This window comes from Pararoseomonas sp. SCSIO 73927 (assembly GCF_037040815.1).
Lineage (GTDB): Bacteria > Pseudomonadota > Alphaproteobacteria > Acetobacterales > Acetobacteraceae > Roseomonas.
Genome location: NZ_CP146232.1, coordinates 499538 through 554244, shown reverse-complemented (window position 1 = coordinate 554244; position 54707 = coordinate 499538). Strand labels below are relative to the sequence as shown.

Genomic DNA, 54707 nt, shown 5'->3' with positions numbered 1-54707 from the left:
CCAGCGAGAAGGTGGTCGGCGTGCCGAGGCCGAAGGCGATGGAGGGGGCGACGCCCCAGCGGCGCGTGTCGATGTCGTCGCGGTCCACCACGCTGCTGGACTGGCCCATGACGTTGATGCGCGCCGCGATCGTCTCGCTGATGCGCTGGTTGATGTCGAGCGTGCCGCGGGCGAAGGGCCCCATGCCGCCGGTGGCCACGCCGGAGTAGCGGGTCTCCAGTGTCGGCAGGCGGCTGTTCACGTTGATGCCGCCGCCGATGGAGCTGGTGCCGAGGGCGAAGCCGGAGGCGCCCTTCAGGACCTGCACGTCCTCGTAGGTGAAGGCGTCGCGCGAGTAGGAGCCGAAGTCGCGCAGCCCGTCCACCAGCACGTCGTTCTGGGCGGAGAAGCCGCGGATGCGGAACTGGTCGCCCGAGACGCCGCCATTGCCCTCGCCGATGGTGGAAGTGATGCCGGGGACGTTGCGCAGCGCCTGCTCCAGCGTGGTGACGGTCTGCTGCTGCAGGATCTCCTGCGGCACCACGTTGATGGTCTGCGGGGTGTCCTGGATGGAGTTGGGGAGGCGAGGATTGCCCGTGGTGGCCTGGAGCTGGTTCGCGGGGGCCGCGCCGGTCACGGCCACTTCCGGGACGGGAATGGTGGGCGCAGCGCCGGGGATGGTTCCCTGGGCGAAGGCGGGGGCGAGGGCGGCGCCCCCTGCCATCGCGGCGCCGAGGCTGAGGCTGGCGACCAGGGCAGTGCTGGGGGCCATCGGGCCTCCCGGGGAGACGCGGCGCATCGGGGCAACCTTGCTCAGTTGGTAATGAGAATCGCTCTTAGTTTCCCGCGTTACAGCGGGTCAAGATTGCGTGTGAGAGTCGTTCTCAGTGAAACCCGACTGTTGCAGCGTAAGCACGCCTTGTTCTGGAACGGGACGTCCTAGATTGCCGGATTGTAATTTAAAAGGAGCGAGCCGCGGGACTTCCGGCCTGAAACGTAAAGTCACCTGCCGCCTTCATTCTGCCGCTGCCCCGCCTTCGTGCCGGGCCGATCCGGCCGGATGACCGGCGGATCAGAGATATGGAGGTTGCGACGATGTCCTGGCTTTCCCGTTCCATCCTGCTGGCCGGCCTGGTTGCCGGCGGCGCCGTCCTCTCCCCCGCCCAGGCCGCGCCGGCTTCCGCCGCGCCGATGCTGGCCGGGCCGCTGGCCGAGACCTCCTCTGACCTGCTGCAGGAGGTGCGCTACGTCACCCGCTGCCGCCCGCGGACGGTGTACCGGCAGGACCGCTTCGGCCGCCCGGTGCGCGTGACCCGCGAGGTCTGCCGCCGCGTGTGGGTGGGCCGCGGCCGCTACTAGAGGGCGCGCTGCCGGCGCTGCGGTTGACAGCGCCGTGACACCGCCGCTACCCCGCCGCGCCACGGCGGGGTAGCGGTTCCCTGCTGGGCCACAGGCAGGAAACACGTCACCATGGCCCTCGCGCTCGTCTTTCCCGGCCAGGGCAGCCAGGCCGTCGGCATGGGCCGGGACCTCGCCGCCGCCTTCGCCCCCGCGCGCGAGGTGTTCGAGGCAGTGGACGAGACGCTGCACCAGAACCTCACCCGGCTGATGTTCGAGGGGCCGGCGGAGGAGCTGACCCTCACGGCGAACGCGCAGCCTGCGCTGATGGCCGTCTCGCTGGCGGTGCTGCGGGTGCTGGAGGCCGAGGGCGGCTTCGATATCAAGGGCAAGGTGGCGCTGGTGGCCGGGCACTCGCTCGGGGAGTACAGCGCGCTCGCGGCCGTGCGGGCCTTCGATGTGCCGCAGGCGGCGCGGCTGCTGCGGCTGCGGGGCGAGGCCATGCAGAAGGCGGTGCCGGCGGGCACGGGCGCCATGGCGGCGCTGCTGGGGGCCGAGATGGAGCAGGCGCGGGCCATCTGCGAGCGCGCGGCCGAGGACCCGGTGACAGGGGAGCGGCAGGTGGTCGAGGCCGCCAACGACAATGGCGGCGGGCAGGTGGTGATCTCCGGCCACAAGGCCGCGGTGGAGCGGGCGGTGGAGCTCGCGAAGGCCGAGGGGGTGAAGCGCGCCATGCTGCTGCCCGTCTCCGCGCCCTTTCACTCCTCCCTGATGGCCCCGGCGGCCGATGCGATGGGCGAGGCGCTGGAGCGGGATCCGCCGCGCGCGCCGCTGGTGCCGGTGGTGGCGAACGTGACCGCCGCCAAGGCGACGGACCCCGGCACGATCCGCGACCTGCTGGTGCGGCAGGTCACGGGCACGGTGCGCTGGCGCGAGTGCGTGGCGGCCATGACCGCGATGGGCTGCGACCGATTCATCGAGGTCGGCTCGGGCAAGGTGCTGACGGGGCTGATGAAGCGGAACGCGCCGGAGGCCACCGCCACCGCCTGCGGCACGCCTGCCGAGATCGAGGCGGTGCTGAGGTCGCTGTGAGCGACGGCATGGGCGGCGCCGCCCACCTCACCGTCGAGGACGCGGCGGACCCGGGGGCCCGCGCGGCCGTGCTGGACGGGCTGATCGCCTTCAACACGGCCCGGACCGGGCCGGGGATCTTCGACGCAACGCCCCTGCTGGTGGTGCTGCGCGACGGTGCCGGCGCCCCGATCGGCGGGCTGGTGGGGCGGAACCGGGCGGGCTGGCTCTACGTGGAGCTGCTGCACATCCCGGAATCCCATCGCGGCCAGGGCCTGGGGCGGGAGATCCTGGGGCGGGCGGAGGAGGAGGCGCGCGGGCGCGGCCTCACGGGTGTCTGGCTCGAGACCTACGCCTTCCAGGCGCCCGGCTTCTACGCCCGCATGGGCTACACCACCGTGGGCACGCTGCCCGGCTGCCCGCCGGGACAGGCGTGCCACTTCCTTGCCAAGCGCCTCGACGGCGCGCCCCTGGAGACCCCGTGATGTTCGACCTGACCGGCAAGACCGCCCTCGTCACCGGCGCCACGGGGGGAATCGGCGCGGCCATCGCCCGCGCGCTGCACGCCCAGGGGGCGAAGGTGGCGCTCACCGGGCGGCGGGAGGCGGAGCTGGCCTCGCTCGCCTCCGAGCTGGGGGAACGGGCCTTCGTGGCCCCGGCCGACCTCTCCGATCCCGCCGCTCCGGCCGCGCTGGTGGAGAAGGTGGAGGCGGAGTTCGGCGTGCTGGACATCCTGGTGAACAATGCCGGGCTGACGCGGGACGGGCTGGCGCTGCGGATGGGCGACAAGGACTGGTCCGACGTGATCGAGGTGGACCTGACCGCCCCGTTCCGCCTGGCCCGCGCCTGCCTGCGGGGGATGATGAAGCGGCGCACGGGGCGGATCGTCTCCATCGCCTCCATCGTCGGCGTCACCGGCAATCCCGGGCAGGCGAACTACGCCGCGGCCAAGGCGGGGCTGATCGGGATGAGCAAGGCCCTGGCCCAGGAGGTGGCGCCGCGCGGCGTGACGGTGAACGTGGTGGCGCCGGGCTTCGTCAAGACCGCCATGACGGACGCGCTGAACGACGCCCAGAAGGCCGCGCTGATGGGCCGCATCCCCATGGGCCGGATGGGCGCTTCCGAGGACATCGCGTCCGCCGTGGCCTACCTCGCCTCCGACGAGGCGGCCTGGGTGACGGGGGTGACGCTCCACGTCAACGGCGGCATGGCGATGATCTGAGAGGGGGATCTGGGAAGGGGAAAGGGTGCGAGCGGGAACAACGGTCCTTGAACCGGGCCTCCCGCCTCCCCTCCTTCGGCCTAGGCCGCGTGACAGAGGCGTGCTAAGGCGCGCGCCCAATGTGCCCGGGCGCCGACCTGCGACCTTCGCCCGGCCGCATGAACGGGTTTCCGGCGGGCAGCCGCCATCAGGAGAGAGCAAACGCGATGAGCGAAACCGCCGAGAAGGTGAAGAAGATCGTGGTCGAGCACCTCGGCGTCGAGGAGGCGAAGGTGACCCCGGAGGCGTCCTTCATCGACGACCTGGGCGCGGACAGCCTGGACACGGTCGAGCTGGTGATGGCCTTCGAGGAGGCCTTTGGCGTGGAGATCCCGGACGACGCGGCCGAGAAGATCACGACCGTCGGCGACGCCATCACCTATATCGACGCGCACAAGACGGCCTGAAGGCCCAACCGTGACCGGCGGGCCGCCCATCCCGGGCCGGCCCGGCCGTAAGTTCATGACGCGCGGCGGGGCCGGTTCCACCGGCCACCGCCAGGCCCCGCAGGAGTGGCCGGGCCCTCGGCGCGGGTAGGGAGTAAGCGAGAGTGTTCGGTCAGCTCACGGCCCCGCGCCGCGTCGTCGTCACCGGCATGGGAATTGCCAGCCCGCTGGGCCTTGGCGTGGAGCATGTCTGGAAGCGGATGCTGGCCGGGGAATCCGGCATCACCGCCATCCAGGGCTTCGACGTGTCCAACCTGCCCGCGAAGATCGCGGGCACGGTGCCGGTCGGCACGAAGGCCGATGGCGCGCTGGACCTGGCGGAGTGGATCCCCGTCAAGGACCAGAAGAAGATGGACCGCTTCATCCAGCTCGCGCTGGTGGCGGCCACTGAGGCGGTCGAGGATTCCGGCTGGGTGCCGGAAACGGAGGAGGATCGCTACGCCACCGGCGTGATGATCGGCTCCGGCATCGGCGGGCTGCAGACGATCTACGAGGCCTCCCAGCTCATCGCGGCCGGCAAGCACCGCCGGCTCTCGCCCTTCTTCATCCCCTCGGCGCTGATCAACCTCGCCTCCGGGCATGTCTCCATCAAGTACGGCTTCAAGGGACCGAACCATTCCGTGGTGACGGCCTGCGCGACCGGCGTGCACGCGCTCGGCGACGCATCGCGGCTGATCGCGCTCGGCGACGCCGACGTGATGGTGGCCGGCGGGGCCGAGGCGGCGGTTGTCGAGATCGGCATGGCCGGCTTCGCCGCCTCCCGTGCGCTCTCCACCGCCTTCAACGACACGCCGGCCGCGGCGTCCCGCCCCTGGGACAAGGACCGGGACGGCTTCGTGATGGGCGAGGGCTCGGGGGTGCTGGTGCTCGAGGAGTACGAGCACGCCAAGGCCCGCGGCGCCAAGATTTACGGCGAGGTGATCGGCTACGGCATGTCCGGCGACGCCTATCACATCACGGCGCCTGCCGAGGGGCATGAGGGCGCCTTCCGGGCGATGAAGGCCTGCTTCCGCTCCTGCGGCCTGTCGCCGGAGGACGTGCAGTACATCAACGCCCACGGCACGAGCACGCCGCTGGGCGACGACCTGGAGCTGCAGGCGGTGGAGCGGCTGTTCGGCGATGCCGCCAAGGGCGTGGCCATGTCCTCCACCAAGTCGGCGATCGGGCACCTGCTGGGCGCGGCGGGGGCGGTGGAGGCGATCTTCTCCCTGCTGGCCATCCGCGACGGCGTGGCGCCGCCGACGCTGAACCTGGAGGAGCCCTCCCACCCCTCGGTCATCGACCGGGTGGCGAAGGAGGCGCAGCCGCGCAAGATCGAGGTGGCGCTGTCCAACTCCTTCGGCTTCGGTGGCACCAACGCCTCCATCCTGTTCAAGGCCGCGGCCTGAACCCTACTTCCTGCCGCTGAGGGGATTGCCCGCCGATGGGACGTGCGATCCGTGGGCTGCTGATCCTGGTGCTGATCCTCGGCCTGGCCGGGGGCGGCGCCTTCCTCTACGCGCGGCAGGTCTATGAGAGCCCGGGGCCGCTCGCGGAGCCGCGGAACCTCGTGGTGCCGCGCGGGGGCACGGAGGCGATCGGGGCGGCGCTGCAGGGCGCGGGGATCGTGGCCGATGCGCGCGCCTTCCTCGTCGCCGCCACGGTGACGCGCGGCGAGGGGCCGCTGCGGGCCGGTGAGTTCGCCTTCCCCGCCGGGGGTTCCCTGCGCGACGTGCTGGAGGTGCTGCGGACGGCGCGGCCGGTACAGCGGCGCCTGACGATCCCGGAGGGGCTGACGGCCCGGCAGATGGTGGCCCTGATCGACCGGGCCGAGGGCCTGACGGGCGAGACGCCGCCGGTGGACGAGGGCGACCTGCTGCCGGAGACCTATACCTATCAGTGGGGCGACACGCGCGCCGCGATCGTCCGCCGGGCCGAGGCCGCCATGGCGGAGGCGCTGCGCGAGGCCTGGGCGGGGCGGGCAGGGGACCTGCCGATCGCCTCCCCGCGGGAGGCTCTGGTGCTGGCGAGCATCGTGGAGCGGGAGACGGGCGTCGCGGCGGAGCGGCCGCGGGTGGCCTCCGTCTTCGTGAACCGGCTGCGGCGGGGGATGCCGCTGCAATCCGACCCGACCGTGGCCTATGCGGCCGCGGACGGGGCGGTGCTGGAGCGGGCGCTGACGCGGGCCGACCTGGACCGGGACCACCCCTTCAACACCTACCGCAACCGGGGCCTGCCGCCCGGCCCCATCGCCTCCCCGGGCAAGGAGGCGCTGCGGGCGGTGACGCGGCCGGACGCGACGGATTTCCTCTACTTCGTGGCGGACGGCACGGGCGGGCACGCCTTCTCGCGGACGTTGGATGAGCACAACCGCAACGTGGCGCGCTGGCGCGAGGTGGAGCGGGGGCGCGCGGCCCCGGCGACCAACCCGGCGCCACCGACGCCGGCAACGGCGCGGTGAGGTCCGGCGGGGCCCCGGCTTGAGCGGGGCGCCGCTCTCGGGCTGGCCGCTCTGGTGGCGGCTCCTGTTGGTTTCCGGGCTCTGGGCCACCGCCTTTCCCGTGGTGCGGCTGGCCACGCGCTCCATGCCGCCCTTCGCGCTCTCCTTCGGGCGGGGGGTGGTGGCGGCCGTGGTGATGCTGGGCTTCGTGATGGCGACAGGCGCGCTTCGCGGGGTGCGGCGCGGCATCTGGCGGCACGGGCTGCTGTTGGGCACGACGAATGGCTGGCTGCCGAACTGCCTTCTCGCGGTGGCGCTGGTCTCTCTGGGGGCGGCGACGGTGGCGCTGATTCAGTCCACCACGCCGCTCTTCGTCGCGCTGCTGGCCTTCCCCTTCCTGCCGGCGGAACGGCCGGGGCTGCGGACCCTGGCGGGGATGGCGGCCGGCTTCGCGGGGATCGCGGTGATTCTCGGCTCGCAGGCGCTGCTGGGCGGGGATGGGCTGCTGGCGGGCGGGCTGGTGCTGCTGTCAGCGCTCTCCTACGCCGTGGGCACGGTCTATGTGCGGCTGCGGCAGCCGGGCTCGCCCGTGGCGCTCTCGGTAGGGCAGCAGGCCGCCAGCGCGCTGGGAGCGGGGGCGATGACCCTGCTCTTCGAGCCGGCGGGGGCCTTCGACCAGCCGATCGAGGTCTGGGGGGCCGTGCTCTGGCTGGGGGTGGTGAGCTCCGCCCTTCCGCTGGCCTTCTTCCTCGCCCTGGCGCAGCGGGCGCGGGCGACGGACGCGGCCATGACAGGTTATCTCCAGCCCGGCTTCGCCGCCCTCTTCGCCGCGCCCTTGCTGGGGGAATGGCCCGAGCCGCGGGTCTGGCTGGGCGGGGCGGTGGTGCTGCTCGGGGTCTGGCTGGCAACGGGGCGGCGGGGGCCGTAGCCGCCGCATCCGGCCTTAGCGTTCGGTGGTCAGGACAGGGCGGGCTCGGGCAGGTGGGCGCGGCTTCTCATCAGGGGCTGGATGCGCTGCCCGAAGGCCTCGATGCCCTCGAGGAAGTCGTCGAAGGTGAGGAGGACGCCGGAGAGGCCGGGGACCTCCGCCATCTCGTCCAGCATGCGCGCCACCGAGGCGTAGGAGCCGACGAGGGTGCCCATGTTCAGGTTGATGGCGCCTTCGGGCAACGCGTACTGCTTGGCGTTGGCGTCCGCGCCCGACCGGGTGTCGGCGGCGGCCTGGCCGGCCATCCAGGCGATGGCCTCCCGGTCCGCACCGGCCTGGTAGTGGTTCCACCGGGCCCAGGCGGCCTCCTCCGTCTCGTCCGCGATGAGCATGATGAGAGCGAGGGAGCCGACCTTCCGGCCGGTGACGGCGGCGGCGGCCCCGGTGCGGGCGACCATCGGCGCCAGGGCCTTCGGGGTGTTGATGCCCTGTCCCAGGCAGAAGTTGTAGTCCGCGTACTCTGCCATGAACGCCAGCCCGGCGGCGCTCTGCCCGGCGCAGACGATCGGGATGTCGGCGCTCGGCTTCGGCAGCAGGCGGCAGTCATCCATCTGGAAGAACTGGCCCTTGAAGTCCGACCGGCCGGTGGACCAGAGCTCGCGGATGACGGTGGCGTACTCGGAGAGGTGGTCGTAGCGGGAGGCGAAGTGCTCGTCGCCCGGCCAGAGGCCCATCTGCGAGTATTCCGGGCGCTGCCAGCCGGTGATGAGGTTCACCCCGAAGCGGCCGGGGGCGATGGAATCGATGGTGACGGCCATGCGGGCCATGATGGCCGGGGGCAGCACCAGGGAGGCCGCGGTAGCGAAGAGCCTGATCCGGCTGGTGACGGCGGCGAGGCCGGCCATGAGGGTGAAGGATTCCAGGTTGTAGTCCCAGAACTCCGTTTTTCCGCCGAAGCCGCGCAGCTTGATCATAGAGAGGAGAAAGTCGAGCCCGTAGTGCTCCGCGCGCTGGGAGACCCTCTTGTTCAGCTCGAAACTCGGCTTGTACTGGGGCGCGTTGGCCGAGATGAGCCAGCCGTTGTTGCCGATCGGGATGAAGACGCCGACTTCCATGCCTGAGTGGCCTCCTGCTGAGGAGAGGAGCCGAGCAAATCCCGTTCCACGGGGGCGGCCGGCGCGGAACCCTGGCCTCGGAAACGGGTTGTAACAAAAAGATCGGGCGCAACTTGCGCGCCGAGCCTTTCAGAGTGCCGCCCGCCGCACCATACCAGGGCGCACATTACAGAAAGGACATGCTAGGCCGTGGAAGCCGAGGTTCTGATTGCCCTGTTGGCGTTGATCGGCATGGAGGTGGTCCTTGGGATCGACAACCTCGTCTTCATCGCGATCCTGAGTAACCGCCTGCCGGTGGAGCAGCGCCGCAAGGCCCGGCTGATCGGCCTTGGCCTCGCCGTGGTGATGCGGTTGGGCATGCTGGCCGGCGTGGGCTGGCTGATGTCGCTGACGACGCCGCTGTTCACGATTCTCGGCAACGAGTTCTCGGGCCGCGACATCATCCTGCTGGCGGGCGGCGTTTTCCTGATCGTCAAGGCGGTGATCGAGATCCACCATCGCGTGGACCCGGCTTCCCAGGCCGATGCGAAGGCGGCGAACCAGGTCGTCGCCAGCTTCGGCGCCACCGTGTTCCAGATCATCCTGATCGACATGGTGTTCAGCGTGGACAGCATCCTCGCTGCGATCGGCATGACGAGCGTCATGTGGGTCATCGCGGTGGCGATCCTCGTGTCCGTTACCGTCATGCTGCTGTCGATGGATGCCCTCTCCAATTTCATGGAGAAGAACCCGACGGTGGTGATGCTGGCGCTCGCCTTCCTCGTGATGATCGGCATGGTGCTGATCGGCGAGGGGCTGGGCTTCCACCTGCCCAAGGGCTTCGTCTACGTCGCCATGGCCTTCGCGGCGGCGGTGGAGGGGCTGAACATCTGGGCGCGGCGCTCGGACGGGAAGCGCACCGTTTCCCCGACGAGCACCACCCTCGCCGCGCCAGGGGAGGCCTCGGTCAGCCAGCAGGCGGTGGCGGAGGAGGTTCTGGCGCACCGGAACCCGCCTTCGACGGCAGCCGGCTGAGCCAGGAGACGGGCAGCGCGCCCGCGAGGCGCGCCGCCGCGTAGAGGGGCCAGGGGAAGACAACCCTGGCCCTTCCTTTTTGCACCCCCGCCAGGGTGAGGCGGGCGGCCCTCTCCGGCTCCATCAGGAAGGGCATGGGGAAGGTGTTCGGGGCCGTCATCGGCGTCCGGATGAAGCCCGGGCAGACCGCGTGGAGGCGGATGCCGTTTCTCCGGGCCGTGGCGTCCGTGGCCTCGGTCCAGCGCTGGAGCGCCGTCTTGGAGGCGCAGTAGGCGGGGGCGCCGGGCGATGCGGTGAAGGCCGCGATGGAGGCGATGGCGGCCACCCGGCCGCGGATGCCGTCCGGGCCCGGCGGCTGGGCGCCCATGAGGTCCAGCGCGGGCATGATCGTGTTCAGGGCGCCCGTCAGGTTCACCGCGAAGATGCGGGCGACCGCCTCCGGTGCCTCCCGCGTGCCGCCGGTGCCGGCGGAGGTGCCGGCATTGGCGACGAGGAGGTCGAGGCCGCCCGTGCTGCCAACCATGCCGCGGATCCAGGCGGCGGCCGCTTCCGCGTCCCGCACGTCGAAGGCGGTCTCGGCCACCGTGGCGCCCGCGGCGCGGCAGGCGGCGGCGGTGGCGGCGAGGCGGGCGGGGTCGCGGCCCGAGAGGTGCAGGGTGCGGCCGGGGGCGGCGAGTTCCAGGGCCAGGGCGGCGCCGAGGCCGGAGGAGGCGCCGGTGATCGCGGCGCGGGGCCATGGCCAGGTGGCCTTGCTGCCTTGCATCATGCCCTCTCCCGCCGCAGAAGGCCGAACATGGCCATCCGATCCATGACCGGCTTCGCGCGCGCCACCGGGACGCTTCCCGATGGCACCCCCTTCACCTGGGAACTCCGCAGCGTCAACGGGCGGGGGCTGGACGTGCGGCTGCGCCTGCCGGGCGGGCTGGACGTGCTGGAGGCGCCGCTGCGGGAGGCGGCGGCGGCGCGCTTCGCGCGGGGCAACGTCTCCGCCACCCTGACGGTGAAGCGGGAGGACCGGGCGCCGCGGCTGGTGCTGGACCCCGCGGCGCTGGAGCGGGCGCTGGCGCTGGTCTCGGACCTCGCGGCGCGGATGCCGGGGGCGGCGGCACCCCGGCCGGAAGCGGTGCTGGCCCTGCCGGGCGTGCTGCGGACGGAGGTGGAGGTGCCGGACGAGGCGGCGGAGGGCGCGCGGCGCGCCGCCGTCTCCGAGGGGTTCGGGGAGGCGCTGGCCGAGCTCTTCGCGGCTCGGGCGGCGGAAGGGGCGCGGCTGCACGGCATCCTCTCCACCCTGCTGGACGAGATCGAGGCGCTGCGGGCTCAGGCGGCGGCGGAGGCGGCGCGGCAGCCGGCGGCGCACCGGGCGCGGCTGGAGGCGGTGCTGCGGGAGCTGCTGGAGGGCGAGCGGCGCGTGCCGGAGGAGCGGCTGGCCGGGGAGGTAGCGCTGCTGGCCGCGCGCTCCGACGTGCGGGAGGAGCTGGACCGGCTGGGCGCCCATGTCGAGGCCGCGCGGGCGCTGCTGGCCGAGGGGGCGCCGGTGGGGCGCAAGCTGGAGTTCCTGACCCAGGAGTTCGGGCGGGAGTCGAACACGCTGGGGGCCAAGGCGGGCAGCCTGGCGCTCACGCGGCTCTCCCTGGAGTTGAAGGCGGCGGTGGAGCGGCTGCGCGAGCAGGCGGCGAACGTGGAATGACCCCCGTGGATCCGAAGATGCGGCGAAGGGGGCTCTGCCTCGTGCTGGTGGCGCCTTCCGGCGCGGGGAAGACGAGCGTCTCGCGGGCGCTGCTGTCGCGGGAGGAGGAGCTGTCCCTCTCCATCTCCGCCACCACGCGGGCGGCGCGCCCGGGGGAGGTGCACGGGGTGCACTACTTCTTCCATGGGCCGGACGAGTTCGAGGCGATGGAGGCGGCGGGGCACTTCCTGGAGAGCGCCCATGTCTACGGCCGCCGCTACGGCACGCCGCGCGCCCCGGTGGAGGAGGCGCTGGCCTCCGGGCGAGACGTGCTGTTCGACGTGGACTGGCAGGGGCACCTGCTGCTGCAGCGCGCGATGCCCGGCGACGTGGTGGGGGTGTTCCTGATGCCGCCCTCCATCCCCGAGCTGGAGCGGCGGCTGCGGGCGCGGGGGACAGACAGCGAGGAGGAGATTCTCCGCCGCATGGGCAAGGCGCGCGACGATGCCTCCCACTGGCGGGAGTTCGACCACGTGCTGGTCAACACCGACTTCGCGGAGACGGTGGACACGGTGCAGGCCATCCTGCGGGCGGCGCGCACGGCGCGGGCGCGGAACCTGTGGCTGGGCGATTTCGTGGCGGGGATGGGGTAGTGCTCCAGGTCCTCGGCCTCGTCGCGCCGGTCTTCCTGCTGATCGCCCTCGGCTACGTGTCGGGCGTGCGGCGGATGCTCTCGGACGAGGCGATGCGGGGGATCAACGACTTCGCCTTCTGGCTCTGCGCGCCGGCCCTGCTGTTTGTCTCCGCGGCCTCGGGCGGGGGGCTGGCGGCGCATGGGGGGCGGCTGGAGGTCGCCTTCTTCTCCTGCGTGCTGCTTGTCTACGCCGCGTGCCTCGTGCTGTGCCGGGGGGTGGCGCGGCGGGGGCTGGCGGAATCGGGGCTCTTCGCCCTGAACTGCGCCTTCGGGAACACGCTGATGATGGGGCTGCCGGTGGTGCTGGCGAGCTTCGGGCCGGCGGGGGTGGCGCCGGCGACGGCGGTGATCGGGCTCTACTCCCTCATCATGCTGCCGCTGACCACGATCGTCGCGGAGGCCGGGCTGAGCGCGAGGGCGCGGCCGTTGCAGGTGCTGCGCGCCACCGCGCGGTCCGTGATCCGGAACCCCGTGGTGATGGCGGTGCTGCTGGGGCATCTCTGGGCCCTGTTCCTTCCGCCGCCGCCCGCCCCGATGCAGCGCTTCCTGCACCTGCTGGGCGGGGGCATGAGCCCCATGCTGCTCTTCTGCCTCGGCGCCTCGCTGCGCGATTTCGAGATCCGGCGGGACTGGGCGGACGCGGTGGCGATCAGCGCCGTGAAACTGGTGGTGCTGCCCGCCGTGGTCTTCGGCGCGGGGCGCTGGGCGGGGCTGGGGGCGCTGGAGCTCTCCGTGGTGGTGGTGATGGCCGCCATGCCGACGGGGGCGAACGCCTTCCTGCTCTCCCGCCGCTACGCGGTGGGGACGGAGCGGGCCGGGGCGGCGGTGCTGCTGAGCACGGTCGCCTCCGTGGTGACGCTGACGGCGGTGCTGGGGATTCTCGGCCGCTAGCGGCCGGAGGCCTAATGCAGGCGCAACTCGCCATCCGCGTAGGTGAATTCGGCGGGCTTCCAGAGGGCGGCGGAGGCGACGCGGACGGAGTGGAGCGCGCCCTCGATGTCCTTTCGCCAGAAATCGAGGAAGCCGTGCAACTCCGGGAAGGTCGGGGCGCGATCGACCTTCTGCCAGATGAAGGACTGCAGGACGGCCGGGTGGTCGGGCAGGCGGTAGAGGATCTCGGCCGTGGTCAGGTGCCATTCGGGGATGCGGACGACGTGCTCGATGCCCCGCAGGTGCATGTCCTTTCTCCTCAAGCCGGGCGGCAGGGAGGCCGCCAGGGGCGAATGGTGCCATGCAGGAGCAATGTCTGGGCGCAAAAAATGTTTCATATCAATGCAATGGCACTCTCACACCGAGAGTGCTGCTGGGCGCTTGACGGCGTGGGGGGTGATCTCCTAGATCGCTGGCACTCGCCGGGGGTGAGTGCCAACAATCCCCCGGCCGGGCTCAACCACGATCAAGGCTCAGGAGAGGATCGCATGGCGAACTTCCGTCCCCTGCATGACCGCGTTCTCGTCCGTCGCGTGACGGCCGAAGAGAAGAGCGCTGGCGGCATCATCATCCCCGACACCGCCAAGGAGAAGCCCCAGGAGGGCGAGGTCGTGTCCGTGGGTTCGGGCGCGCGCAACGAGGCCGGCCAGATCGTGGCGCTGGACGTGAAGGCCGGCGACCGCATCCTGTTCGGCAAGTGGTCCGGCACCGAGGTGAAGCTGAATGGTGAGGAGCTCCTGATCATGAAGGAGTCCGACATCATGGGCATCGTGGAGAAGGCCGCCTGATCGTTCCGTGAGGAACTGATCGGCGCTTTCCCAACACAAGAAAGGACATTCAGATGGCTGCGAAGGACGTCAAGTTCGGCGCCAATGCCCGTGAGCGCATGCTGCGCGGCGTGGACATCCTGGCCGACGCCGTGAAGGTGACGCTGGGCCCGAAGGGCCGCAACGTCGTGCTCGACAAGAGCTTCGGCGCGCCGCGGATCACCAAGGACGGCGTGACCGTCGCCAAGGAGATCGAGCTGGCCGACAAGTTCGAGAACATGGGCGCGCAGATGGTGCGCGAAGTGGCCTCGAAGCAGAACGACCTGGCCGGTGACGGCACGACCACCGCGACGGTGCTGGCCCAGGCCATCATCCGCGAGGGCGCCAAGGCCGTGGCCGCCGGCCTGAACCCGATGGACCTGAAGCGCGGCGTTGACAAGGCCGTGACGGTGATCGTGGCCGATCTGCAGGCGAAGACCCGCAAGATCACCACCTCCGCCGAGGTCGCCCAGGTCGGCTCGCTCTCCGCCAACGGCGAGACCGAGATCGGCGAAATGATCGCGCAGGCGATGGAGAAGGTCGGCAACGAGGGTGTCATCACCGTCGAGGAGGCCAAGTCCATCCAGACCGAGCTCGACGTCGTCGAGGGCATGCAGTTCGACCGCGGCTACGTCTCCCCGTACTTCATCACGAATGCGGAGAAGATGATCGCCGAGCTCGAGAACCCGTACATCCTGATCCACGAGAAGAAGCTCTCCCAGCTGCAGCCGATGCTGCCGCTGCTCGAGGCGGTGGTTCAGTCCGGGCGCCCGCTGGTGATCGTGGCCGAGGACATCGAGGGCGAGGCCCTGGCCACGCTCGTGGTGAACAAGCTGCGCGGCGGCCTGAAGATCGCGGCCGTGAAGGCCCCGGGCTTCGGCGATCGCCGCAAGGCGATGCTCGAGGACATCGCCATCCTGACGGGCGGTGAGGTGATCTCCGAGGATCTCGGCATCAAGCTCGAGAGCGTGACGCTGAACCAGCTCGGCCGTGCGAAGAACATTCGCATCGAGAAGGAGAATACCACGATCATCGACGGCGCCGGCGAGAAGGAGGCCATCGAGGGTCGCGTGGAGCAGATCAAGGCGCAGATCGAGGAGACCACCTCGGACTACGACCGTGAGAAGCTGCAGGAGCGTCTCGCCAAGCTGGCCGGCGGCGTCGCCGTGATCCGCGTTGGCGGTTCCTCCGAGGTCGAGGTGAAGGAGCGCAAGGACCGCGTCGACGACGCGCTGCACGCGACCCGCGCCGCGGTCGAGGAAGGCATCGTCCCCGGTGGTGGCGTGGCCCTGCTGCGCGCCAGCCTGAAGCTGGCCGACCTCAAGGGCCTGAACAACGACGAGCAGGTCGGGATCGAGATCGTTCGGCGCGCCATCGCGGTGCCGCTGAAGCAGATCGCCGAGAACGCCGGCAAGGACGGCGCGGTCATCGCCGGCGAGGTCCTCCGCAAGGACGACTACGAGTACGGCTACGACGCGCAGGCCGACGAGTACAAGGACCTGGTGGCGGCCGGCATCATCGACCCGACCAAGGTCGTTCGCACCGCCCTGCAGGACGCCGCTTCCGTGGCCTCCCTGCTGATCACCACCGAGGCGATGGTGGCCGAGCGCCCGGCGAAGGCCGCGGCCCCGGCCGGTGGCCCGGGCGGCGGCATGGGCGGCATGGGCGACATGGACTTCTGATCTGATGGGGATCGGCTTCGATCCCCACAGTCAGGCGTCAGCCATGACGAAGAGGGGCGGTCCGGCAACGGGCCGCCCTTCCTCGTTGTAGGGTGGGTCTTTCAGCGCGGAGGTTGGCGCGATGCCGATGGGGACGGTGGTCTGGTACCAGCCGCACAAGGGCTACGGCTTCATCCGGCCCGATGATGGCGGGCCGGACGTGATGGTGCACGAATCGGTGGTGGAGGCCGCCGGGCGGCGAGACCTGAAAAAGGGAGAGGAGATCGAGTACGAGGCGGCGCAGCTTCCGAAGAAGCCGGCGCCGATCGTGATGCGCATCCTCTCCCGCTAGGCGGGCCGGGGGGGCGGTGTGCCCTCCGGCGATCCGCCCCTACTCCTCCCAGACCTTGATGGCGGAGATCTTGCGGAGGACGCCCTTCGCGCGCTCCGCCTGGTCGGCGTTGGCGACGTTCACGGTGAGGACAGCGACGGCCTTCTCGGAGTCCGGGACGACCTCCGGGGTGGCGGCGTTGGTCACGCCCTGGGTGACGGCACCGGCGCCCAGGCCGGCGGCGGCGGCGGCGGCCACGGCCGGCAGGGCGGCACCGCCCGTGGCCACCACCACGCCCGCGGCGGCCATGGCGGCGCCGGCGGAGGCGATGCTGGTGCCCATGGTGCGAAGGTTGCGCTGCTCGTCCTCCTGCACCACCCCGTTCGTCTCGCCGGGGGCCTGGACGGGCTGGAGGCCGGTATCGGAGGTGCGGATGGAGATCTGGTCGCGGGGGATCGCCTCTGCGGTCAGGTACTGGATGGCCTGCTCGGCGCCTTCGTGGGTGCCGAAGCTCGCCATGACCTGGCGCTGGGCGTGCGGCATATCCGACATGGTGCGTTCCTCTGGGTTCGTCATGCCAGGGAACGCCGCTTGCGCCGGGTTGTTGCCGCCGGAACGGTCCCGGCGGCGGGACGGCTCAGATGACCTGGAAGCGGGCCTTGGCGGCGCGCTCGATCGCGCCGGCCACCAGGCGGTCGATGTCGAGGGCGATGCGGAAGTCCTGCAGGAAGCGAAGCTCCTCCTGGGAGGCGTCGCCATCGGCGGCGGCGATCTCGCATGCCAGGAGGTAGGCGGTCTCGCGGAGGCGCGGGGGCAGGGCGTCGCGGATCATCTCGCTGGCGCGGTCCAGCCCGTCCGCCTGGTCCAGCAGGCCGAGGACGACCTCGGTGACGGTGTCGATCTCGCTGGGGTGGAAGTCGCCGAAGGCCGGGAGTTCCCGGACGAGGCGGGACATGGCGGCGAGCTCCGCGTCCGTCATGCCGCGGTCGCTGACGCCCATCAGCACCATGGCGCAGACCAGGGCCTCCTGCGCGGTGAAGCGCGTGGGCAGGGGGGTGGGGGCGGTGTCCATGACGTTCGTGTCCATCGTGGGGGAAGGGTTCTTCCGCCGCGGCCCCTGCGTCAATCGGCGGGACGATCACCATTTAGGAAGCGCCGGGTTTCCCGCACCGCCTCGGCCAGTCCCATGCGGTGCACGGCCACGCCCTCCGGCAGGCCGGCAAGGAGGCGGGTGGGGGCGCGGGAATCCAGCAGGACGAAGACGCCGCGGTCATCGGCGCGGCGGATCAGGCGGCCGAAAGCCTGGCGCAGGCGGTGGCGGGCGATGGCGTCGTCATAGGCCTTGGGCCGGGCGCCGGAGAGGTGGGTGCGGCGCTCCCGGTGGAGGATGGTGGGGCGGGGCCAGGGAATGCGGTCGAAGACCAGCAGGCGGAGGGAGCGGCCGGGCACGTCCACGCCGTCCCGCAGGGCGTCCGTGCCGAGAAGGCAGGAATCCTCCTCCGCCCGGAAGACGTCCACGAGGGTGGCGTTGTCCATGGCGTCCACGTGCTGGGCGTAGAGGGGGAGGCCGGCGGCCTCCAGGCCCGGGGCCATGCGGCGATGGGCGTCGCGCAGGCGGCGGATGGCGGTGAAGAGGCCGAGGGCGCCGCCGCCGGAGGCGCGGAATAGCTGCTCCATCGCCATCGCGGCCTGGGGGCCATCCCGCGCAACGTCGGTGACGACGACCGCGAGGGTCTGGGCGGGGTAGTCGAAGGGGGAGGGGACGGCGGCGCGGATGGCGGGGCTGGCGATGTGGTTCGCGCCGGTGCGGGCCTCGGCCTCCTCCCAGGCGGCCTCGGCGTCACCCTCGCCGCTGTCCCGGAGCGTGGCGGAGGTGATGAGGAGGCCGTGGGCGGGGGCGGCGACCACGGTGGCGAAAGGCTGGGTGGGGTCGAGGAAGTGGCGGTGCAGGGCGGCGTCGATCACGCGGCCTTCCCGGCGGGTGATGGCGAGCCAGTCCACGTGGAGGGGACGGGTGCCGGGCTCGGGCGGGCGGTCCGACAGGGCCTTCAGCATGCCGCGCCAGGCGCCGAGGGGGCGCAGGCCGCGGCGCTCCACGGTGCGGCGGGCCGTGTCCAGGCGGATGCGGTCGCCGGTCTCCAACTCGGCGTCCGGGTCTTCCAGCAGGCCGGTGAGGCGGGCGTGGAGGGCCTGGAGGGGGGTCTCGACGAGGCGGAGGGCGTCCTCCAGCGCCGCCCCGGCCTCGGCGACGCCGGGGTTGAGGGGGTGGAGGTCGCACTCGGCGTCATAGCCGACATCGGCCTCCGGGCTGCGGGCGAAGACCTGGAGGATGATCGTGCGGAGGAAGGTCTCGCCGGGGTTGGTGCGGGCGGGATGGCCGGGGAGGTCCTCCTCGTCGAGGTCATGCTCCTCCGGCTCGCCGAGGCGGGAGGACCAGCCTGGGCCGGGGAGGCTGCCGGCGTGGCGCAGGGCTTCCTCCACCAGGGGGAGGAGGGCGGGGTGGTCGGTGGTGACCTCCTCCAGGCGGCGGCGCAGGCCGCGGGCGCGGCCGCGGCCGCCCTCCGCACCGAGGAGCCAGCGGCGCAGTTCGGCCATCTCGCCGCCGCTGATTTCCGCGGAGAAGGCGGCGTCGGCGGCGTCGAAGAGGTGGTGGCCCTCGTCGAAGACGTAGCGCAGGGCGGGCTTATCGTCGCCGCCGCCAAGCGCCGCCTGGACCATGACGAGGGCGTGGTTGGCGATGACGAGGCGCGCGGTGCGGGCGCGGCGGATGGAGTGCTCCACGAAGCAGCGGCGCCAGTGCGGGCAGGCGGAGTGGATGCACTCGCCGCGGCGGTCCGTGAGGCCGGCGACGTGGCCCCAGGGGAAGAGCTCGGCGATCCAGCCCGGGAAGTCGCCGCCCTGCATATCGCCGTCCCGCGTGGCGGCGGCCCAGCGGGAGACGAGGGAGAGGGCGAGGAGGCGGGAGGGCATGGCGCCGTTCACCGCCTCCTCGTGGTTCAGGAGGCAGAGATAGTTCTCGCGGCCCTTGCGGATGACGACGTGCTGGCGGCGCTCCGCCGGGTCGGGGAAGAGGCGGAAGAGCTCGCCGTCGATCTGGCGCTGGAGGTTGCGGGTGTAGGTGCTGACCCAGACGGGGGCGCCGTTGCGCTCGGCCCAGAGAGAGGCGGGGGCGATGTAGCCCAGCGTCTTGCCGGTGCCGGTGCCGGCCTCCGCCAGGACGAGCTGGGGGTGGCCCTCCGCCTCGCGCGGGGCGAAGGCGAGAGCGGCGGCGGAGGCGTAGTCGGCCTGGGCGGGGCGGGTCTCCGCGTCCGCGCCGAGGATCTCGGCCAGGCGCTTGCGGGCTTCCAGCGGGGCGACGGGGATGGAGGCGGGCGGGGTGGGGGGCGCGGTCTCCTCCCAGTCCGGGAGGCGGCGCCAGACCTTCAGCGCGTCCGTGCCCGGGCGGGCTTCGGGCTGGCCGAGGGCGGCGAGGAGGCTCGGGGCCCAAGTCCAGTCCGAGGCGTCGCGCAGGCGGGCGGCGAGCATGGCGGCATCGCGGTTGATCGGCGCGTGGCGCGTGGCGGCGAGGCGGCGGAGGAGGGTGGTGGCGATCTCCGGAAGGAGGATCGCGGCGGCCTCGTCGTCCTTCGGGGCATCCATCTCCAGCACCAGGGCGAGGCCGCGCGGGGTGGGGGCGGCGAGCTGGGCGGGGAGGATGAAGGCGAAGAGCTCAAGAAGGTCGAAGGCCACGGGGAAGGGCGGCAGGCCGAGGCGGCGGGCCGTGGCAGGGGCGTGAACGAGGATCGGGGGCGGGAGTTCGGACAGGCGGTTGGCGAGGGCGGCGGTGGGAAGGGTCTCGATCTCGCCATCGGGCGTGAGGATGGTGGCGCGGCCGATGCCGGCGACGAGGGCGGGGGCCTCGGGCAGCAGGAGACGAGGGGTGGACCCGGAAGGGGCGGGGGTGGGCGCCGCGGAAGGGGGCATCGGCCGGTCTATACGCGGTTTGTTCGCATCGGGGAGCCCGCGGCGTCGCCAATCTTTTGCCGAATCTTTCGCGCAGAGGAGGGTTCGGCGGAGTGCTTAGCTTGTATAAGGCGGCTATCCGGGCACTCGGATCAACAGGACGCGGGAAGGCAGAGCGTGGACCAAATTGCGCCGTCGGGCACCAACACGAAGCTGAAGCCGGGTGTCGTGACCGGCCAGGACTACCTGACCCTGCTCGAGGCCTGCCGCGAGGGCGGCTACGCCCTGCCGGCGGTGAACGTGGTGGGGACGAACTCCATCAACGCGGTGCTGGAGGCGGCGGCGAAGAACAAGTCCGACGTCATCATCCAGCTCTCCAACGGCGGTGCGCGCTTCTTCGGCGGCGAGGGCTGCCCGGACGCCGACGCGGCCCGGGTGCTGGGCGCGGTTTCCGCGGCGCAGCACGTGCACACGCTCGCGGCCGCCTACGGCGTCTGCGTCGTGCTGCACACCGACCACGCCGACCGCTCGCTGCTGCCCTGGATCAACAAGCTGATCGACCACGGCGAGGAGCACATGAAGCGGACGGGCAAGCCGCTCTACTCCTCCCACATGATCGACCTCTCGGCCGAGCCGCTGGACGTGAACATCGCGGAGTGCGCGACCGTGCTGAAGCGCATGGCGCCGCTGGGGATGAGCCTGGAGATCGAGCTCGGCGTGACCGGCGGCGAGGAGGACGGGATCGGGCACGACATCGACGAGAGCGCCGACAACGCCCACCTCTACACCCAGCCCGAGGACGTGCTGAAGGCCTGGGAGGTGCTGTCGCCGATCGGGCACATCACCATGGCGGCCTCCTTCGGGAACGTGCACGGCGTGTACGCGCCGGGCAACGTGAAGCTGCGGCCGGAGATCCTGAAGGCCTCGCAGGAGGCGGTGGCCGGCAAGTTCGGCGGTGGCGCGAAGCCGATGAGCCTTGTCTTCCACGGCGGCTCCGGTTCCGAGAAGGACAAGATCGCGGAGGCGGTTTCCTACGGCGTGTTCAAGATGAACATCGACACGGACACGCAGTTCGCTTTCTCCGAGCCGGTGGGCGCCTACGTCGATGCCAACCCGGTGGCCTTCAAGCACCAGATCGACCCCGCCACGGGCAAGCCGCAGAAGAAGTTCTACGACCCCCGCAAGTGGCTGCGGGCCGGCGAGAAGGGCGTGGCGAAGCGGCTGGACGAGGCCTTCGCCGACCTGGGTTCGGCCGGGCGCACCCTCGCCGGGTGAGGTGCTGCCCGGGCAACCGGGCAGGTTTTCCGAGGGGGGGGGCGGGTGCCGGTGGCGCCCGCCCCTTTCGCATGATGCCGGCGGCGTGCTGGAATCCCGCCATGTCCATCCCGTCCAAGGCCAGCACGATCGTCGAGCGGGTCACGGCCGCGATCGAGGGCGGGACGCTGAGGCCGGGGGAGCGCGTGGCCTCGGTGCGGAAGGGGGCGCGGGACAGGGGCGTCTCCAAGAACACGCTGGCGGTCGCCTATGACCAGCTCGTCGCGTCCGGCCACCTGGAGGCGCGGCGGGGGGCGGGGTATTTCGTGGCGGCGGCGCCGCGCATGCCGCCCCGGCGGATCGGGCCGGAGGTGGAGGAGGCGCTGGACCTCGTCTCGCTGCTGCGGGAGCAGACGGAGGCGCACTACGCCGTGCGGCCTGGCGAGGGGCGGCCGCCGCCGGCTTGGATGGAGGAGTCGGAACTCGGGGCGCATTTCGCCCGGGCTGCGCGCTTCGGGACGCAGGGCGGGGCGCACGACTATGGCAGCGCCTGGGGCTACGCGCCGCTGCGGGAGCGGATCGCGCTCTCGCTGCAGGAGCGGGCGATTCCCTGCCCGCCGGACCAGGTGCTGCTGACCGGCGGGGCGAACCACGCGCTGGACCTGATCATCCGGCACATGGTGGAGCCGGGGGACGCGGTGCTGGTGGACGATCCCGGCTACTACCCGCTGTTCGGCAAGCTGCGGCTGGCGCGGGCGCGGATCGTGGGGGTGCGGCGCGGGCCGGAGGGGCCGGATCTGGAGGATCTGGCGGAGAAGCTGGCGGTGGTGCGGCCGAAGCTCTTCTTCACGCAATCGCTGGCGCACAATCCGACGGGAGGGACGCTGGTGCCGGCCGTGGCGCACGCGGTGCTGCAGGCGGCGGAGCGGCACGGGTTCCATATCGTGGAGGACGATCCCTTCGCCGACATCCTGCCCGCCATGGCGACGCGGCTGGCGGCGCTGGACGGGCTGCGGCGGGTGCTGCACGTCGGCACCTTCTCCAAGACGCTCTCGGCCTCGCTGCGGGTGGGGTTCGTGGCGGCGGCGCCGGAGCTGTTGCGGGCGCTCGGGCACATGAAGCTGCTGACGGTGGTGGCGACGTCCCAGTACGCGGAGCGGCTGGTGGCGGGGTTGATGGCCGGCGGGCACTACCTGCGCCACCTGCGGCGGCTGCGGACGCGGGTGGAGCGGGCGACGGACGAGGCTCTGCGCGACCTGGCGGCCGTGGGGCTGAGGCCGCCGCGGCCGCCGGGCGGCGGGTTCTATCTGTGGACGCCACTGCCGGACGGGGTGGAGGAGGCGGCGATCGTGCGGGAGGCGGCGGCGCGGAGCATCTTCCTGGCGCCCGGGGCGGTGTTCAGCCCCGAGCGGCAGGCGGCGGTTCCCATACTGCGGCTGAACGTGGCGCATGCGAGCGACCCGCGCTTCATCGCCTTTCTCCGCGAGCGGCTGGGGGGCTAGCCGGCGCGCATCCGCTCCAGCTCCGCCACCGCCACGTCCTGGCGGACCTGCCGGCGCTCCACGAGGAGGGCGGCGAGGCGGGCCACCTCGTCGCCGGTGGCGCCGGCGGCGATGGCGACGTTGTTGGCGTGCAGGGCCATGTGGCCCTTCTGGATGCCGGTGGTGGCGAGGGCCTTCATGGCGCCGAAGTTCTGGGCAAGGCCGACGGCGGCGATGATGCGGGCGAGTTCCGCCGCGGTGGAGACGCCCAGGATCTTCAGGCAGGCGCGGGCCGTGGGGTGGATCTTCGTGGCGCCGCCGACGAGGCCGACGGGGAGAGGGACCTCGATGGAGCCGGCGAGGTGGCCTTCCGCCGTGACCTCCCAGTTGGTGAGGCTGGTGTAGCGGCCGTTGCGGGCGGCGAAGGCGTGGGCGCCGGCCTCCACCGCGCGGGTATCGTTGCCGGTGGCGAGCACCACGGCGGAGATGCCGTTCATGATGCCCTTGTTGTGGGTGGCGGCGCGGTAAGGGTCGGCTTCCGCGAAGTGGTAGGCGCTGATCATGCCGTCGCGCACGGCCTCTCCGCCGATGGCTTCGGCGGTCCAGGTGGCGCGAGCGCGGGCGAGGCGGCGGTCGGCGAGGTTGGAGAGGATGCGGAGGAAGACCTTGCCGCCGGTCCAGGCCTCGATCCTCGGGGCGAGGGTCTCGGCCATGGTGTTGACGGTGTTGGCGCCCATGGCGTCGCAGGTGTCGACAATGAGGTGCGTGACGACCATCGGGCCGCCGCGGGAGGGGACGACGCGAACCTCGAGGTCGCGGAAGCCGCCGCCGAGGCTGACGAGCATGGGGTCGCAGCCGTCGCAGGTGGCGGCGACCTCCTCGCGCTTCTCGAGGATGCGGAGGCGGGCGTTCTCCGGGTCGGTCACGCCGACGAGCTGGACCTGGGCGATCATCAGGTTGCCGGAGACGGAGGTGGTGAAGCCGCCGGACTCGTAGCACTGGCGCGCGGAGTTGCAGACGGCGGCGACGACGGAGGATTCCTCCGTGGCCATCGGCACCAGCACGTCCTTCCCATCGACGCGCATGTTGGTGGCGACGCCGATGGGAATGGAGAGGGTGGCGACCACGTTCTCGATCATGTGGTCGGCCAGGTGCGGGTCGATGTTGCCGGGGGCGGCGAGCTGGGCCTGCGTCGCCTCGTCCAGGTTCGAGAAGGCGGCGACGGCCTCCAGCCGCTCCGCCGTGCTCATGCGGTGGAAGCCCGGAATGCGGGAGGTCAGGTTGCTGATGGTCATGATCTGTCCGGGAGGAGGGGGCGGGCTTCGGCGATGGGCGGTGGCTACTCGAGGCGGATGTTCGCCTCGCGGATCACGTCGCCCCAGCGGCGGGTGTCGTTCACCAGGGCGTCGCGCAGCATGGCGGCGTCGCCGCTGACGAGCTCCACGCCCTGGTCGGCCATGCGGGCGCGGAGCGCCGCGTCCTCGGTCGCGGTGCGGAGGGCGGCGGCGGCGCGGGCGATGACCGGGGCGGGGGTGCCGGCGGGGGCGAAGAGGCCTTGCCAGAAGAAGACCTCGAAGCCCGGCAGGGTCTGTGCGACGGGCGGGAGCTCCGGGTAGCCGGCGATGGGGGCGCTGGCCGTGACGGCGAGGCCGCGGGTGCCGCCGTCGGAGAGGGTGGTCTTGGCCTCCTGGATGGCCTGGAACACGGCGTGGACGCGGCCCTGGCGCAGGTCCAGCGCGGCGGGGGCGCCGCCGCGATAGGGGACGTGGACGATGTCGATCCCGGCGCGGGAGCGGAAGAGTTCCAGGCAGAGGTGGCTGACGGAGCCGGTGCCGGGGGAGCCGAAGAGGACCTTGCCGGGGTTCGCCTTGCAGTGGGCGATGAGTTCCGCGACGTTCCGGGCGGGGACGGAGGGGTGGACGTGGAGGATGAAGGGGGTGCGGAACACGGTCCCGATCGCGTCCAGTTCCCGCGCCGGGTCCTTCGGCGTCAGGTTGGGCTGGAGGGTCTGGTTGATGGCGAGGGTGGTGGTGCCCATGACCAGGGTGTGACCGTCCGGCCGGGCGCGGGCGCCGTAGGTGGCGGCAACGGAGGTGGCGGCACCCGGGCGGTTCTCGACCACGACGGGGACCCCGAGGGCGCGCGACATGGGCTCGGCCACCGCGCGGGAGGCGAGGTCGGTGACGCCGCCGGGCGGGTAGCCCTCGACGAGGGTGATGGCGCGGTCGGGGTAGGGGGCTTGCGCGCGGGCGGTGAGGGCGGGCAGCGCGAGGGCGCTGCCGAGGAGAAGGCGGCGGTGCATCGTGGACGTTCCCTGATCGTTTTGTTGTGATCAGGGTGTCCTGCGCCGGGCCAGGGGGGAAGGGACGGTTGCGGGGATTCGGCCGCAAGCTGTCCCAGGAAGCAACCTGGGACAGTTAAGCGGGGACCGCGAGCCGCCGGGCCGATGGCCGAGCCTGTTCTATCAGCGCCTCAGTGCGCCTTTCGCGATCTCCGCCTCCGTCGGGGTCGCGATGTGGCGGTACCGTGCCTCGGCAAACTCGAACGCTCCGAAGGCGGCGAGGCCGAGGGCAACGATGGCGTAGGCGGCCTGGCCCAGGGGCTGTTCCTGCAGGGCGAGCAGGGCGCCGCCGAGGCCGCGCGCCTCGCCGGCGTCGGACTGCCAGGCCGCGAGCAGCAGGAAGGCGGCGATGATCAGGAACACGACGGACCGGGCCGCGTAGCCGGCCCGGCCGAGGGGGATGACCCAGTTGGCGATGCCGGGGCCGCAGGCGAGGTGCTTGCGGAAGGAGGCGGTCCAGGCCTTCGCGGCCATGGCGATCCCTGTCCCGAGCACGGCCAGCGCGACGGCCCCGGTGAGCCAGCGGCCGAAGGGCTGCCGGAGGAGCCAGCGCGTCCAGTCGCGGGCGGCCTGTTCCTCCTCGCCGCCAGCGGCGGAGCCGGTGAGGAGGCTGACGGCGAAGATCCCAAGGCTGACGTAGATCGCGGCGGAGACGAGCTGGCCGGCGCGGGCGACGAGGGCTGAGGGGGAGCGGCCCCGGCGGTCCGCGTCCAGGACGGATTGCAGGAGGCGCCAGAGGGCGAAGCCGAAAAGGCCGAGCGCCACCACCGCGAGCAGCGCGCTGCCCCAGGCCTGGGATAACAGCGCCTCCAGGGCGCCCCGCGAGCCCGCGACCTCTTCGCCCGTGTCCCGCCCGAAGGCGGCGAGGAGCGCCAGGAGCCCGATAAGGAGGTTCACGAGCCCTCTCGCCGCGTAACCGAGGCGGGCGAGGAGCTCGAGGCGGTTGCTGTTGGAAGAAATCATCATGTCCGGTCCGCGCCGAGGGGCCGGCAAGGAACGTTGTGGCGGGGCCGGTGGTTCGGCTTGGTGTCATCCCGGCCTTGTCCGGGGAGGCGGGAAAAGGGGTGCCGTGGTGTTGAATTCTGTCGGAGGTGCTCCCCGCGCGGGGTGGCCCTTGTTCGGGAACCGGCCGAAAGGTGGCCAGACCGGATGAGCGGCGGTGTTGAAGCCGGGGCCCTCAGCGGGCCGTTGGCCGGGGATCGGCCGGTGCGGCGTGCCCTGTTCGTGGCCAATGAGAAGAGCCGCCGGGGCCCGGAGGGGGCCGATGCGGCGGCCGCCGCGCTGGAGCGCGGCGGGATCCGGTTGGTGCGCGAGCCCTGCACCGATGCCGAGGGGCTTCGCGCGGCTATCCGCCGGATGGCGGGGTCTGTGGACATGGTGGTGCTGGGTGGCGGTGACGGAACGATGAACTCCGCCGCGCCGGCGCTGATCGAGACGGGGCTGCCGCTGGGCCTTCTCCCGCTGGGCACCGCGAACGACCTGGCGCGGACGCTTGGGATCCCGCTGGAGCTTGAGGAGGCGGTGCGGGTGGTGATCGAGGGCGTGCCGCGCCGGATCGACCTGGGGGAGGTCAACGGCCATCCCTTCTTCAACGTGGCCAGCGTCGGGCTGAGCGTGGCGGTGACGCGTGAGCTGACGGGGGAGGTGAAGCGGCGCTGGGGGCGGCTGGGCTACGCCCTGGCGACCTGCCGGGCGCTGTGGAAGATGCGGCCCTTCCGCGCCGTGATCCAGCACGACGGCGAGGCGCACCGGGTGCGGACGCTGCAGGTGGCGGTGGGGAACGGGCGCTTCTACGGCGGCGGGATGACGATCGACGAGGCGGCGGCGATCGATGACGGCCGGCTCAACCTCTACAGCCTGGAGTTCGAGGGAGTCTGGAAGCTGGCGATGATCTACCCGGCCTTCCGGTCCGGCCGGCACGGGCTGTGGCAGGAGGTTCGGACGGCGAGCTCCCAGGAGATCGAGATCCGGACGCGGCGCCCGCGGCCGGTGAACACGGATGGCGAGCTGACGACGCGGACGCCGGCGCGGTTCCGGGTGCTGCCGGGCGCGGTCAGTGTTCTGGTGCCGCCTCCCGGCGGGCTATGACGGAGGTATCGGCTCTCTGCCGCGCTCGGCGGCGGGCGCGCTGGATGGAGAGCAGGACGAGCCAGCACAGCAGCGCCCAGGCGGCGCCCACCGCCCAGCCGGCCAGGACGTCCGTGGGCCAGTGGACGCCGAGGTAGACGCGGCTCAGCCCGATGATGACGGTGAGGAGCACGGCCACGGTCAGGAGATAGATCTTGACCCGCCAGGCCGCCTGCACCCGGGCGAGGAGGGCGCCGAGGGTGAGGTAGACGATGGCGGAGAGCATGGCGTGCGCGCTGGGGAAGCTCTGCGTGTAGACGGCCGTGCCGTGCGGGACGAGGTCAGGGCGCGGGCGGTCGAAGCCCCATTTCAGGGCATGGGCCACCAGCGTGCCGGTGATGAGGGAGGCCGCGATCATGGCGGCGGCCCGGCGCTTCCCCGTGAGGACCAGGAAGCCGGTGATGGAGAGGGAGAGGAGGGCGAGCACGAGGTTGCCGCCGAGGGCGGTAAGGTCGCGCATCATCTCCTCCAGCCAGCGCGGGCCGATCGGGTCGGAGGGGTCGGCGGGGTTGCGGAGCGCCAGGAGGACGGCGCGGTCGAAGGCGTTGGTGTCGCCGTCGGTCACCTCGGCGGCGAGGTTGACGAAAGCGAAGAGGGAGGCGGCCGTGAGGGCGATGGCCACGAGGGTCCAGCGCTCCATGCGCGTGACCCGCTCCGGGATTGCCAGGAGCCAGGCCTTCCGTCCCGTCACGATCGCGAAGCTCCCATCCGTGGCTGCGGCCTTCCGGCAGGGAGGGGTAACGCGCGCGGCGGGGTTTTGGTCGGGCGGGGGAGGGCGGGGAGGGAGACCCTCCCCGCCCGTCTCTCAGGCGGCCACCGCCACCGGCAGGGCCTCGGCGATCTGGACCGCGTTCAGGGCGGCGCCCTTCAGCAGCTGGTCGCCGACGACGAAGAAGTCGATGCCGTGGTCGCCGAAGACGAGGCTCTGGCGGATGCGGCCGGCCTCGACGTCGTCCTGGCCGCTGGCGGTCAGCGGCATCGGGTAGGCGGCGTTCTCCACGTCGTCCACCAGCTTTACGCCGGGAGCGGAGGCGAGGACGGCGCGGGCGGCCTCCGGGGTGATGGGCTTCACCGTCTCGATCGTCACGGCCTCCGCGTGGGCGCGCAGGGTGGGCACGCGGACGGCGGTGCAGGAGACCAGGAGGTCCGGCAGGCCCATGATCTTCCGGGTCTCCCAGGTGACCTTCATCTCCTCCCGCGTGTAGCCGTTGGGCTGGAAGCTATCGATGTGCGGGATGAGGTTCATCGGCAGCGGGTGGCGGAACACGCTGTTCTTCGCCGTGCCGCCGTTGAGGAGGACCTCCTTCAGCCCCGCCTCCAGCTCCTCCATGCCCTCGGCGCCCGCGCCAGAGGCGGCCTGGTAGGTGGAGACGATGACGCGCTTCACGCCGAAGGCGGCGTGCAGGGGGGCGAGGGCCACGGCCAGGATGGCGGTGGTGCAGTTCGGGTTGGCGATGAGGCGGGCGCCCTTCGCGGCCCCGGCGTTCACCTCGGGCACGACCAGGGGGACATCCTCGTCCAGGCGGAAGGCGGAGGAGTTGTCCACCACCAGGGCGCCGGCGGCCACCAGCTCCTTCGCGTGGGCCTTGGACCAGTCGCCGGAGACGGCGAGCAGGGCCAGGTCCAGGCGCGGCGGGCTGGCGGGGTCGTAGACCTCGATCGTTTTCTCGCCGAAGGGGGTGGGAATTCGGGTGCCGGCGCTGCGGGTGGAGGCGAAGAGGCGCAGCTCGGTCACCGGGTAGCCGCGGTCGCCCAGGACCTGCACCAGTTCCTTGCCGACCGCGCCCGTCGCTCCGAAAACCCCAACGCGCATGACCTTATCTTCCCTCGAGGCGTTGTTGCCGCGGCGGGCCGTTCCGGGCCCACCCGTGCCGGTGTGGCACGGGGCTTATACAGGCGGTGGGGGGCGATGCGAGGCGCTTGTTCCGGGAACCAGACCCGCCCTGTCGCGGAATCGCCTCATTTCCCGGCGGCGTGCCTCTCCGTTGACCCGGCCGGGGCGCGGGGGCATGTGGGCCGGGCGATGGAACGCCCTCCTGCCGACCCCTCCCTCCGCGACGTGCGCGCCTGGCCTTTCGAGGAGGCGGCGAAGGTGGCCGACCGGGCCACGGTGAAAGCCAAGGGGACGGCGCTGTTCGAGACGGGGTACGGGCCCTCCGGGCTGCCGCATATCGGCACCTTCGGGGAGGTGGCGCGCACGACCTGGGTGCGGCGGGCCTTCGAGCGGCTGACGGGGATGCCCTCCCGGCTGGTGGCCTTCTCGGACGACATGGACGCGCTGCGGAAGGTGCCGGACAACGTCCCGAATCCGGAGCTGCTGCGGGCCAACCTGGGAAAGCCGGTCTCCCGCATTCCCGACCCGTTCGGGACCCATGAGAGCTACGGGGCGCACAACAACGCGCGGCTGCGGGCCTTCCTGGAGGCCTTCGGGTTCGAGTTCGAGTTCGCCTCCTCGACCGAGTACTACGCGTCCGGCCGCTTCGACGAGGCGCTGCTGCGGATGCTGGCGGTGCACGAGGAGGTGCGGGGGGTGATCCTGCCGACGCTGGGGCCGGACCGGCGGGCGACCTACTCCCCATTCCTGCCGATCCATCCCAGGACCGGGCTGGTGATGCAGGTGCCGGTCGAGGAGGCGCGGGTGGCGGACGGCACGATCGTCTGGCGGGACCCGGAGACGGGGGAGCGGTTCGAGACGCCGGTGACGGGGGGCCATGTGAAGGCCCAGTGGAAGGCGGACTGGGCGCTGCGCTGGTACGCGCTGGGCGTCGACTACGAGATGTCCGGCAAGGACCTGATCGACAGCGTGAAGCTTTCCTCCGCCATCTGCCGGGTGCTGGGCGGGGAGCCGCCGGTGGGCTTCACCTACGAGCTGTTCCTGGACGCCGAGGGGCAGAAGATCAGCAAGAGCAAGGGCAACGGGCTGACGATCGACGAGTGGCTGCGCTACGCGCCGCCCGAGAGCCTGTCCCAGTTCATGTACGGGCAGCCCGGGCGGGCGAAGCGGCTGCACTTCGACGTCATCCCGCGCGCCACGGACGAGTACCTGGCGAATGTGGAGAAGCTGCGGGCGGCCCATGATCCGGCGAACCCGGCCTGGCATATCCATGGCGGGGCGCTGCCGAACGGGGCGGGAAGCCCGATCACCTTCACCCTGCTGCTGAACCTGGCGGTGGCGGCGAATGCCGAGACGCCGGAGATGCTGTGGGGCTACCTGCGGCGGCACGCGCCGGAGGCGACGCCCGACACCTCGCCGATGCTGGCGACCCTGGTGGAGCGGGCGAGCGCCTACTACCGGGACGTGGTGAAGCCGACGAAGCGGTTCCGGGCGGCGACGGAGGCGGAGCGGGAGGCGCTGCTGCACCTTGCCGCGCTGCTGCGGGAGAACGCGGGGCGGATCGAGGCGCTGCCGGCCGCGGAGCGGCCCGGGGCCATCCAGGACCTGGTCTATGACGCGGGGCGGCGGGAGCCCTTCCTGCAGCCGGGCAAGGATCCGTCCCGGCCGGGGGTTTCCAGGGCCTGGTTCGCGGCAATCTACCAGGTGCTGCTTGGGCAGGAGGAGGGGCCGCGCTTCGGCGGCTTCGTCGCGCTCTACGGCATCCCCGAGACGGTGGCCCTGATCGAGGGCACCCTGAACAAGGACGTGGCCGCCGCATGAGCTGGGCGCTGATCCGCAAGCACGGGCCGACCGTCTTCGGCCTGGCCCTGCTCGTGGGGGCGCTCTACGTCGTGCAGAAGGAGTTCCGGAGCCTCTCCGTCGCCGATGTCGGGCGGGCGCTGGAGGGAACCTCGCCGGCCAAGCTCTGGATCGCGGGCGGCTGGACGCTGATCGCCTACGCCGTGCTCACCGTCTACGACCGGCTGGGGTCGGTCTATGCGGGGAAGCCGATCTCCTACCTGCGGACGTCCCTGGCATCGTTCTGCGCCTACACGCTGGCGCACAACCTGGGCTTCGCCGCCGTGTCCGGCGCGGCGGTGCGGTACCGGTTCTACGCGGCCTGGGGGCTGACGCCGGTCGAGATCGCGAAGGTGATCGCCTTCACCTCCCTCACCTTCGGGCTGGGGGGCTTTGCACTGGGCGGGCTGGTGCTGGTGCTGGAACCTTCCGTGCTGCCCTGGGTGGGGGAGGGGGAGGCGGTGCCGGCCTGGGTGGCGCAGGCGGTGGGCGTGCTGATGTGGTGCATCGTCGCCGTCTATCTCGTGCTCTCCCGCTTCCTGCCGCACTTCACGGTCTTCAAGCACCGGATCGACCTGCCGGGGTTCCGCATGGCGCTGGCGCAGGTGGCGCTGGCGAGCGTGGACGTGGCGGTGACGGCGGCGATCTTCTACGCGCTGCTGCCGGACGCGCCGGGGCTGACCTACTGGCGGTTCCTGGGCATCTACATCGCGGCCTACACGGCGGGGCTGGCTGCGAGCGTGCCGGGCGGCCTCGGCGTGTTCGACGGCTTCATCCTGCTGAGCCTGGAGCCCTACCTGCCGTCCGCCCAGGTGGTGGGGGCGGTGCTGCTGTTCCGGCTATTCTACTACATCGTGCCGCTCTTCATCGCGGGCGGGCTCTTCGCGGCCTTCGAGCTGAACCAGCGCCGGCCTTCCGGGGCGCGGCTGCAGACGGAGGCGCGGGTGACGGGGGCGCTGGAGGTGCCCGTGCTGGCCGGGCTGACGGGGCTGGGGGGCGTGGTGCTGCTGTTCGTGGGCGCGCTGCCGGCGCGGGCGACGGACTTCGCCAGCTGGGGCGGGGAGTGGGCGGCGCTGGCGAGCCAGTTCGCGGCCTCCATCGTCGGGTCCCTGCTGCTCGTGGTCTCCTACGGCATGCTGCGGCGGCTGCGGATCGCCTGGTGGGCAGGGCTGTTCCTGCTGGCCAACGGGGTCTGGATCCTGCTGGTCCGGGGCGATCCCTGGTGGGTGGCGGCGGGTTATCTCGGCACGGGTCTGTTCCTGGCGGCGATGCGGCACGCCTTCTACCGGGACGCGCGGCTGACGGGGGAGCCGCTGACGGCCTCGCGCGTGTTCTCTCTGGCCGCGGGGGTGATCTGCGGGCTGACGCTGGCGACGGTGGCCTATCACGGGCGCTTCTCCACCGCGGCCTGGTGGGAGGTGGTGGTAGAATCCGGGACGCCGGCGCCGCTGCGCTTCGCCGTGCTGGCGGTGGTGGCGCTGCTGCTCTTCGCCTGCTTCCGCCTGCTGCGCCCGGCGCGGATCCGGACAGAGGATTACGACGAATCCTCCCAGGCCCGGCTCTCGGCACTGGGGGCGGCCCTGCCGGATCACGCGGACGGCGTGATCTTCGCCGATGGCGACCGGGCGGGCTTCCCGTTCCGCAAGCTGGATGGGGTGTGGGTGGCGGAGGGCGATCCGTCGGGGATGCCGGAGGCGCGGATCAACGCCATTTGGCGCTTCCGCGACCTGTGCGACGCAGCCGGGGTGGCGCCCGCCTTCGCCGGGGTGGGGCAGGGCATGCTGCGCGCCTACGAGCAGGCAGGGATGGCGCCGGTGACGATGCCGGACGGGCGGGTGATGGTGCTCTCCGGCGAGCAGGACCCGAAGAAGGTGCTGCGGCTGCTGGCCGAGGGCGCGGCGGGGGACTGAGGGCCGCCCGCCGGCCGGCTGCCTATCGGCTGGCTCCTATTGGCTCGCCCCTACTGGCTCGCCCAGACGATGCGGTGCATCCAGGTCAGCTCCTCCAGCCCGAAGCTGTAGTTCGGGTGGGCGGGGTTGAGACTGGCGAGCTCCACGCGGCGGGCGGATTGGCGGAGCAGCTCCTTCGCCATCACCTCGCCGCCCTTGGTGCGGACCACCACGCGGTCGCCGCGGCGGACGGGGGCGGAGGGGGAGACAATGATGATGTCGCCGTCCCGGAAGACCGGCTCCATCGAGTCGCCGCTGATCTCCAGGGCGTAGGCATTGGGGTCGCCGACCTCCGGCAGGCTGATCTCGTCCCAGCCGCCGCCGACGGGGTAGCCGCCATCGTCGAAATAGCCGGAGCTGCCGGCCTGGGCGAGGCCGATCAGGGGGATGCGGCGGCTCGGGCGGGCGGCGGCGCGGAGATTGCCGGTGATGAGGCTGGCGAAGGCGTCCATGCCCGAGCCGGTGGCGGCGAGGACCTTCGCCACGCTCTCCGTGGAGGGCCAGCGGGCGCGGCCGTCCGGGCCGATACGCTTGGAGGGGTTGAAGGCTGTGGGATCGAGACCCGCCTTGCGGGCGAGGCCGGAGGCGGAGAGGCCGTTCTCCGCCGCCAGCGCGTCGATCGCGCGCCAGATGTCGCTGTGCTGCATGCCCGGCATCTTATAGGTGAGGAATCTGTGGGCAACAGGAATTCGATCATAGAATCGGCTTGACGTTCACATCGGCGTGGGTTGATGTTCATGTTGTGTTCACAACCGATAGGGATCAGCCCCCGATGACCCGTCCTTCTGCCGGCGCGCTGCGCGCCACGCCTTCCACCGCCCCAGGCCAGGATAGGATGCAGCCCTTCGTCAGCGCGGAGGAGGCCTGGTTCTGGACCATGGCCGCCCTCGTCGCCCGGCGCGACGGCGCACGGATCGTGTCCGGCCGCGGGTTGGTGACGCGGCCCTGCGAGCCGGACGACGTGGTGAAGTGCCTGGACCGGCTGTACCGCCAGCGGCGGATCGACCTTGCCCATGCCCGCATCATGCGGATCTGGGGGGAGCGCGGCACGGCCCCCGATCCGGCCGCCCTGCGGGAGCGCGGCGACCACCGGCTGTGGCGCGAGGCGATGGAGCGGCTGGACTGGCCGCTGCGGCTGAAGGGGATCGTGGCGGGGCCGGCGCCGCGCGGGGCCGAGGGCGGCGTGGTGGCCTTTCCGGTGCCCTGAAGCCCATGATTCAGGCGCTGATCGTGGTGGCGCCCGATCTGCTCGCCACCCCGGGAGACCGGGGCGGCGATCGCCGTTCGGGGGCCGGGCGTGCTGGGGTTGACGCGATGGGGGCGGGGCATCGCCGCGCGGCCGATTCGCGGCCGCAGGCGCTGTGGATCGCTTTCGGCGGCGGGGCGGACCAGGGCTGGGCGCGGCTGCTGCGCCGGGGCTTTCGGCACTGCTTCGCGGGGCTGCGGGACGATTCGGGATGGACGGTGCTGGACCCTCTCTCGGGGCGGCTGCTGGTGACGCGGCTCGGGGTCGAGCCGGCCTTCGACCTACCGGGCTTCTGGCAGCGGGCCGGGTGCCGGGTGCTCGGACCCTTCGTGCCGGGGGCACCGGCGCGGGGCATGCCCGGCGTGGTGCCGCTCTCCTGCGTCTCGCTGTGCCGGGCGCTGCTGGGGCCCGCGGCGCCCTTCGCCGTGACCCCTTACGGGCTTTTCCGGGGACTGGAGAAACTTTCCCATCGTAAGGAAAATGTTCTTTACGGTGGTGAGGCGCCCGGTTAGAACACCCCTGACAACGGGCAAGCTGTGCCCGGTGGCTTCCTCCCCGATCTCCTGAAGCGTCTCAGGCCCGGCCCGGTCCCCTCCGGCGCCGGGCCTGTCCCTTTTCGGGCCGGGGTTCTCAATCAGAGGAGCAGGCCGGCGAATGGGCGAGAGCACCCTCTTTCCGCGGCGTCCCGAGAGGGGGATCGCGGCATGACGCCCGACGAGATCATCGCGCGCGCCGGGCGCGCCCTGGAGCGGCGGCGCCCGTGGGAGAGCGTGTGGCGGGACTGCTACGACCATGTCCTCTCCACCACCCCGGGCTCGGGCGGGCCGGCGCTGTACGACGGGACGGCGGCGGACGCGGCGGAAGGACTGGCGGCCTCCCTGCTGGCGGAGCTGACGCCGCCCTGGTCGCGCTGGTTCGGGCTGGCGCCCGTGGACGAGGCCGCCGATCCGGGGGTGCTGGAGCGGGCGGCGGAGGTGCTGCAGGGGCATCTGGACCGGTCCAACTTCGCCCTCGAAATGCACCAGGCCTTCCTGGACCTGGTGGTTGCCGGGACGGGGGTGGTGCTGGTGGAGGAGGCCCCGCCGGGCGAGCCCTCCGCCCTGCGCTTCACCGCGGTGCCGCTGCGGGAGGCGGTGCTGGAGGAGGGGGCGACGGGGCGGCTGGACACGGTGTTCCGGCTGGTGCGGATGACGGCGGACGCGATGGCGGCGCGCTACCCGGAGGCGAGCCTGCCGGCCGGGATCTTCGGGTCGGACGACCCGGAGGCGACGCACCCCGTGATCGAGGCGGTGTGGCCCGGGCGGTCCGGGCCGCGCTTCGCGGCGGTGCTGGAGCGGGATGGCAACGGGACTCTGCTGGCGAGCGGGCGGTTCGAGGAGAGCCCTTTCCTGGCCTTCCGCTGGATGAAGGCGCCCGGCGAGACCTACGGCCGCGGCCCCGTGATGAAGGCGCTGCCGGACATCCGCACGGCGAACAAGGTGGTGGAGCTGGTGCTGAAGAACGCCTCCATCGCCGCCACGGGGATCTGGCAGGCCGATGACGACGGGGTGCTGAACCCGGCGACGGTGCGGCTGGAGCCGGGGAGCATCATCCCCAAGGCGGTGGGGTCGGCCGGGCTGACGCCGCTGGCGGCGCCAGGGTCCTTCGACGTGTCGCAGCTTGTGCTGGCGGACATGCGGGCGCGGATCCGTTCCGCCCTGCTGGCGGACCGGCTCTCTGTGCCGCAGCGGCCGGGGATGACGGCGACGGAGGTGCTGGAGCGGAGCGCGGAGACGGCGCGGCTGCTGGGCGCGACCTATGGCCGGCTGCAGGCGGAGCTGCTGACGCCGCTGGTGGCGCGCTGCCTCTCCATCCTCAGGCGGCGCGGGGAGGTGCCGCCGATCCCTCTGGACGGGGGAGAGGCGCGGATCGCCTACCAGTCGCCGCTGGCGCGGGTGCAGGGGCGTGCGGATGCGTCCAACACCCTGCTGTTCCTCCAGGCCGTGGCGGCGCTGGGGCCGGGGGCGGCGGGGGTCGTGGACCTGCCCGCGGCGGCCCGTCACCTAGCCCGCACCCTTTCTGCCCCGGGCGCCATCCTGGTGCCCGCGCCCACCAAGATGCCCAATCAGGAGAAGGCCGCATGAGCGAGAACCTGCTGGAGGCCGAGCCGAAGCACGAGGACGGGCCTGACGAGACGAGGGCGCAGCCCGAGCGGGCCGAGCGGCCGGAGGAGGTGCCGGAGAAGTTCTGGGACGCCGAGCGCGGCGCGCTGCGGACGGAGGCGCTGCTGAAGTCGTACCGCGAGCTGGAGAAGAAGCTCTCCGCCCGCTTCTCGCCGCCGGCCGAGGACGCGCCGGAGGACGAGCGGCAGCGCTTCCGCCGGGCGATCGGCGTGCCGGAGACCGCCGAGGAGTACGTGGTGGAGCAGCGGCACGAGCTGGTGGGGGCCGACCCCGAGGTGAACGCCATGCTGCACCGTGCAGGCTTCACCCCGGCGCAGGTGCAGGTGGTGTACGACCTGGCGGCGGAGCGGCTGCTGCCGATCGTGGCGGAGGCGGCCGGCCAGTTCGAGGCGGAGCGCCAGCGGGACCGGCTGCGGGCCGAGTTCGGCGGGGAGGAGCGGTACCGGCGCACGGCGAGGCAGATCGCGGCCTGGGGGCGTGCCAACCTGCCGGAGGAGGTGGTCTCCGCGCTCTCCACCACGGCGGACGGGGTGATCGCGCTGCACCGCATGATGGAGAAGGGCGAGCCCGGCCTGGCACGCCGCGGCGCGGCGCCGGAACCGATGGACGAGGCGGCGCTGCGGAAGATGATGCGCGACCCCCGCTACTGGCGGAGCCGCGAGCCGGACTTCGTGAGGAAGGTGACGGAGGGCTTCCGGAGGCTCACGGGAGGGTGATGCAAAACCCTCAACCTGATCTTCAGGTTTTCTGCGTAAGCTACTGAAACCGGAATCGGGAAGCGGCGTTTTCCCGATACCTCCATGCGACGGGCAGTCACCGACTGCATCCCCCCAAGGGTGGCTCCCGTCCGCGCCGGTCCCGCATCCCCCCTCGTGCGGGCCGGCTACGGGGGCGGGTGGCACCCTACTTCCCCCTGGTGCCGCCCGCCCCCGTCCTATTTCCCGAAAGGGCCCCCTTCGCACGGCGGAGCGGGGCCCTTCTCGTTTTCTCCCTTTCCGGCGCGATCAACCCGCCCGGCCCCTGGACCCCGTCCACGGGCCGCGGCGGGCGCGCGCCGTTCCGAGCGCCGCCCGGCCCCGGTTCGCCCCCGGTTCGCCCCGTGGATTCACCGTGCCAACCGGTCGGCCGCCTCCATCGTGCCCCAAACCCATTTCGAAGGAGGACCGCGTGTCCGCCACGATCGACCAGGCTTTCGTGAAGCAGTTTCAGGCCGAGGTGCACGAGGCCTATCAGCGCCAGGGCAGCAAGCTGCGCCCGACCGTGCGCTCCAAGACCGGCATTGCCGGTGCCTCCACCGTCTTCCCCCGCGTCGGGAAGGGCACGGCGGCGGCGAAGGCGCGCAACGGCGTGGTGCCCGTGATGAACCTCGACTACTCCGCGGTGGAGTGCTTCCTGCAGGACTACTACGCCGGCGAGTGGGTGGATAAGCTGGACGAGATCAAGTCCAGCGTGGACGAGCGCGCCGTGGTGGCCAATGCCGGCGCCTACGCGCTGGGGCGCAAGACGGACGAGCTGATCATCGCCGCCCTCGACACCGCGACGCAGGAGGCGGTGGGCACCGCGGCCGGCACGACCGACACGGACGGGCTGACGAAGCAGAAGGTGCTGCTGGCCTTCGAGGCGCTGGGCGCCGCCGACGTGCCGGACGACGGCAACCGTTACGCCGTGGTGGGCTGGAAGCAGTGGAGCCAGCTGCTGCAGATCGAGGAGTTCGCCAATTCCGACTACATCGGCGACGCTGACCTTCCCTGGAAGGGCATGCAGGCGAAGCGCTGGCTCGGCGCGCTGTGGATGCCGCATTCCGGCCTGACGAGGAGCGGCAACCTGCGCTTCTGCTACTTCTACCACCGCACGGCGATTGGCCACGCCGTGGCGCAGGACGTGATGACCGACATCACCTGGCACGGCGACCGCGCTGCGCACTTCGTGAACAACATGATGAGCCAGGGCGCAGTGCTGATCGATGGCGCCGGTGTCGTGCGGATGCGCGCCGCGGAGTAGTCGCCTGCCCGGGGCCGCGCGGCGATGCCGCGCGGCCCCCTCCTTCTCCCGAGACGACGAGCGCGCCGCGGCCCCGGCCGGTGCGCGTGGCGCGTGAGGCCGGCGCACGGTGACTCGCGCCTGTTCCGCGCACGCCGTGGCGCGACGTTCGCGGCCGCTCCGGCGCCGGCCCCCGCGCAAGCCCTTCCGACAACCTCTTCTGGAGGCACCGAACCGATGGCGCTGTCCGCCCTCGCCCTCTGCTCGCGCGCGCTGCTCAAGGTCGGCGCGCAGCCCATCGCCTCCCTAGAGGAGGGGACGGCCGAGGCGGAGGTCTCGGCCAACCTCTACCCGGGCACGCGGGACGCGCTGCTCTCCTGTCATCCCTGGTCCTTCGCGACGGGGCAGATGGAGCTGAACCGGCTGGATGCGGTGCCGGTGGCCGACTTCTCCAACGCCTTCCAGCTGCCGGCGGGGCTGCTGCGCGTGATCTCCGCGGGCAGCGGGCGCGGGCGGGGCATCGCCTACCGGATCAACGAGGGGCGGCTGCACGCCGATCCCTACCGCGTAACGCTGACCTACGTGTTCCGCCCGGCCGAAGCGGAGTTCCCGCCCTTCTTCGCTGCGGCCCTCGTCGCGCGGCTGGCGGCGGAGTTCTGCCTGCCGCTGACGGAGAGCACATCGCGCGCGGATATGCTGCACCGGATCGCGGAGACGGAGCTGCGCCAGGCGCGGCTGGCGGACAGCCAGCAGGCGACGCCGCGGGCCATCGAGAGCTTCCCTCTTATCGGCGTGCGGGGCTGATCGCGATGCCCGTCATCAAGCGCGCCAAGACGGCCTTCACGGCCGGGGAGCTGGCGCCGGAACTGCTTGGGCGCGGCGACGTGCCGGCCTGGGGCAACGGGGCGGCGAGGCTCCGCAACATCTTCATCCAGCCCACCGGCGGCGTGCAGCGCCGGCCGGGGCTGCGACACATCGCGACCCTGCCGGGCCGCGCGCGGCTGGTGCCGTTCGAGGTGAGCACGGAGCAGACCCACCTGCTCGCGCTGCGCGAGGGTGCGGTGCGCGTGTTCCAGGGCGACACCTCGGTGGTCGAGCTGGGCGGACCCTGGACGGAGGCGATGCTGCCGCAGATCGCGTTCACGCAGAACGCTGAGATGCTGCTGCTTTTGCACCGGGACATGCGGCCGCAGATCATCGCCCGCGCGCCGTCCGGCGAGTGGTCGGTGCGGCCAATGGCCTTCGGCGCGGAGCCGTTCCACCGCTTCGCGCCGGCCGGGGTGACGCTGACGCCGAGCGCAACGACGGGGAGCGTGACGATCACCGCCTCCGCCGCCGTGTTCGAGGCCGGGCATGTGGGGGTGCGGCTGCGCCTGGCGGGGCGGCGGGTGCTCGTCACGGGCCGCACCTCGCCCACGGCGGTCACGGCGACGGTGCAGGACACGCTGCCCGGCACGGACGCGATCGCGGAGTGGGACGAGAGCGCCTTCGGGGCGGTGCGCGGCTGGCCCACCAGCGCCTGCTTCCACCAGGGGCGGCTGGTGCTGGGCGGTGCGCGGAGCCTGCCGAACTGGCTGTGGTTCTCCCGCACCGCCGATCCGTTCAACTTCGATCTCGGGGAAGGATTGGACGACCAGGCGATCGCCTTCGGGCTGGTGTCGGATCAGCTGAACGCCGTGCGCGCGGTCTTCGCGGGGCGGCACCTGCAGGTTTTCACCTCGGGCGCGGAATGGATGGTGACGGGCGATCCGCTCACCCCCGCCTCGATCCAGGTGACGCGGCAGACCCGCGTGGGGTCGCCCGCTGACCGCAGCGTGCCGCCCCTCGACGTCGATGGATCCACCGTTTTCGTCGGGCGCTCCGGGCGGGCGGTGCACGAGTTCTCCTACACCGACCTGCAGCAGGCCTATCAGGCGGACGACCTGGCGCTGGCGGCGCGGCACCTGATCGTCTCGCCCGTCGCCATGGCCTACGATTCCCGGCGGCGCCTGCTGCACCTGGCGGTGGCGGATGGCGGGCTGGCGACGCTGACGATCTACCGGGCCGAGGGCGTCACGGGCTGGACGCGGCAGGAGACGGACGGCGCCTTCCGCTCGCTGGCGGAGATCGAGGGCACGGTCTACGCGGTGGTGGAGCGCGCCGGCGGCTTCCGGCTGGAGCGCTTCGACGACGCGCTGGCGCTGGACGCGGCGAGCTCCCCCACCGGCAACGCCGCCGGCACGGTCTGGTCCGGGCTGGGGCACCTGGAGGGACGACGTGTCGCGGTGGTGGCCGATGGCGCGCCGCGCGATCCCGCGACGGTGATAGGCGGGGCGATTTCGGTCGATCCCGCCGCCCGCAGCGTGCAGGCGGGGCTTCCCTTCACCCATGTGGTGGAGCCGATGCCGCCGGAGACGGCCTCCGCCGCCGGGGCGCGGATGGGGCCGGTGCGGCTGGTCGCCGTCACCTTCCGGCTGCTGGGAACGGGCGCGCTGGCCGTGGATACCGGCCGCGGCGTGCGGCCCGTGCCCTTCCGGCGGCTGGACGGGCCGCTGCTGGACGCACCGCCGGCCGCCTTCACGGGCGACGTGACTCTGCGGGCCTTCGGCTGGCGGCGGGACGGCCTCGCGCCGCTCTGGCGCATCGAGGATTCGGCGCCGCTGCCCTTCACCCTTCTTTCCGTGACCACCGAGACGAGGACGACCGACTGATGGCACAGCTTGCCCCCGTGGTGACGCTCGCCGCCACCGGCGCCTCCATCTACTCGCAGATGGAGGCGGCGAAGCGGCAGAAGAAGAACGCGCAGATCCAGCAGGCGAACGCGCAGGTGCAGCAGCAGGCGCAGGAGGAGGTGCTGGCCGCGCAGGCCGCGCAGAACTCCGTGGAGCGGCAGCGCGCGCTGGACCGCACCATCGCCTCCTCCCGCGCGCGGCTGGCGGCGGGCGGGGTGAGCCCGAACGAGGGGTCCGGCGCCGCCATGGCGGCCGGGCTGCGGGCCGCGGCGGCGGAGGCGCAGGGCGCGGACGACACGGTCTACGCCGCGCGGCTCTCGGCCAATCGCCGATCGCTGCTGGATGGGGACACCTCGCTGAACAACTGGGTTCGCGCGGGGCAGGGCCTCGGCCGCGTCGTGAAGAGCCTGCTGGACTGACAACCCCACGCCCACGCGGCGGAACCGGAGAATCCTAATGGCCGAGCACATCCGCATCGGCGACATCGCGCCGCGCGTGCAGTACGTGGCCGATGGCGCGCAGACCGCCTTCGTCTATCCCTTTCCCGTCTTCGGCGCCGCGGATCTCGCGGTGCACGTCGATGGCCTCTCCATCGGCGCCGGCTACGCCGTCTCCGGCGCCGGGAACTCAGAGGGGGGCCTCGTCACCTTCGCCGTGGCGCCGGCGGCCGGCGCCAGGGTGGTGCTGCGGCGCCACCTCAGGATGGAGCGGGTGACGGACTACCAGCCCAATGGCGTGCTGCGGGCGAGCACGCTGAACGACGAGCTGGACCGGCAGATGGCCGCGCTGCAGGAGGTGCGGGAGGAGGCGACCGGTACGGTCCGGCAGGGGCCTGGCGAGGCCGGCGGGCGGTTCGTGCTGCCGCAGCGCGGGGCCCGCGCCAACCGGCTGCTGGGCTTCGACAGCCTCGGCGACATCGCCACCTTCTCCCGCGGCGAGGCGACGCTCTCCGCACCCTTCCCCGGCGCGATCCCGCGCACGGTGGAGGACAAGCTCTCCGAGCGGCTCTCCGCGCGCGATTTCGGCGCGACGGGGGACGGGGTGACGGATGACGGGCCGGCGCTGCAGGCGGCGATGAACGCGGCCGCGGCTTCCGGCAAGTTCCTCGATATCGGGGAGGGGACCTATCGCACCACGCTCCCGCTGACGCTTCCCGGCGCCGCGGCGGGTCTCTCCATGCGCGGCGCCATCCTCTACGCCGGCGCGGGTGGGGAGGCGGCGCTGACTCTGGGCGACGGCGGCAACGTGCGGAACCGCACGAAGATGTATCTCGGCCTGCGCGTGCTGCGCGCCGGCCTCTCCTCCTGGGAGGATGAGCGGGACATCGGCATCCTCATCCGCAACCAGGATTCCGGGCTGATCGAGGTCCGCCAGGCCGAGATGTTCACCATCGGCGTGCAGACCCTGGGCGTGGAGCGCGGCTTCGAGGACACCGTGCTCCATCTCGGCCGCATCGTGGACAACCGCTACGGGCTGGACGTGCGTACGGCGAGCGCGGCGGCCTGGAACACCTCGGTGCGCTACTATGGCGGGCACTTCGCGCACTCCCTGGCCACCTATCCGGACAAGGACCGCTACGGCGTCCGTCTCTCCGCCGCGCCGGGGGCCTATGTCGCGCATAACCGCCACGTCTTCGACGGGCCGGCCTTCGAGCTGCAGACGCGGGACCGGCCGATCGACGGCATCCCCTTCCTGATGGAGGTGAACTCCCGCGCCGTGGTGGCCCGCAACGTCCGGATGGAGGGCTGCGACGCCTACGTCGCCCGCCACACCGCCGGGGCACAGGATCACCTCTACGAGGTGGCCTGGGCCAGCCAGGCCTACGGGGTGGACATCGACTACGCGGCGACCGCGACGCGCGTGGGGAGCGTGGTGCGCTGCTTCCACCAGGCGGCGGCGCACCGGGAGGCCACCCGCACGCTGGCGGAGGTGCCGAACCTGCGCGCGGCGGCCATCCGCTGGAGCGCGACGGAGACGGGCTTCGAGAGGCTGGCCTGCCTTTCCACCAATGTCAGCAACGCGCCGACGGTCCTGCCGCAATTCGCCTTCCCGTCGCTCGAGGGCTACGTGCTGACGGATCGCGGCGTGATCCTGCCGGGCGGGCGCGGCCTCGGCTTCGTGGTCGATGCGCGCAAGTGCAAGGAGTTCGCGCTGGCGGTGGACGCCGACGACCCGCGCATGGTCATCCAGTGCTTCGGCGCGGGGGGCGCGCTGCTCACCGCGGCGGACGGAGCGATGGTGCGGGCCTCCGGCATGTCGCTCACCTACGTGGAGGGGCCGCGGTGGTGGCAGGGCAACGCGGACAGCAACGACGCGAACCTGACGCGGCTGCAGGTGATCCGCCTGGCGCCGCAGGTGCAGGCGGCGATCATCGGCGTGGCGCGCGTGGGGACCGACTACGAGGTGCGGAGCATGCGCCTGGCCTGCGATCCCTCGCAGAGCCCGGCCGTGCTCTACGGCACGCCGGAGCTGCCGCACGGGGCGCGGGACCTGAAGGCGGAGGCGCCGTGGGACCCGCCTTCCATCGCCGCCGGCGCCTCGGCCTCGCTCAACGTGCCCTGCACGGGGGTGCGGCCGGGCGACTTCGTCCAGGCGGCCTTCAGCCTCTCCACCTCCGGCGTCATGTTCCTCGCCCAGGTGGGGGCGCAGGACGTGATCACCGTCACGGCCTGGAACCGCAGCGGCGCGGCGATCGACCTGAACCCCGGCACGGTGCGCGTGCGGGCGGTGAAGACGTGAGCCCCCTGACGCCGGAGGAGCTGCGCCGCGCCATCCGCAAGGTGGTGGCGGATTACGAGGCCTTCGTCGCGCGCGGGCCGGCCCCCGGCACGCACGAGGACCCGAAGGCCTTCACCGCCCACCACGCGGCGGCGCGCTCCGCCCTCGCGCATCTCGAGCACCTGATGAAGCTCGACAAGGGGCAGGTGGAGACGGACGCGGTGGCCGAGGCGGGCGCGCTGATCGCGGAGGCCCGCCGCTCCATCCAACTGGCGGAACAGGAAGAAGGCGAGGAGACACCGGAGGATGACGACGCCGCCTGAAGGGCTCCAGCCCGACTTCCTGGAATTCCTCTACGCCTGGAACCTGCGCGCCGGGGTGAACACCCCCGGCGTGCACCGCCGCATGGCGCGCTGGCTGATGGCGCGCCAGGCGGGGGAGGACCGGCGCCTGCTGCTGATGGCGTTCCGCGGCTGCGGCAAGTCCACCCTGGTGGGGCTTTGGTGCGCGTGGCGCCTCTCCGTCCAGCCGGAACTGCGGGTTCTCGTGCTCGCCGCCGATCACACGCTGGCGGCGCGCATGGTGGCGACGGTGCGGAAGATCATTGAGCGCCACCCGCTCTGCCGCCACCTGTTAGGCGGCGGCGGGATGTGGGCGACGGACCGCTTCACGGTGCGCCGCCCCGGCGCGATCCGCGAACCGTCGATGCTCGCCCAGGGCATCGGCGGCAACGTGACGGGCGCGCGGGCGGAGCTGATCGTCTGCGACGACGTGGAGGTGGCGGGGAACTGCGACACGCCGGGGAAGCGCGAGGAGCTGCGCGAGCGCCTCTCCGAGTGCGAGTTCATCCTGACGCCGGGCGGCACCATTCTCTTCGTCGGCACGCCGCACTGCGCGGAGAGCCTCTACGCGCCGGCGGAGACGGAGGGCGCCTACCTCGCCACCTACCGGCGGCTGCGCATTCCCGTCATGAACACGGGCGGCCGCAGCGCCTGGCCGGAGCGCTTCCCGCGCGAGACCATCCGCGCCCTGCAGGACCGCGTGGGGCCGTTACAGTTCCGGCGGCAGATGATGCTGGAATGCGCCTCTTCCGGCGCCGCGCGGCTCGATCCCGCGCTCCTCGTCCGCTACGGCGAGGAGCCGGACTACCGCGAGGCGAACGGGCGGCCGGTCCTCTCCCTCCTCGGCCGCCGCCTCGTCTCCGGCGGCGGGTATTGGGACCCGGCCTACGGGCGGGAAGGCAAGGGGGATTCCAGCGTCCTCGCCGCCACCTTCTGCGACGGGGAGGGGAACCACTACCTGCACCGCTTGGCCTACATCACCCAGGACCCGGAGGCGCAGCCCGATCCCGCCACGCAGCAGTGCCGCCGCGTGGCGCAGATCGCGAAGGACCTGCTGCTGCCGGTGGTGCGGGTGGAGACGAACGGTATTGGCAAGTTCCTGCCGCCGCTTCTGCGGCAGGAGATGGCCCGCGCCGGCGCCGCCTGCACCGTGACGGAGCACCACAGCAGCAAGGCGAAGCACGAGCGCATCCTCGGCGCGTTGGACCCGGTGATGGCCGCGCGCCGCCTGCACGCGCACGAGGCGGTGTTCCGCACCGCCTTCCCGCGGGAGATGATGGAGTGGAAGCCCGGCGCGGCGGGCGTGCGGGACGATGCGCTGGACGCGGTGGCGGGCTGCCTGCTGGCCGAGCCGGTGCGGATGGCCGGACTACCCCCGGCGCCGCGCGGGGCGTCCTGGCGGGGCGCCTGAACGCCTCAGGCCGCGGAGTTCTTCAGCACCTCGCTCGCGTGCCGGGCGGAACCGGCCGGGGTCATCTCGAAACGCCCGGGCGTCACCTCCTCGGCGAAGCCCATGGTGCAGAGGCGGCGCAGGCAGGCCTCGTCCGGCAATCCCGCCGGGCGGGTGCCGCCATGCGTCAGGAACAGCCGGTGAAGGGCCGCCCGGCAGCAGGTCTCAAGATACGGCTCGTTCCACATCGCCCGCTCAAAGCACCCCTCGCCCTGCCCCGGCAAGTCGGGGCGGCGCATCCCCGCTTCAACCCCGGCTGAAACCACGGCCGATCCGGCCGCCTGGCCGACGAAGGAGGACCCATGCCGTCCTTTCCCACCGATCCCCAGTGGATCTCCGCCGCGGTGGAGACCCCCCTGATGGCGCTGCTGGCGTGGATGCTCCACTCGCTCCGCCGCACCATCGCGCAATCCCCCGATGCCCTCCCGCCTCTGATCCCCTGCAAGCCCGGCACCGACCCCGCCCAGCAGAACGCGGCGCTGGAGCGCACGCGGGAGGACCTGGCCGCCTTCAAGCTGGAGGTGGCGCGCACCTACGTTCCCCTCTCCCTCATCCGCGACGTGGACGGGCGCCTGACCGCGCACCTGATCCGCATCGAGCAGAAGCTCGACGAGGCCACGCGCGCCGCCCACAGCACCGCCGCGCAGATGCGCGTGCTTGCCGAGGACCGCTGACCATGACCATCCCCCGGGACGCCACCGAGACCCTGGCCCGGACCCTCTACGCCGAGGCCGGGCGCCGCCCCGTGCGCGCGATCGAGGCCTTGGCGGCGCTGGCCGTGAACCGCGCCCGCGCCGCGGTGCCCCGACCGCCCCGCATCCCCGGCGCGGCGCCCTTCGCGCGGGGCGGCCACGCCCGCCTGCCGGAGCCGGGGGCGCAGGAGGTGGCGGCCGCCTGCCGCGACCCCTTCCTCTTCCCCAGCCGCAACCCCCGCCACCCCGCCCACGCGCTGCTGGACGCGCCCCCGCCCGGAGACCCGGCGCTTGCTATCTGCCGCCGGATCGCCGTCCGCGCGGTCGGCGGCACGCTGGGCGACCCTACCGGCGGCGCGACCCACTGGCACCCGGAGGAGGAGCTGCCGGCCTGGGCCCTGGCGCGGATGCCGGTGGAGGAGGTCGGCGGGCTGCTCTTCTACCGCCTGGAGACCGGCGCCCGCCCCGCCGCCCCGACCGCGCCAGTGCTGGTCGCCGGGTTGGTCGCGGCCTGAGCCTGGACGCCGGCCCGCCCCCGCGCTTGAAGCGGGGTATGACCGCCCCGTCCGAGCCCCTGGTCCACACCCTGATGCGCGGCGCCGACTGGCGCGCCGCGCAGGCCGCCGGCACCTATCACGGCAGCGCCGACGACCGGCGGGACGGCTTCCTGCACTTCTCCACCGCCGCCCAGCTGCGCGCCAGCGCCGCGAAGCACCGCGCGGGCGAGCCCGACCTGTGGCTCGTCAGCGCGGAGAGCGCGGCGCTCGGCGAGGCGCTGCGCTGGGAATCGGCCGCCGGCGGCAAGCGCCCCGGCCTGTTCCCCCATCTCTATGCGCCGCTGCCACTCAGCGCCGTGCGCGGCGCCGTCTTCCTTCCGCTGGGCGGGAACGGCCTGCACCGCTTCCCCGCCTGGGTGCCCTAGCGCCGCCCCTCAGCGCCGCTGCGCCATCACACCCGCACCGGCCACGATCGCCGCCCCCGCCCACACCACGGGGGCCGGCCACACCCCCCAGACCAGCACGTCCGCCGCCACGGCGAAGAGCAGCGCGGTGAACTCCAGCGGGGCCAGCCGCCCGGCGCTGGCGTAGCGGAAGGCGGCCGCCAGCCCGATCATCGCCCCGCCCGCCAGCACGCCGTTGGCCGAGAGCGCCAGCGTGTCCCGGGCGCTCGGCGTCACCCATTCCACCGCCGCCCAGGGCAGCAGCAGGGGCAGGGCGGGCCCGGCGCTCCAGAGCGTCAGCCGCGCCATCCCCGGCTCGTCCCGCAGGCTGCGGTTCATCACCATGATCATGGCGTGGCAGAGTGAGCCGAAGAGGCCCCAACCATAGGCCGCCCAGGGCGCCCCGGCCGAGATCCCCGGCGAAAGGGCGACGAGGACGCCGAGGAACCCCACCCCACACCACATCCAGGCCCGTCCGGGCACCGGCTCCCCCAGCACCAGCCGGAACAGGCCAAGCACCATGAAGGGCGCGGTGAAGTAGACGAGGTAGCCCTCCGCCATCGGCAGGCTGCGGAGCGAGAGGAAGAACCCCGCCCCGGACCCCACCATCAGCGCCGCGCGGAACAGCTGCGCCCCGGGCCGGCGCGAGGCCAGCCCCTTCTCCCCATCCGCCCGCACCAGCCCCAGCAGCCCCGCCAGGATCAGCAGCGCGAGCAGCACGGCGTAGCGGAAGGCCAGCACCTGGCTGACATGGTATCCGCCGGAGAGCAGCTTCGAGTTGGCGTCCAGCACCGCGAAGAGCGCGAGCGAGCCCAGCAGCAGCAACGGCCCGCGCAAGCGGTTTCTCCCCGGTTCCCCGCCCTCGCTTCTCACCGCCAGCCGCACCCGCGTCAACGCGGCCGATCCCTTCGCGGCCCCTGGCCCTTCCCCCCGCGCTGCGGCAAAAGCGGCGGCGATGCTTCCCGCCCTCGCCTCAGCCCTGATGCCGCTCGTCCGTGGCCTGGACCCGGAGCGCGCGCACGAGGTGGCGCTGCGCGCCCTGCAGCTCGGCCTCGCCGGGCGGGACCGGGGGGAGGACGACCCCGTCCTCGCCGTCCGCGCCATGGGGCTGGAGTTCCGCAACCCCCTCGGCCTCGCCGCCGGCTTCGACAAGAACGCGGTCGCGGTGCTGCCCCTGATGCGGCTGGGCTTCGGCCTGGTGGAGTGCGGCACCGCCACCCTCCGCCCGCAGCCCGGCAACCCGCGCCCCCGCCTCTTCCGACTGGAGGAGGATCGGGCCGTCATCAACCGCTTCGGCTTCAACAACGAGGGCATCGAGGCCTACGCCGCCCGTCTGGCGGCGCTGCCCCGCCCGCTGCCCGCCGTGCTGGGCGCCAATATCGGCATCAACAAGGACAGCACGACGCCGGAGGCGGACTACCCCGCCCTCTATCAGCGCGTGGCCGCGCTGGCCGACTACGTCACGATCAACGTCTCCTCCCCCAACACCCCCGGCCTGCGCGATCTGCAGGGCGAGGCCCGGCTGGCCGCCATCCTGGACGCCACCCTCGCCGCGCGCGCCGAGCTGAAGCGCCGCCCGCCCGTGCTGGTGAAGATCGCGCCCGACCTCGCCGAGGCGGCGGTGGAGGCGATCGTCGGGACCTGCCTGGACCGCGACGTGGCCGGCCTCATCGTCTCCAACACCACCATTGCGCGCCCGGCCACGCTGCGCTCCGCCAAGGCGGCGGAGGCCGGGGGCCTCTCCGGCCGCCCGCTGTTCGAGCCCTCCACGGAGCTCCTCCGCCGCGTCCACCGCCTCTCTCGCGGCCGGCTGGTGCTGGTCGGCGCCGGTGGGGTGGAGAGCGGCGAGACCGCCTATGCCAAGATTCGGGCCGGCGCGACGCTGGTGCAGACCTATGCCGGCTTCGCCTATGCCGGCCCCGCCCTCATCCCCCGCATCAAGCGGGATCTCGCCGCCCTGCTGCGGCGGGACGGGGTAAAGACCCTCTCGGACGCGATCGGAGCTGACGCCTGATGGAGATCCTGGACAGCGTGGCGGGCCTCACCGCCCGCTACCGCGGCTTCGTGCTGGACCTCTGGGGCGTCGTGCATGACGGAAAGGCCGCCTTCCCCGGCGTGGCCGACGCCCTGGCCCGCATGAAGGCGGCCGGCGCCCGCATCGTCTTCCTCTCCAACGCGCCGCGCCGGGCCCACGTGATCGAGGCGCAGCTGACGAGCTTCGGCGTGGACCGCGCCCTCTACGACCACGCCATGTCCTCCGGCGAGATCACCTGGCGGATGCTGCGGGACCGCACCCACCCCTTCATCCGGCCGCTCGGCAGCCGCGCCATGTTCATCGGCACCGCGCGCGACCACTCCGTGGTGGAGGGGCTGGGCATCTCCCTGACCGATCGGGCGGAGGAGGCGGACTGGCTCCTCAACACCGGCCCCGACCCCGAGGGTGCGCGGGCGGGCGTGGAGGCTTTCGAGCCCGCCCTGCAATCCGCCCTCGCTCGCGACCTGCCCATGGTCTGCGTGAACCCGGACCGCGCGGTGATCGTCGGCGGCCGACGGATCATCTGCGCCGGCGCCCTCTCCGAGCGCTACGTCGCCCTCGGCGGCCGCACGCTGGAAATCGGCAAACCCGACCCGGACGCCTACGGGCCCGTGCTGCAACTGCTGGACCTTCCGCGCGACCAAGTAGTGGCGATCGGCGACAGCCCGCACACGGACTTGGCCGGCGCCCAGGCGGCTGGGCTGGACGCCGTCTGGGCCCTGGGCGGCCTAGCCGCGGAGGAAGGGCTGGCCGACGCCGATTCCGCCACGCTCGTGGCCCGCGCGACGGCCGAGGGCGTTTCCCCGGTGGCCGCGCTGCGCGCCCTGCGCTGGTAGCGGCCGCGGCGGTTCCTGTGGCCCCAGGGGAAGAGAAGGAATTCTCTCCCCCTGGACCCCCTCTCATCTTCTTCTAAGGGGCTGCCGCGGAATGCCCGGCTGGAGATGCGCCTGAGGTCGACGACCTCAGGCGGCTGACGCGGCGGCCTGGGCCTACGCGGTTTTAGAAGCTGTCCGGGACCGCTCTCCGATCATCGCGGCCGCGGCAGCCCGATGCAGGTCCAGGAGGCTCAGCCTCCTGGCGGGGTCCAGGGGCAGCGCCCCTGGGGTCACCCGCACGGACCGCCTCAGCGCCGGCCCGGCTCCACGCGGTCCCCCACCCAGTTGCCGGCCCGGTTCAGTGCTGCCCCCGTATCCCGCGCCGCGCCGCCGAGCGCATCGCCCGTGCGCCCTGCCGCCCGGTCCACGGAGCGCCCGGCGCGTTCCCCCGCCTCCGGTGCGCAGCCAAGGAGCAGGAGCGTCGCCGCCAGGGGCAGCAGGAGGGCGGGGACACGGTGCATCGACGGGGGCTCCGGAGCGGGATGGCGGGGCGGGCAGGATGCCGCCCCGCCGCCCGGCCCGCCAGCCGGATCAGACCACCGGTGCCCCGGCCTGGGATTCCTGCCAGGCGAGGCGGGAAAGCATGATGAGGGCGGCGCCGTAGTAGTCCGGCGCCAGGGCCACGCGCGGCAGGTCCTGGATGCGCCGCCGGTTGTCCTGCGTGGCGCGGGCGAGCATCGCCACCGCCTGGATGCCGGCGTGGCCGGGGTAGGGGGCAAGGCTGTTGTTCCGCAGGTCCGTCCAGGCCGGAACATCGTTGCCAGGGCGGGTCCAAAAGGCGGTGCAGGCCTGCAACGCAGGGTTGTCCTTCTGCCGCGCCCAGGCGAGGTAGAGGGGCACGCGCACCGCGTCCCAGGAGAAGCGGGTGGGCCAGCTGGCGGCCAGGCGCGGCCTGAAGCTGCTCTCGCGCGGCACCTCGATCCAGTCCGCGGGCAGGCCCCAGCGGCCGAAGCGCGCCTCGCGGCAGCACAGGTCCAACCCGTCCGACACCAGCCGCCGCCACTGCGGGCCTGGCACCAGCCGCTCGAAGGCGCTCAGCGCGGGGAAGATGTAGTAGGAGGGGTTGACCACCACGTGGTCCCGCTTCTCGAAGCCGCTCTGGGCCGGCAGCAGCACGAGCCGGCCCGCCACCTCCCGGGTGCACAGGGTCAGGATGTCGCGGGCGATCAGCGCCGCCTCCCGCTCCAGCGCAGGGCGGGTGAAGAGGTCGGCGCCGCGCATCAAGCCCCAGGCAATCAGGATGTCGCCGTCCGTGGCGTTGTTCTGGTCGCCCACGGGGTCGACGGAATCGCCCCGGTACCGCCACGCGTGCAGGTTGTCCCGCCGGTGGCGCAGGTAGCGGCGCGTCCAGTCCCAGATGCGGTCGAAGGTGGTGACGTCCCCGGCCTCGGCGGCGAAGAGAAGGCCGAAGCCCTGGCCTTCCGTGTGGCTCTCATCCCCCTTGCCGGAGTCCAGCACCCGGCCTTCCCGGGTGACGTAGCGGCCGCGGAAGGCGGCCCATTCCGTCTTCAGGTCGGCCAGCCACTCGGGCATTCCCTGGGCCTGGCCGCCCCGCGGTAGCGCGAGAAGGGCAGGGGCCGCGAGAAGACCGAGAACGGAGCGGCGGCCCTGGATGGTGCGGAGGGCGGCACCCTGGTCGACGGTGCTGTGCATGTTCGCTTGGCCCGGACGATTGACGCGAGGCAAACGTACTAACACACGCTATAGTTGTTAAGAGAAAGTTTGCGCATCCTTGGGTTGGTTTGTTCTGAAACGCGTTCGGGGCGATCCCGGAGCGGGAGCCCGGCGCGAGTTGACCCTGCGAACCAGGGCGAGCAAGCTGAAGTGGTGAGCGCGATCGACCCGGACGTAGCAGGCCAGTTGGCCGCAGAGCTTCCACGCGACGTCTTCGTGGGGATCGTGCGGACCTTCGAGCAGGACCTGGCCCGGCTGGTGCGGCAGATGATCGATGCCGTCCGGGCCGGAAACACGGAGGAGTACCGCCGGGCCGCCCATGGCCTGGCCGGCGCGGCCGGCTCCATCGGTGCCAAGGCTCTGGAGGCCCTGGCCCGCCAGGCGATGCGCCCGGACGACCGCACCCCGGCGCAGCAGATGATCCTCGGCATCGGGCAGGAGGCGAAGGCGGCGCTCGGCGAGCTGGCCGCCCTGGCGTCCGAGAGCGAGGCCTGACGGTCCGGGCCCTGGAGGGGCCGCCCTACTCCGCCGCCGGCTCCCCCACGCGCGGGGTCAGGCCGATCGCGCGGACAAGTTGTTCCCGCTGCACGGGCTTGGACAGGTAGTCGTCCATGCCGGCCTCCCGGCACTGGCGCTCGAACTGCGGCCCGACCGCGGCCGTGAGGCCGACGATGCGGGTCTCGCGGTTCAGCCCCGCCGCGCGGATGGCCCGCGTCGCCTCCAGCCCGTCCATCACGGGCATCTGGAGGTCCATCAGGATCACGTCGAAGCGGGCCGCGCCGCAGGCCTCCACCGCCTCCGCGCCGTTGCCGGCCACCGTCACCTCCGCCCCGATCCGCGCCAGCAGGGCGCGCATGAGGAGCTGGTTCGTCGCGTTGTCCTCGACCAGCAGGATCCGCCGCGGCCGCGCCGGCTCCGGGGCTATGGCGGGCGCCGGCGCGGCCACGGCGGCCGGGGCCAGGGCCCCCAGCACCGCCTCCAGCAGTCGGCTGGGCAGGGCCGGCTTCAGCAGCATGGCGTCGATCAGGCCGGGCGGGGGTGCCCCCAGCGGCATGGCCTGCGCCTCCACCCCGAAGGAGCAGAGAATGAGGGCGGGATTGCCCAGCGCCGGCGCCTCGGCGCGGACCTGGCGGGCGATCTCGATCCCCCCCATGCCCGGCATCGCGCCGTCCAGCACCGCGGCGTGGAAGGCGGTGCCGCGCCGCGCCGCCAGCCGCAGGAGGTGCAGCGCCGCCGCCCCGCTCTCGGTGGCCAGCGCCGAGGCCCCGTAGGCCGTGAGCTGGCGCACCATCACCTCGCGGTTCAGCACCAGGTCGTCCACCACCAGGATGCGGCGCCCGGCCAGCGGCGGAGGAACGGGCTCGGGCTGGGGCATCTCCCCCACCACGATCCAGAAGCGGAACACGCTGCCGCCGCCCTTGCGCGGCGTCGCCTCGATGCCGCCGCCCATCTGCTCCGCCAGCTTGCGGCAGATGGCCAGCCCCAGCCCCGTGCCGCCGTACTTGCGGCTGATGGAGGCGTCGGCCTGGGTGAAGCGCTCGAACAGGATCGGCACCTTGGCCGGGTCCACCCCGATCCCGGTATCGGCGACGGAGAGGTTGAGGCGCAGCGCCCCCGGCTCGTCCTCCAGCGGGACGGCCGCGATCGAGACCTCGATCCAGCCGCTCTCGGTGAACTTGATGGCGTTGCCGACGAGGTTGAACAGGATCTGCCGGAAGCGTCCGGGATCGCCCAGCACCTGCCGCGGCAGCTCCGGCGGCAGGGAGGCGACCATCTCCACGCCCTTGGAGGCCGCCCGGGCCGCGAAGAGCTCCACGATGGTGGAGATCTCGTTCTCCAAGGTGAAGGGGATGTGCTCGTGCTCGATCATCCCCGCCTCCAGCTTGGAGAAGTCGAGGATGTCGTTCAGCACCATCAGCAGGTGCTCGGCGCTGCCCTGGATGGTCTCGCCGTAGCGGCGCTGGATGGGGTCCAGGTTGGAGTCCAGCAGCAGCCCGGTCATGCCGATCACGCCGTTCATCGGCGTGCGGATCTCGTGGCTCATCGCGGCCAGGAACTCCTCCTTGGCCCGCGTGGCCGCCCGCGCCTCCCGCTCGCTCTCCTGCAGCGCGTCGCCCTGGGCCTTCAGCAGCGCCGCCTGGCGGGACATGAGCCAGAGGGCGACGAGCATGATGGCCGCGATCGCGATGCCGCCGCCGATCAGCAGGGCGCCCAGCCGCTCCACCCCCTCCAGGGCCGCGCGCTTGGGCCGCGCCGCCTCGATCACCATCGTGCCCTGGCGGATGGTGGAGAAGGAGGCGAAGACGTCCTGCCCGTCCTGGTCCAGGCCGGAGAAGGTCCCGCTCTCCCGCCGCGGCAGGAAGTCCCGGAACAGCCAAGCGGAGGGGTTGGCCTCCCCGATCCCGTCCACCCGCCCGTCCGAGCGGGCGAGGAGAAGGCCGTTCAGGGCATGGATCCGCACCGTCACCCCGAAGGCCTCCGCGTGGCGGCGCCCGACGGAGATGAGGTAGTCCGGGTTCAGAAGGGCCACGGCCGCGCCGCTGAACTCCCCGCCGGGGGTCCGCAGCCCGCGGGCCAGCGGGATGGACCAGATTCCCGCCGCCTGGATCGCCCGCGCCTGCATGGAGGCCGAGCCGCCAAGGAAGCGCCCCGCCTCCGGCGCGCCCAGGCGCAGGGCGGGGCCGCCCAGCCGCAGCACCCGGAACCAGTCCCGGTCCGCCACCGAGGCGCCCCGCAGGCTCTCCACCGTGGAGGCGGTCACGATGCCGTTGGCGTCCACCACCAGCACCGCCCGCAGCTGGGGCACGTCCCGGATGCGTCCGGCGAGCGAGCGGGCGGTGCCGGCGGGGTCGGGGTCGGCGGTGCGCTCGGCCATGTCCAGCAGCACGAAGTCCACCGTCTGGATGGCGCGGGCGAGCTGGTCGGCCATGGCGGCGGTCACGCCCATGGTCAGGCGCTCCGCGTCGTTCGCCGCCTCGCGCTGGCCCCGGTCGAACAGAATCAGATAAACAGCGGCGAAGCAGACGCCCACCACCAGCACGGTTGCCGCGAAGAGCCGCCAGGGCCGGGGGGTGGCAGGCCTCAGCGGGTCGGGCTTCAGCAGCCGGTAGAGGGAGGTTGGCGACGTGTTCATGCGAGGTGCCGCCATCATCGCAGCACTTTGTCTCTTTTGCGAGACCGCATCGGTCGGCACGGGCCAGGCTCAGTCTTTGAACCGCCGGACCGTCGATCCGCCAGCCGCGCCCAGGTCAGTGGAAAGGCCCGTCGAAAGGCCGGCGGAGAGGCCACCGGAGAGACCGGTGGAACAGCCGCCGGAGCGGCCGATGGACAGGCCCGCGGAGAGGCCGCTGGACCGCGTCTCCCAGATCCGCGCGCGGCGGGAGCTGCTGATCTGCACCGTGCCGGACCTGCCTTCCCTCTCCTGGCGGAACGCGCGGAACGGGGAGCTGGAGGGGCT

The 54707-nt window shown here is 72.5% G+C and carries 56 protein-coding genes (2 of these 56 running past the window's edge); 38 read left to right on the top strand and 18 right to left on the bottom strand.

Translation table 11 applies throughout. From position 1 onward, the window contains the following. Positions 1-751 carry the 5' end (the start) of a TonB-dependent siderophore receptor gene (locus VQH23_RS02670; RefSeq protein WP_338664072.1) on the bottom strand. It extends 1490 nt beyond the left edge of the window, so the window shows 751 of its 2241 coding nt (coding positions 1-751); the start codon lies at positions 749-751; its stop codon lies beyond the left edge, outside the window. A 323-nt stretch (positions 752-1074) separates the two neighbouring features. On the opposite strand from VQH23_RS02670, the gene VQH23_RS02665 reads away from it, so the two are divergent. The 8 genes from VQH23_RS02665 (at position 1075) to VQH23_RS02630 (ending at position 7442) form a co-directional block, all read left to right on the top strand. Next, positions 1075-1338 (top strand): hypothetical protein, encoded by a 264-nt coding sequence (locus VQH23_RS02665; RefSeq protein ID WP_338664071.1) that lies wholly within the window; start codon positions 1075-1077, stop codon positions 1336-1338. Positions 1339-1449: 111 nt separating this feature from the next. Beyond that, complete coding sequence (fabD, locus tag VQH23_RS02660) at positions 1450-2409, top strand: ACP S-malonyltransferase (protein ID WP_338664070.1); 960 nt, start codon at positions 1450-1452, stop codon at positions 2407-2409. Beyond that, positions 2406-2873: a GNAT family N-acetyltransferase gene (locus VQH23_RS02655; protein ID WP_338664069.1), complete on the top strand. Its 468-nt coding sequence runs from the start codon at positions 2406-2408 to the stop codon at positions 2871-2873. The genes fabD and VQH23_RS02655 overlap by 4 nt, the downstream gene beginning before the upstream one ends. Further along, positions 2873-3610: a 3-oxoacyl-[acyl-carrier-protein] reductase gene (fabG, locus tag VQH23_RS02650; protein WP_338664068.1), complete on the top strand. Its 738-nt coding sequence runs from the start codon at positions 2873-2875 to the stop codon at positions 3608-3610. Before VQH23_RS02655 ends, fabG begins: the two co-directional genes overlap by 1 nt. A 206-nt stretch (positions 3611-3816) precedes the next feature. Next, on the top strand, positions 3817-4056 hold the full coding sequence (locus VQH23_RS02645) for an acyl carrier protein (protein WP_043830727.1): 240 nt from the start codon (positions 3817-3819) through the stop codon (positions 4054-4056). Between the two features lie 143 nt (positions 4057-4199). Next, complete coding sequence (fabF, locus tag VQH23_RS02640) at positions 4200-5483, top strand: beta-ketoacyl-ACP synthase II (protein ID WP_338664067.1); 1284 nt, start codon at positions 4200-4202, stop codon at positions 5481-5483. Between the two features lie 35 nt (positions 5484-5518). Continuing rightward, positions 5519-6535, top strand: a complete 1017-nt coding sequence (gene mltG, locus VQH23_RS02635) for an endolytic transglycosylase MltG (RefSeq protein ID WP_338664066.1) — start codon at positions 5519-5521, stop codon at positions 6533-6535. Between the two features lie 19 nt (positions 6536-6554). Next, positions 6555-7442, top strand: a complete 888-nt coding sequence (locus VQH23_RS02630) for a DMT family transporter (protein ID WP_338664065.1) — start codon at positions 6555-6557, stop codon at positions 7440-7442. Between the two features lie 29 nt (positions 7443-7471). Here VQH23_RS02630 and rutA read toward each other — a convergent pair whose 3' ends face one another. Continuing rightward, positions 7472-8557, bottom strand: coding sequence for a pyrimidine utilization protein A (rutA, locus tag VQH23_RS02625; protein WP_338664064.1), 1086 nt, complete (start codon positions 8555-8557; stop codon positions 7472-7474). Positions 8558-8746: 189 nt separating this feature from the next. On the opposite strand from rutA, the gene VQH23_RS02620 reads away from it, so the two are divergent. After that, positions 8747-9571 carry a TerC family protein gene (locus tag VQH23_RS02620; protein WP_338664063.1) on the top strand — a complete coding sequence of 275 codons (825 nt, stop codon included), beginning with the start codon at positions 8747-8749 and terminating at the stop codon, positions 9569-9571. On the opposite strand, the gene VQH23_RS02615 is transcribed toward VQH23_RS02620, so the two are convergent. Continuing rightward, positions 9504-10337, bottom strand: coding sequence for an SDR family NAD(P)-dependent oxidoreductase (locus tag VQH23_RS02615; RefSeq protein WP_338664062.1), 834 nt, complete (start codon positions 10335-10337; stop codon positions 9504-9506). The genes VQH23_RS02620 and VQH23_RS02615 overlap by 68 nt on opposite strands. 27 nt (positions 10338-10364) lie before the next feature. Between VQH23_RS02615 and VQH23_RS02610 the strand changes: the two genes are divergently transcribed. Genes VQH23_RS02610 through VQH23_RS02600 form a run of 3 tightly spaced genes read left to right on the top strand, consistent with a single transcriptional unit; the run spans position 10365 to position 12822 of the window. Beyond that, positions 10365-11258 carry a YicC/YloC family endoribonuclease gene (locus VQH23_RS02610; protein ID WP_338664061.1) on the top strand — a complete coding sequence of 298 codons (894 nt, stop codon included), beginning with the start codon at positions 10365-10367 and terminating at the stop codon, positions 11256-11258. Continuing rightward, positions 11255-11890: a guanylate kinase gene (gene gmk, locus VQH23_RS02605; RefSeq protein WP_338664060.1), complete on the top strand. Its 636-nt coding sequence runs from the start codon at positions 11255-11257 to the stop codon at positions 11888-11890. The genes VQH23_RS02610 and gmk overlap by 4 nt, the downstream gene beginning before the upstream one ends. Then, on the top strand, positions 11890-12822 hold the full coding sequence (locus VQH23_RS02600) for an AEC family transporter (RefSeq protein WP_338664059.1): 933 nt from the start codon (positions 11890-11892) through the stop codon (positions 12820-12822). The genes gmk and VQH23_RS02600 overlap by 1 nt, the downstream gene beginning before the upstream one ends. 11 nt (positions 12823-12833) lie before the next feature. Here the strand turns inward: VQH23_RS02600 and VQH23_RS02595 are convergent, their stop codons facing one another. Further along, entirely contained in the window at positions 12834-13109 is a 276-nt protein-coding gene (locus tag VQH23_RS02595; protein WP_338664058.1) for a Usg-like family protein, read from the bottom strand. 240 nt (positions 13110-13349) lie between these two features. On the opposite strand from VQH23_RS02595, the gene groES reads away from it, so the two are divergent. The 3 genes from groES (at position 13350) to VQH23_RS02580 (ending at position 15680) form a co-directional block, all read left to right on the top strand. Then, positions 13350-13649, top strand: coding sequence for a co-chaperone GroES (groES, locus tag VQH23_RS02590; protein WP_338664057.1), 300 nt, complete (start codon positions 13350-13352; stop codon positions 13647-13649). Positions 13650-13702: 53 nt separating this feature from the next. Continuing rightward, the gene (gene groL, locus VQH23_RS02585) at positions 13703-15349 is read left to right on the top strand and encodes a chaperonin GroEL (protein WP_338664056.1); all 1647 of its coding nucleotides are present in this window, start codon (positions 13703-13705) and stop codon (positions 15347-15349) included. A gap of 121 nt (positions 15350-15470) precedes the next feature. After that, positions 15471-15680, top strand: a complete 210-nt coding sequence (locus tag VQH23_RS02580; RefSeq protein WP_338664055.1) for a cold shock domain-containing protein — start codon at positions 15471-15473, stop codon at positions 15678-15680. A 39-nt stretch (positions 15681-15719) separates the two neighbouring features. Here VQH23_RS02580 and VQH23_RS02575 read toward each other — a convergent pair whose 3' ends face one another. From VQH23_RS02575 to VQH23_RS02565, 3 genes are all read right to left on the bottom strand, one after another. After that, complete coding sequence (locus VQH23_RS02575; RefSeq protein WP_338664054.1) at positions 15720-16211, bottom strand: hypothetical protein; 492 nt, start codon at positions 16209-16211, stop codon at positions 15720-15722. A gap of 85 nt (positions 16212-16296) precedes the next feature. Then, positions 16297-16746, bottom strand: coding sequence for a tellurite resistance TerB family protein (locus VQH23_RS02570; protein WP_338664053.1), 450 nt, complete (start codon positions 16744-16746; stop codon positions 16297-16299). Between the two features lie 35 nt (positions 16747-16781). Then, the gene (locus tag VQH23_RS02565) at positions 16782-19622 is read right to left on the bottom strand and encodes an ATP-dependent DNA helicase (protein WP_338664052.1); all 2841 of its coding nucleotides are present in this window, start codon (positions 19620-19622) and stop codon (positions 16782-16784) included. Between the two features lie 156 nt (positions 19623-19778). On the opposite strand from VQH23_RS02565, the gene fbaA reads away from it, so the two are divergent. Beyond that, positions 19779-20876: a class II fructose-bisphosphate aldolase gene (gene fbaA / locus VQH23_RS02560; RefSeq protein ID WP_338664051.1), complete on the top strand. Its 1098-nt coding sequence runs from the start codon at positions 19779-19781 to the stop codon at positions 20874-20876. Between the two features lie 101 nt (positions 20877-20977). After that, positions 20978-22357 (top strand): PLP-dependent aminotransferase family protein, encoded by a 1380-nt coding sequence (locus VQH23_RS02555; RefSeq protein WP_338664050.1) that lies wholly within the window; start codon positions 20978-20980, stop codon positions 22355-22357. Here the strand turns inward: VQH23_RS02555 and VQH23_RS02550 are convergent. From VQH23_RS02550 to VQH23_RS02540, 3 genes are all read right to left on the bottom strand, one after another. Then, a complete protein-coding gene (locus tag VQH23_RS02550; RefSeq protein ID WP_338664049.1) occupies positions 22354-23631 on the bottom strand; it encodes a hydroxymethylglutaryl-CoA reductase, degradative in 1278 nt (425 codons plus the stop codon). The genes VQH23_RS02555 and VQH23_RS02550 overlap by 4 nt on opposite strands. Positions 23632-23675: 44 nt before the next feature. Then, on the bottom strand, positions 23676-24638 hold the full coding sequence (locus tag VQH23_RS02545) for a tripartite tricarboxylate transporter substrate-binding protein (protein WP_338664048.1): 963 nt from the start codon (positions 24636-24638) through the stop codon (positions 23676-23678). Positions 24639-24800: 162 nt separating this feature from the next. Further along, positions 24801-25643: a DUF1206 domain-containing protein gene (locus VQH23_RS02540; RefSeq protein ID WP_338664047.1), complete on the bottom strand. Its 843-nt coding sequence runs from the start codon at positions 25641-25643 to the stop codon at positions 24801-24803. A gap of 240 nt (positions 25644-25883) precedes the next feature. Here VQH23_RS02540 and VQH23_RS02535 point away from each other — a divergent pair, with 240 nt between their 5' ends. Beyond that, positions 25884-26765: a lipid kinase gene (locus VQH23_RS02535; protein ID WP_338664046.1), complete on the top strand. Its 882-nt coding sequence runs from the start codon at positions 25884-25886 to the stop codon at positions 26763-26765. On the opposite strand, the gene VQH23_RS02530 is transcribed toward VQH23_RS02535, so the two are convergent. Then, entirely contained in the window at positions 26731-27495 is a 765-nt protein-coding gene (locus VQH23_RS02530) for a phosphatase PAP2 family protein (protein ID WP_338664045.1), read from the bottom strand. The genes VQH23_RS02535 and VQH23_RS02530 overlap by 35 nt on opposite strands. Before the next feature lie 114 nt (positions 27496-27609). Beyond that, positions 27610-28617: an aspartate-semialdehyde dehydrogenase gene (locus VQH23_RS02525; RefSeq protein ID WP_338664044.1), complete on the bottom strand. Its 1008-nt coding sequence runs from the start codon at positions 28615-28617 to the stop codon at positions 27610-27612. 210 nt (positions 28618-28827) lie between these two features. Here VQH23_RS02525 and VQH23_RS02520 point away from each other — a divergent pair, with 210 nt between their 5' ends. Both VQH23_RS02520 and VQH23_RS02515 read left to right on the top strand, forming a co-directional pair. Beyond that, positions 28828-30459: a lysine--tRNA ligase gene (locus VQH23_RS02520; RefSeq protein WP_338664043.1), complete on the top strand. Its 1632-nt coding sequence runs from the start codon at positions 28828-28830 to the stop codon at positions 30457-30459. Continuing rightward, the gene (locus VQH23_RS02515) at positions 30456-32387 is read left to right on the top strand and encodes a lysylphosphatidylglycerol synthase domain-containing protein (protein WP_338664042.1); all 1932 of its coding nucleotides are present in this window, start codon (positions 30456-30458) and stop codon (positions 32385-32387) included. Before VQH23_RS02520 ends, VQH23_RS02515 begins: the two co-directional genes overlap by 4 nt. A gap of 50 nt (positions 32388-32437) precedes the next feature. Here the strand turns inward: VQH23_RS02515 and VQH23_RS02510 are convergent, their stop codons facing one another. Beyond that, positions 32438-33073 (bottom strand): helix-turn-helix transcriptional regulator, encoded by a 636-nt coding sequence (locus VQH23_RS02510; RefSeq protein WP_338664041.1) that lies wholly within the window; start codon positions 33071-33073, stop codon positions 32438-32440. A gap of 188 nt (positions 33074-33261) precedes the next feature. On the opposite strand from VQH23_RS02510, the gene VQH23_RS02505 reads away from it, so the two are divergent. The 11 genes from VQH23_RS02505 (at position 33262) to terL (ending at position 44995) form a co-directional block, all read left to right on the top strand. Beyond that, positions 33262-33633: a hypothetical protein gene (locus VQH23_RS02505; RefSeq protein WP_338664040.1), complete on the top strand. Its 372-nt coding sequence runs from the start codon at positions 33262-33264 to the stop codon at positions 33631-33633. Between the two features lie 5 nt (positions 33634-33638). Further along, positions 33639-34184 (top strand): hypothetical protein, encoded by a 546-nt coding sequence (locus tag VQH23_RS02500; protein ID WP_338664039.1) that lies wholly within the window; start codon positions 33639-33641, stop codon positions 34182-34184. Positions 34185-34376: 192 nt separating this feature from the next. Further along, positions 34377-35795 (top strand): portal protein, encoded by a 1419-nt coding sequence (locus tag VQH23_RS02495; RefSeq protein ID WP_338664038.1) that lies wholly within the window; start codon positions 34377-34379, stop codon positions 35793-35795. Next, positions 35792-36550 carry a capsid assembly protein gene (locus VQH23_RS02490; RefSeq protein WP_338664037.1) on the top strand — a complete coding sequence of 253 codons (759 nt, stop codon included), beginning with the start codon at positions 35792-35794 and terminating at the stop codon, positions 36548-36550. The genes VQH23_RS02495 and VQH23_RS02490 overlap by 4 nt, the downstream gene beginning before the upstream one ends. Positions 36551-37001: 451 nt before the next feature. Continuing rightward, complete coding sequence (locus tag VQH23_RS02485; protein WP_338664036.1) at positions 37002-37835, top strand: phage capsid protein; 834 nt, start codon at positions 37002-37004, stop codon at positions 37833-37835. 216 nt (positions 37836-38051) lie between these two features. Then, entirely contained in the window at positions 38052-38618 is a 567-nt protein-coding gene (locus VQH23_RS02480) for a hypothetical protein (RefSeq protein WP_338664035.1), read from the top strand. Between the two features lie 5 nt (positions 38619-38623). Further along, positions 38624-40504 (top strand): hypothetical protein, encoded by a 1881-nt coding sequence (locus VQH23_RS02475; protein WP_338664034.1) that lies wholly within the window; start codon positions 38624-38626, stop codon positions 40502-40504. Further along, entirely contained in the window at positions 40504-40944 is a 441-nt protein-coding gene (locus tag VQH23_RS02470) for a hypothetical protein (RefSeq protein WP_338664033.1), read from the top strand. Before VQH23_RS02475 ends, VQH23_RS02470 begins: the two co-directional genes overlap by 1 nt. Before the next feature lie 37 nt (positions 40945-40981). Next, positions 40982-43264 (top strand): glycosyl hydrolase family 28-related protein, encoded by a 2283-nt coding sequence (locus VQH23_RS02465; protein WP_338664032.1) that lies wholly within the window; start codon positions 40982-40984, stop codon positions 43262-43264. After that, the gene (locus VQH23_RS02460) at positions 43261-43566 is read left to right on the top strand and encodes a hypothetical protein (RefSeq protein WP_338664030.1); all 306 of its coding nucleotides are present in this window, start codon (positions 43261-43263) and stop codon (positions 43564-43566) included. Before VQH23_RS02465 ends, VQH23_RS02460 begins: the two co-directional genes overlap by 4 nt. Beyond that, positions 43550-44995: a phage terminase large subunit gene (gene terL, locus VQH23_RS02455; RefSeq protein WP_338664029.1), complete on the top strand. Its 1446-nt coding sequence runs from the start codon at positions 43550-43552 to the stop codon at positions 44993-44995. The genes VQH23_RS02460 and terL overlap by 17 nt, the downstream gene beginning before the upstream one ends. A 5-nt stretch (positions 44996-45000) precedes the next feature. Here terL and VQH23_RS02450 read toward each other — a convergent pair whose 3' ends face one another. Then, positions 45001-45222: a hypothetical protein gene (locus VQH23_RS02450; protein WP_338666038.1), complete on the bottom strand. Its 222-nt coding sequence runs from the start codon at positions 45220-45222 to the stop codon at positions 45001-45003. A gap of 114 nt (positions 45223-45336) precedes the next feature. Between VQH23_RS02450 and VQH23_RS02445 the strand changes: the two genes are divergently transcribed. The 3 genes from VQH23_RS02445 to VQH23_RS02435 are packed head-to-tail and all read left to right on the top strand — an operon-like array spanning position 45337 to position 46648. Continuing rightward, on the top strand, positions 45337-45708 hold the full coding sequence (locus tag VQH23_RS02445; protein ID WP_338664028.1) for a hypothetical protein: 372 nt from the start codon (positions 45337-45339) through the stop codon (positions 45706-45708). Between the two features lie 2 nt (positions 45709-45710). Beyond that, complete coding sequence (locus VQH23_RS02440; protein WP_338664027.1) at positions 45711-46241, top strand: cell wall hydrolase; 531 nt, start codon at positions 45711-45713, stop codon at positions 46239-46241. 38 nt (positions 46242-46279) lie between these two features. Beyond that, positions 46280-46648 (top strand): DUF952 domain-containing protein, encoded by a 369-nt coding sequence (locus VQH23_RS02435; protein WP_338664026.1) that lies wholly within the window; start codon positions 46280-46282, stop codon positions 46646-46648. A gap of 9 nt (positions 46649-46657) precedes the next feature. Here the strand turns inward: VQH23_RS02435 and VQH23_RS02430 are convergent, their stop codons facing one another. Next, entirely contained in the window at positions 46658-47503 is an 846-nt protein-coding gene (locus VQH23_RS02430) for a DMT family transporter (protein ID WP_338664025.1), read from the bottom strand. Between the two features lie 118 nt (positions 47504-47621). On the opposite strand from VQH23_RS02430, the gene VQH23_RS02425 reads away from it, so the two are divergent. Both VQH23_RS02425 and VQH23_RS02420 read left to right on the top strand, forming a co-directional pair. Continuing rightward, entirely contained in the window at positions 47622-48680 is a 1059-nt protein-coding gene (locus VQH23_RS02425; protein ID WP_338664024.1) for a quinone-dependent dihydroorotate dehydrogenase, read from the top strand. After that, complete coding sequence (locus VQH23_RS02420) at positions 48680-49537, top strand: TIGR01459 family HAD-type hydrolase (protein WP_338664023.1); 858 nt, start codon at positions 48680-48682, stop codon at positions 49535-49537. Before VQH23_RS02425 ends, VQH23_RS02420 begins: the two co-directional genes overlap by 1 nt. A gap of 287 nt (positions 49538-49824) precedes the next feature. On the opposite strand, the gene VQH23_RS02415 is transcribed toward VQH23_RS02420, so the two are convergent. After that, positions 49825-50037 carry a hypothetical protein gene (locus tag VQH23_RS02415; RefSeq protein WP_338664022.1) on the bottom strand — a complete coding sequence of 71 codons (213 nt, stop codon included), beginning with the start codon at positions 50035-50037 and terminating at the stop codon, positions 49825-49827. Positions 50038-50107: 70 nt separating this feature from the next. After that, positions 50108-51229, bottom strand: a complete 1122-nt coding sequence (locus tag VQH23_RS02410; protein WP_338664021.1) for a glycosyl hydrolase family 8 — start codon at positions 51227-51229, stop codon at positions 50108-50110. Positions 51230-51403: 174 nt separating this feature from the next. On the opposite strand from VQH23_RS02410, the gene VQH23_RS02405 reads away from it, so the two are divergent. Beyond that, on the top strand, positions 51404-51745 hold the full coding sequence (locus VQH23_RS02405) for an Hpt domain-containing protein (RefSeq protein WP_338664020.1): 342 nt from the start codon (positions 51404-51406) through the stop codon (positions 51743-51745). A gap of 25 nt (positions 51746-51770) precedes the next feature. Here the strand turns inward: VQH23_RS02405 and VQH23_RS02400 are convergent, their stop codons facing one another. Then, positions 51771-54383 (bottom strand): response regulator, encoded by a 2613-nt coding sequence (locus VQH23_RS02400; protein WP_338664019.1) that lies wholly within the window; start codon positions 54381-54383, stop codon positions 51771-51773. A gap of 190 nt (positions 54384-54573) precedes the next feature. Here VQH23_RS02400 and VQH23_RS02395 point away from each other — a divergent pair, with 190 nt between their 5' ends. Then, positions 54574-54707: the 5' portion of an ABC transporter substrate-binding protein gene (locus VQH23_RS02395; RefSeq protein ID WP_338664017.1), read on the top strand. The gene runs 610 nt beyond the window's last position; 134 of the gene's 744 nt are visible here — the first part of the coding sequence; the start codon lies at positions 54574-54576; its stop codon lies off the right edge, out of view.

Bases quoted from the DNA above. Each gene is read 5' to 3' on its own strand.
- mltG (WP_338664066.1), top strand. From the start codon at position 5,519: ATGGGACGTGCGATCCGTGGGCTGCTGATCCTGGTGCTGATCCTCGGC.
- VQH23_RS02505 (WP_338664040.1), top strand. From the start codon at position 33,262: ATGCAGCCCTTCGTCAGCGCGGAGGAGGCCTGGTTCTGGACCATGGCC.
- VQH23_RS02540 (WP_338664047.1), bottom strand. From the start codon at position 25,643: ATGATGATTTCTTCCAACAGCAACCGCCTCGAGCTCCTCGCCCGCCTC.
- VQH23_RS02550 (WP_338664049.1), bottom strand. From the start codon at position 23,631: ATGACCATCAGCAACCTGACCTCCCGCATTCCGGGCTTCCACCGCATG.
- VQH23_RS02510 (WP_338664041.1), bottom strand. From the start codon at position 33,073: ATGCAGCACAGCGACATCTGGCGCGCGATCGACGCGCTGGCGGCGGAG.
- gmk (WP_338664060.1), top strand. From the start codon at position 11,255: ATGACCCCCGTGGATCCGAAGATGCGGCGAAGGGGGCTCTGCCTCGTG.
- VQH23_RS02595 (WP_338664058.1), bottom strand. From the start codon at position 13,109: ATGCACCTGCGGGGCATCGAGCACGTCGTCCGCATCCCCGAATGGCAC.
- VQH23_RS02480 (WP_338664035.1), top strand. From the start codon at position 38,052: ATGGCGCTGTCCGCCCTCGCCCTCTGCTCGCGCGCGCTGCTCAAGGTC.
- VQH23_RS02450 (WP_338666038.1), bottom strand. From the start codon at position 45,222: ATGTGGAACGAGCCGTATCTTGAGACCTGCTGCCGGGCGGCCCTTCAC.
- VQH23_RS02435 (WP_338664026.1), top strand. From the start codon at position 46,280: ATGACCGCCCCGTCCGAGCCCCTGGTCCACACCCTGATGCGCGGCGCC.
- VQH23_RS02415 (WP_338664022.1), bottom strand. From the start codon at position 50,037: ATGCACCGTGTCCCCGCCCTCCTGCTGCCCCTGGCGGCGACGCTCCTG.
- VQH23_RS02470 (WP_338664033.1), top strand. From the start codon at position 40,504: ATGGCACAGCTTGCCCCCGTGGTGACGCTCGCCGCCACCGGCGCCTCC.
- fabG (WP_338664068.1), top strand. From the start codon at position 2,873: ATGTTCGACCTGACCGGCAAGACCGCCCTCGTCACCGGCGCCACGGGG.
- VQH23_RS02615 (WP_338664062.1), bottom strand. From the start codon at position 10,337: ATGATGCAAGGCAGCAAGGCCACCTGGCCATGGCCCCGCGCCGCGATC.
- VQH23_RS02425 (WP_338664024.1), top strand. From the start codon at position 47,622: ATGCTTCCCGCCCTCGCCTCAGCCCTGATGCCGCTCGTCCGTGGCCTG.
- VQH23_RS02580 (WP_338664055.1), top strand. From the start codon at position 15,471: ATGCCGATGGGGACGGTGGTCTGGTACCAGCCGCACAAGGGCTACGGC.
- VQH23_RS02545 (WP_338664048.1), bottom strand. From the start codon at position 24,638: ATGCACCGCCGCCTTCTCCTCGGCAGCGCCCTCGCGCTGCCCGCCCTC.
- VQH23_RS02515 (WP_338664042.1), top strand. From the start codon at position 30,456: ATGAGCTGGGCGCTGATCCGCAAGCACGGGCCGACCGTCTTCGGCCTG.
- VQH23_RS02400 (WP_338664019.1), bottom strand. From the start codon at position 54,383: ATGAACACGTCGCCAACCTCCCTCTACCGGCTGCTGAAGCCCGACCCG.
- VQH23_RS02445 (WP_338664028.1), top strand. From the start codon at position 45,337: ATGCCGTCCTTTCCCACCGATCCCCAGTGGATCTCCGCCGCGGTGGAG.
- VQH23_RS02575 (WP_338664054.1), bottom strand. From the start codon at position 16,211: ATGTCGGATATGCCGCACGCCCAGCGCCAGGTCATGGCGAGCTTCGGC.
- VQH23_RS02555 (WP_338664050.1), top strand. From the start codon at position 20,978: ATGTCCATCCCGTCCAAGGCCAGCACGATCGTCGAGCGGGTCACGGCC.
- VQH23_RS02495 (WP_338664038.1), top strand. From the start codon at position 34,377: ATGACGCCCGACGAGATCATCGCGCGCGCCGGGCGCGCCCTGGAGCGG.
- VQH23_RS02645 (WP_043830727.1), top strand. From the start codon at position 3,817: ATGAGCGAAACCGCCGAGAAGGTGAAGAAGATCGTGGTCGAGCACCTC.
- VQH23_RS02490 (WP_338664037.1), top strand. From the start codon at position 35,792: ATGAGCGAGAACCTGCTGGAGGCCGAGCCGAAGCACGAGGACGGGCCT.
- groL (WP_338664056.1), top strand. From the start codon at position 13,703: ATGGCTGCGAAGGACGTCAAGTTCGGCGCCAATGCCCGTGAGCGCATG.
- VQH23_RS02570 (WP_338664053.1), bottom strand. From the start codon at position 16,746: ATGGACACGAACGTCATGGACACCGCCCCCACCCCCCTGCCCACGCGC.
- VQH23_RS02525 (WP_338664044.1), bottom strand. From the start codon at position 28,617: ATGCGCGTTGGGGTTTTCGGAGCGACGGGCGCGGTCGGCAAGGAACTG.
- VQH23_RS02500 (WP_338664039.1), top strand. From the start codon at position 33,639: ATGATTCAGGCGCTGATCGTGGTGGCGCCCGATCTGCTCGCCACCCCG.
- terL (WP_338664029.1), top strand. From the start codon at position 43,550: ATGACGACGCCGCCTGAAGGGCTCCAGCCCGACTTCCTGGAATTCCTC.
- VQH23_RS02565 (WP_338664052.1), bottom strand. From the start codon at position 19,622: ATGCCCCCTTCCGCGGCGCCCACCCCCGCCCCTTCCGGGTCCACCCCT.
- VQH23_RS02520 (WP_338664043.1), top strand. From the start codon at position 28,828: ATGGAACGCCCTCCTGCCGACCCCTCCCTCCGCGACGTGCGCGCCTGG.
- fabD (WP_338664070.1), top strand. From the start codon at position 1,450: ATGGCCCTCGCGCTCGTCTTTCCCGGCCAGGGCAGCCAGGCCGTCGGC.
- rutA (WP_338664064.1), bottom strand. From the start codon at position 8,557: ATGGAAGTCGGCGTCTTCATCCCGATCGGCAACAACGGCTGGCTCATC.
- VQH23_RS02440 (WP_338664027.1), top strand. From the start codon at position 45,711: ATGACCATCCCCCGGGACGCCACCGAGACCCTGGCCCGGACCCTCTAC.
- VQH23_RS02465 (WP_338664032.1), top strand. From the start codon at position 40,982: ATGGCCGAGCACATCCGCATCGGCGACATCGCGCCGCGCGTGCAGTAC.
- VQH23_RS02665 (WP_338664071.1), top strand. From the start codon at position 1,075: ATGTCCTGGCTTTCCCGTTCCATCCTGCTGGCCGGCCTGGTTGCCGGC.
- VQH23_RS02420 (WP_338664023.1), top strand. From the start codon at position 48,680: ATGGAGATCCTGGACAGCGTGGCGGGCCTCACCGCCCGCTACCGCGGC.
- groES (WP_338664057.1), top strand. From the start codon at position 13,350: ATGGCGAACTTCCGTCCCCTGCATGACCGCGTTCTCGTCCGTCGCGTG.
- VQH23_RS02410 (WP_338664021.1), bottom strand. From the start codon at position 51,229: ATGCACAGCACCGTCGACCAGGGTGCCGCCCTCCGCACCATCCAGGGC.
- VQH23_RS02475 (WP_338664034.1), top strand. From the start codon at position 38,624: ATGCCCGTCATCAAGCGCGCCAAGACGGCCTTCACGGCCGGGGAGCTG.
- VQH23_RS02610 (WP_338664061.1), top strand. From the start codon at position 10,365: ATGGCCATCCGATCCATGACCGGCTTCGCGCGCGCCACCGGGACGCTT.